This window comes from Polaribacter sp. BAL334 (assembly GCF_015767435.1).
GTDB lineage: Bacteria > Bacteroidota > Bacteroidia > Flavobacteriales > Flavobacteriaceae > Polaribacter.
The window spans coordinates 1-57,671 of record NZ_JADWOV010000283.1 but is presented as its reverse complement, the minus strand read 5'-3'; the positions used below and the strand labels follow the sequence as shown (position 1 = coordinate 57,671).

Sequence of the window (57,671 nt, the reverse complement as noted above, 5' to 3'; positions counted from 1 at the left end):
CAACCAAAAAATGGGAGTTTCATCCCCTTTTTCTTTGATGATTTCTTTGGCAAATCTTGAAATAGGTGCAAAAGGATCGTCATTAATTTCTGAACCTTCAACCACAGGAATATATTCATCTAACAATTCGACCATCAATCTTGCCAAACGCGTTTTTGCTTGACCTCTTAATCCCAATAAATTGATATTGTGCTTGCTTAAAATGGCTCTTTCCAATTCAGGAATTACCGTATTTTCATAACCATGAACACCTTTAAAAACGGTTTCTTTGTTCATGATTTTGCTGATGAGATTTTCTCTCAATTCCTCTTTAATCAATTTTGATTGATATCCAGCCTTTTTTAAATCTCCTAATGTTTTTATGTTTTCTAAATTCATTTTTTTTGTTTTAGAGAAGAGATTTTAGAACAAAGAAATTAGACTTTAACTAATACCTCTATATTCTCTCTTCTTTTTTCTTTTATCTAAATTATCCTCTAATTCTCTTTTTTCTATTGGTTTCATAATCTTCAAAAATCATTTCACCCAAACCTTTCAATCCTGTGTAAAATGCTTTTCCTTGATTTGCCGCTGTAAATTCACTGATAAATTGCATCAAATAAGGATCTTGTGCAATCATAAAAGTGGTAATGGGAATGTGCAATTTTCTGGCTTGTTGCGCCATTGCGTAACATTTATTGACAATATATTTGTCTAAACCATTGCTATTTTTATAATATTGTCCATCAGGCAAACGCAAACAACTAGGTTTTCCATCGGTAATCATAAAAATTTGTTTGTTGGTATTTTTCTTTCTTCTCAATAAATCCATTGCCAATTGCAACCCTGCCACTGTATTTGTGTGATAAGGTCCTACTTGCAAATAAGGCAACTCTTTGATATCAATTGTCCAAGCATCATTTCCAAAAACGATGATATCTAAGGTGTCTTTTGGATAACGAGTGGTGATTAATTCAGCCAAAGCCATTGCCACTTTTTTAGCAGGTGTGATTCTGTCTTCTCCGTATAAAATCATTGAATGACTAATATCAATCATCAAAACAGTACTCATTTGCGATTTGTGCATGGTTTCTTCCACCACCAAATCGTCTTCTGAAAGTGAAAAATCCTGAATTCCATGATTTACTTGCGCATTTTTCAAACTTTCTGTGATAGAAACTTTGTCTAAATTATCTCCAAATTGATAATTCCTGAAATCGCCTGTATGTTCATCTCCTAAACCTGGAGATTTACTTTTATGATTGCCAGAGCCACTTTTTTTGATTTTCCCAAAAATATGCTTCAATGCTTGTTGACGAATGGCGCGTTCTGTTTTTGGCGTAATTTTGGTTCCTCCAAGTCCATTCGCATCAATTTCCTCTTTGATGTAGCCTTTCTTTTTTAAATCTTCTACAAAATCATCAATAGAATAATGTTCATCAGTCAATTTATATTCTTTATCCAAAGAACGAAGCCAGTCAATTGCTTCGTCAAAATCACCTGAAGTGTACGTAATTAACTCTTTGAAAATATCAAAAAGTTTCTCAAAAGGCGATTGATTTTCTGATTGAAAAGGAGTGAAAACAAATCCTTTTTTATTGCTTTTTTTCATCTCTGTAAAATTACGACATTCTAAAATGAATTTCTTTGTCGATTTCAATCGTTTTGGATATTTTAACAAAAATTTTATGGATTTCATTTCTCTTAATTTTATCATAAAATTAACAGTAAAATACAAAGACAAAAACTACTTTAACGGCTTATATCAAAAATTCAAATCATAATGAAAACAATGTATTCAAACAAACACAAGTTTCTTTGGCTTTTTGTTTTGGCACTTACTTTAGTAATTGTTCCAGACATGAGCGCTCAAAGAAAGAAAAAAAAGGATTCAAAGGAAATTGTTGCTCCAAATCCAACTCCTCCTGCTAAAAAGGACAAAACTGTTGCTGAACTTACAAAAGGCAATAAAAAAATGGAAGGTTTATTCACCATTTTTCAAGACACAGTAACAGGTGCTGTGAAACTTTTGGTAAAAAAAGATCAATTAGACAAAGACTTTATTTATTTTTCTCAAATTGCTGACGGAGTTACTGAAGCTGGTCATTTTAGAGGTTCATATCAAGGTTCGTCTGTGTTTTACATCAAACAATATTTTGATAGAATCGATTTTATTGCACCAAACACAGCTTTTTATTTTGACAAAAACAATGCTATTTCGAAATCTGCAGAAGCAAATATTAGTGATGCTGTAATAGCATCAGGAAAAGTATTGGTTGCTGATAAAAAAACTGGAGAATATTTAATTGAAGCTGATGGATTATTCTTATCTGAAACATTTACTACTATTAAAAGACCAAGATTCCCAGGCGCTTCTCCTTTTGCATTTAGCTTAGGTAATTTTGATAAAGGAAAATCAAAAATCGAAGCAATCAAAAATTATCCAGAAAACACAAATATCAAAACAGCTTATGTGTATTACAATCCTTCTGTTATGAATGGTGGTTCTGAAGCAGTTACTGATGGTAGAAGCGTAACTATAAAAGTGTTTCATACCTTTATGAATATGCCTGCAGATGATTATGAGCCAAGAATGGATGATCCTAGAGTTGGGTATTTTTTAAGCCAAACAAATGACATGACTACCACTGAAACTATCAATTACAGAGATATGATTCACAGATGGAAATTGGTTAAAAAAGATCCAAATGCTGCCATTTCAGAACCTGTAACTCCAATTACTTGGTGGATTGAAAATACGACACCTTTAGAATGGAGAGAAACCATCAAAGAAGGAGTGTTAGCGTGGAATGAAGCTTTTGAAAAAGCTGGTTTTAAAAATGCCATGGTTGTAAAAATTCAACCTGATGACGCTGATTGGGATGCTGGAGATGTTCGTTATAATGTATTGCGTTGGACATCTTCTCCAAATCCTCCTTTTGGTGGTTATGGACCAAGTTTTGTAAATCCTAGAACTGGAGAAATTTTAGGTGCTGATATCATGTTAGAATATGTTCATTTTACGAACAGAGTTTTTCAAGATAAATTATTTAATAATGCTGCTGCAAATATGAAATTAGAAACTCCACAAGAATTGGAGATCAAGAAATTTTTAGCAAAAGAAAATTTATTGTTCTGTTCTGCTGGACATATTATGCATGAAAATTTGCAATTAGGAACCACTGTTTTACATGCAATTGGTGCTTCAGATTTAGATATGGAAGCTATCAAAAAAGAAGGGATGAAATCATTGATCATGCACGAAGTTGGGCACACTTTAGGATTGAATCATAATATGAAAGCGAGTCAATTATTTACACCTGCACAATTGGCTGATAAAGATTTTATCAAAGGAAAAGCATTGACAGGATCTGTAATGGATTATGCAGGAATCAACATCACCAATGATAGAACTAAACAAGGGCAATATTTTGATATGAATGTTGGACCTTATGATATTTGGGCTATTCAATTTGGATACATGCCTTTCAAAAATGAAACTGAAAGAATTGCATTGCTAAACAAATCTACCTTACCAGAATTGACTTTTGGAAATGATGCTGATGACATGCGTTCTCCTGGAAAAGCAATTGATCCAAGAGTAATGATTGGAGATTTATCAAATGATGCTATCACCTATTCTATTAACAGAATAGAATTAGTGAACACAATGATGAAGAAAATCAAAACTCAATTTACCAAAAAAGGACAAACTTTTGAAGATTTAAGAAGAGCTTATTACACGCTTCATAGCCAATCTTCTATTTCTGGAGGTGTTATTTCAAGATATATTGGAGGTGTTTATGTTGATAGAGCTACTTTTGGACAAGAAGGAGCTACACAACCTTTTACACCAGTTTCTTTGAAAGATCAAAAAAGAGCCATGAATGCACTGAACAAATATATTTTTGCACCGAATGCATTTGATACTCCAAATGATGTTTACAATTATATCGCAAGACAAAGAAGAGGCTATAATTTTTCTAGCGGAACTGAAGATCCAAAAATTCACGATCAAGTGTTAGGATATCAAACAAGTGTATTAGCGCATATTATGCATCCTAATACATTACAAAGATTATCAGACTCAGAATTGTATGGAAATCAATACAAATTATCAACTTTTATGTCAGATTTAAACGATATGATGTTCAAGCCAGATGTAACAGGATCTATCAATTCTTTCCGTCAAAACTTACAAGCAGTTTATGTAAAAAGATTGATTGCAATGATTACAGGAACTACAAGTAGTCGTTTTTCTGTAGCTTCTCAATCTATGGCGATTCATAATTTGAATAACATCAAAACTTGGGTAAGTAATGGAACTGGTGATTTGGCAACAATCGCTCATAAAAATCATCTTAAAACATTAATTACTAATGCTTTAAAAGAAATAAAATAAATTTATAATTATTTATTATTCAAACCGCAATCATAAAGATTGCGGTTTTTTTATCTTTACAACATGGCAAAAATTTTAATTACTGGAGGTACAGGTTTAGTGGGAACGAAACTCACAAAATTATTGATTGAAAAAAATCATGATGTAGTGATTTTAAGCAGAAATCCATCACAAAAAAATGAGTTCAAATGGGATATTGCAAACAATTTTATTGATGAAAAGGCCTTTGAAAATATTGATTTTATCATTCATTTAGCTGGTGAAGGAATTGCAGATGAACGTTGGTCAAATGAACGAAAAAAAGAATTGATTGATAGTAGAGTGCAATCTGCAAACCTTCTTTTTGAGAATATCAAAAAGCTAAAAATTCCTTTGAAAGGTTTTATCAGTGCCTCAGGTATTGGGTATTATGGCGCTGTTACTTCTGAAAAAATTTTAGACGAAACCTCAAAACCTGGAAATGATTTTTTAGCGGAAATATGTAAAAAGTGGGAAGCTGCAGCGTTGCAATTTGAGAAAGAAAAAATTCCTGTAACTATTTTAAGAACGGGAGTCGTTTTATCCTCAAATGGTGGCGCTTTAGAAAAAATGAAAACGCCTGTAGTTACTCCTTTGGGTTCAGGAAAACAGTATTTACCTTGGATTCATATGGATGATTTATGTGAAATGTATTTGAAAGCAGTTGAAAATAATTTACATGGCATATTCAATGCTGTTGCACCTGAATTTCACTCTAGTTTTTCATTTTCAAAAACATTGGCAAATAGCATTCAAAAACCTTTTGTGGGTATTCCTGTTCCTAGTTTTTTATTGAAAATAATGTTTGGTGAAATGGCTATAATTTTATTGGAAGGAAGTAAAATTTCCGCAAAAAAAATCGAAAAGAATGGATTTTCTTTTCGATTTAAAACGCTTGAAAAAGCACTTGATAGTTTTAAATTTTGAATTTTTAGTTAAAAGTTGAAGTGATGTTTAACGCAACTTCACTCCAAGTTACTGAAACACCATCAGAGCCTTTGTGTAAATCTTCACAAACTTTGTTCAATGAAGCCAAAGCTGCAGAAGCATTCCAATTGTTTACATCAATGGTTGCTTGCATATTGAAGATTTTATCCACAATGGTGTATGTAAAAGGTACATCTTTAGTTTCACCATTCATGGTGATTTTTGCAATTCCATTGCTGTCATCTGAAATTAGTAGTTTTCCTGAAAGCAAATCTGTATTGCTCATAACACCAAAAAAGAATTTTTTAATTTTATAATCTCTACTTGAATCTTTTGTTAAAATACTACTAACAGGAATTGAAAATTCAGTATTATTAATTGCCTCTTGAACACTGTTTCCTGTTCCTCCTGAAACTATTTCAATCTTCGAAAATTGACCTCCAACAGGAATTTTTTCTGATGTTTTGTAAGCTGTAAAATGGATGTCATTTTTGGCATATTTCAGTGCAAATGGCGCTGCAACTTTATCAGCATCTTCTTTTTTTGATTCTGATTTGCAAGATGATAAAGTAATAATTATTGAAATTCCTACAAAAAAAACATATACGATTTTTCTCATTTTACTTTATTTTTGTCTGTTAATATCGTGTTTGCTAATGCAATATATTCTTTTTTTGCATCTTCAGAAGACATTCCTTTCAATTGCATCCAAGCATTAAATTTGAAACCGCTAATCAAATTTGAACCACTGTTGTAAGTGAAATTATTCCCATAATTAGCTTGTTTATAAAATGCATAAAAACGCAACATCACATCAGGTGCAACTCCTTTTTTTAATTTAGATATTTTATCAAAAGCTTCCTGATATAAAGTATCTAAGTCTTTTTCTGTATTATTTTTGGGCAATGACTTGGACACCTCCTTTAACTTTATCTCCTAATTTTACATTTATTTTTGTTCCAATAGGTAAAAATAAATCAACTCTTGAACCAAATTTTATAAATCCAGCATCTGTACCTTGAATTACATTTTCTCCTTCTTGGGCATAATTTACAATTCTCTTTGCTAAAGCTCCTGCAATTTGTCTGTATAAAACCTTTCCAAAGGTCTCATTTTCAATAACGACAGTTGTTCGCTCATTTTCTGTAGAAGCTTTTGGATGCCAAGCAACTAAGTATTTTCCTGGATGGTATTTGCTATACACAATTTTTCCACTCATAGCATATCTTGTCACATGAACATTAATTGGAGACATAAAAATGGAAACTTGAATCCTTTTATCTTTAAAAAATTCAGGCTCTTCAACTTCTTCTATCACCACTACTTTTCCATCTACTGGAGCAATGATATGAGTTTCATTTATGGTTGTTTTTCTATTGGGATTTCTGAAAAATTGTAAAATTAAAACCACAAAACCAAGTGTTAGAACTTGTGTTATTTTAATGGCTAATACTGAGTCAAAAATCTTTTCTGCACCTAAAATAATTGCAATTCCTAAAACAAATGTGATTGAAATTATTTTGTAACCTTCTTTATGAAAACGAATCATGGTTAAATTATAAAATTTATATACAAATATACGAATGGAGAGGCAAACAGCAAACTATCTAATCTGTCTAAAATCCCTCCATGTCCTGGCATTAAATTACCACTATCTTTTAAGTTGGCTTGTCTCTTAAATTTTGAAACAATTAAATCTCCAATAGTGCCAATATTTGAAACAATTAGTGCAATCATCATCCAATGAAACAATGAAAAACGATCATACAATTTACTGATGATAAATGCTGACAATAAAGAAAAAACCATTCCTCCTATGAAACCTTCTATTGTTTTATTGGGAGAAACTGATGGAAATAATTTCTTTTTTCCAAAATTTTTACCCACTAAAAAAGCGAAAGAATCATTAATCCAAATAATTGATAAAATGCTAATCATCAAATAGGGATGAAATAAACCATCTGAAAATGGCAGTAAAACTAGAAAACAAAATGAAAAAATGATGTATCTAATGGTTATCCCTAGTTTGATTCGTTCTGTATGATAATTGATTGGCTTTTTTGTAAAAAGTTGATATGAAAAAAACATTGATGAAGCCAACGTAATAAAAAGTATTCCTGTGATTGCAAAACTTTTTTGTCTTATAAACATTAAAAATAATGTTGCTCCAAAAAAGATATAGGGTGCTATCGATTTAAATTGAATCATTTTTCCAAATTCCCATAAACATAACAACCCAAAAGAGGTAATTAAAAATAGATATGATTCTTGTGAAAACAGAATCGAAAATAGAAATAATAACACGTAAACAATGCCTGAAAAACTCCTTCTAAAAAGGTTACTCATATCACAAATCTTCTAAAAGCAGCAAATATAAGTTTTTTGAATTATTGTTACCGTAGTTTAAAAAATTATCATCAGATTTATTGATGTCATAATTTTTTATTGCAGAAATATTAGTAGGCAAATCAAGTTTATGATTCATTTTTATACCTGTCAAACCTTGTCCTGAATTTTTTACAATTTGACTTGTAGTTGCATAGATGATAAAGTTTTTAGGAAAATCCGAAAGCCTTGTGCTTCCCAATTGATTTGACGAAAATAAGATGTCTCCATTGTCTGCAATCAAATGCTCACAAGTAGAAAAAACGGGAGTTTCATCAGAAAATTTTGTTGTAATTTTTACTACTTCCTGTGTTAAAAAATTTTCTAAATTTTTATTCAACAGAAACAATTCATTCCAATTATTTTCTGATAAAACATTTTTTAGATTTTCTATAACCTCAGTATTTTTAACACAATATAAAAACTTTCCACCTTTTTTTAAAAAATTATGAACAAACAAATCGTCCATAGACAAGTTTACTGGATGTTTTTCAACAACAGGTTCTTCTTGACTTGAAAGGTTAAAAAGTTTCTTTAAAAAATTCATTATAAAAATTATTCTTCCGTGATTTCTTCAACAGCAGGAATCTCTACAATCTTTTTTTCAACAATTGGCTCTTCAAACTCGAAAGGCCTTTCTCCAAAGATTTTTAATAAATCATCCTTAAAAATAACTTCTTTTTCTAATAACAATTCTGCTAAGGTCGTTAATTTTTCTTTATTATCATCTAAAATTTTCAACGCTCTTTGATATTGATTTTCAATCATCTTAGAAATTTCAGAATCAATTTTTCTTCCAGTTTCTTCACTGTAAGGTTTTACAAAAGCATCATTTCCTGAAGAATCATAATAAGTAATATTTCCAATTTCATCATTCAAACCATACACAGTTACCATGGCTCTTGCTTGTTTTGTGACTTTTTCTAAATCACTTAAAGCTCCTGTTGAAATTTTATCAAAAATAATTTTTTCTGCTGCTCTTCCTCCTAATGTAGCACACATTTCGTCCAACATTTGCTCTGTTTGCACAATCATTCTTTCTGCTGGCAAATACCAAGCTGCCCCTAAAGATTGACCTCTTGGAACGATGGTGACTTTTACTAGAGGTGCTGCATGTTCCAACATCCAACTGATAGTTGCATGACCAGCCTCATGAAAAGCAATAACTTTCTTTTCTCTTGGCGTAATCATTTTATTTTTCTTTTCTAAACCACCTACAATTCTGTCAACAGCATCTAAAAAATCTTGCTGATGAATGGCTTTTTTTCCAGTTCTTGCAGCAATTAATGCAGCTTCATTACACATATTTGCAATATCAGCTCCTGAAAAACCTGGAGTTTGTTGCGCTAAAAAATCAATATTTACATCATTCGCTAATTTTAATGGCTTGATGTGCACATTGAAGATTTCATTTCTTTCACGAATGTCTGGTAAATCAACATAAATTTGACGATCAAAACGTCCTGCACGCATCAAAGCTTTGTCTAAAACATCTGCTCTGTTTGTGGCTGCCAAAACGATAACATTGACATCAGTACCAAATCCGTCCATTTCAGTTAACAACTGATTTAAGGTATTTTCACGTTCGTCATTTCCACCAGTCATGCTATTTTTTCCGCGAGCTCTTCCAATGGCATCAATCTCATCAATGAAAATAATGGAAGGAGATTTTTGAGCTGCTTGTTTGAATAAGTCACGCACTCTTGATGCTCCTACTCCAACAAACATTTCCACAAAATCAGAACCTGAAAGTGAGAAAAATGGAACACCTGCTTCACCTGCAACTGCCTTTGCCAATAATGTTTTTCCAGTTCCTGGAGGACCAACAAGTAACGCTCCTTTTGGTATTTTCCCTCCTAAAGAGGTATATTTTTCAGGACTTTTTAAGAAATCAACAATTTCTTGAACTTCTTCTTTTGCGCCTTCTAAACCAGCTACATTTTCGAAAGTAGTTTTAACTTTAGTGTCTTTATCAAATAATTTTGCTTTTGATTTTCCAATGCTAAAAATTTGACCTCCACCTCCTGCACCACCACCAGCTCCAGACATTCTTCTCATAAAAAATAACCAAACAGCAATTAAAATGATGAATGGTAAAAAACCAATAATCATATCTAAAATACTAGTGTTTTCTTTATTTCTGATGTCAACAATCAAACTTTCGTTTTCTTCTTTTGCTTTTGAAATACTGTCTTCGAAATTTTTTAAATCCCCAAAATTATACTCATAAACAGGAGAGCCTGGCCTATAAAATGTAGAGGATGTTGCCTTTTTGTGAACGTCCTTTTTTAATGCTTGTTCTGTTAAATAAATTTGAGCAATATCTTTGTTTACAATGGTAACTTCCTTGATATCATTGTCTTTCAAAAAAACTTCAAATTTATTTTTAGAGATTATGTTTGATGCTAAATCACCACTATTGAAAAATTGAATAGCAATAATTACAATAATTATTGCGCCATATAGCCAATAAGAGCTAAATTTAAATTTTGGCGTATTGTTTTTAGTATCTTTATTTGAATCACTCATCTATTTCAGATCAATTAAATTTAACTGGATTTATTTGGGTAATTTTTGCATCTCCCCACAAACTTTCAATATCATAAAAGTCTCTTACATGCTTTTGAAAAATGTGTACAACCACATTTACATAATCCATTAACACCCATTCAGCGTTTGTTTCGCCTTCAACATGCCAAGGTTTATCTTTAATTTCTTTACTTACAACTTTTTGAACAGAGCCAGAAATTGCATTTACTTGTGTATTGGAGTTTCCAGAACAAATGATAAAATAATCACATACTGTATTTTCAATATCTCTTAAATCTAATAATTGAATATTTTCTCCTTTTACATCATCAATTCCTTTGATAATTACTGCGATTAATTCGTCAGCGCTTACTTGTTTTTTTGTCATTAATTTTTTACTAAAATTTTGCGCAAAGTTATTATTTTTTTGCGACAAATTTGCTTAATATTGAACTACTTTACACTTAATTTAACAGATTGAAATTAATCAAACTTAATGCCATTCACTCTACCAATACTTTTCTGAAAGAATTGTCAAAAAATACACCTCTTGAAGACTTCACAGTAGTGGTTACTGAAAACCAAACAAATGGTAGAGGACAACAAGAAAGCTTATGGTTTTCTGAACCTTCTAAAAACCTTACTTTTAGTGTTTATTTGAATGATTTAAAGCTGAAAATCAGTGATAAAAAGTACTTGAATTATGCTGTTAGCTTGGCAATTTATACGGTTTTAAAAGGTAAAAAAACACCAAATTTGGCTATCAAATGGCCCAATGACATTGTGTCAGTAAATAAAAAGTTATGTGGCATTTTGATTGAAAACTCCATTCAAAAAAATTACATTCAAAATTCCATCATTGGAATTGGGATCAATGTGAATCAGGTTACATTTCCAGAAACGATAAAAAATGTTACTTCTTTAAAAAATCTACTTCACATAGATGTTGACTTGGATATTTTATTACATGAAATCTGCTTGGAATTGAAAAATCAGTTGCAGCTTTTATCGGAAAAAAAATATGAATTGTTAGAGGATAATTATCTAAAAGTATTGTATCAAATTCACAAAGCGATGATGTTTAAAAACACTGATAACCAACTATTTCTTGGAATTATTAGAGGAATTTCTGAGTCAGGAAATATTATGATTGAGCTTGAAAATGAAACTATCAAGGAATTTGGAGTAAAGGAAATTTCTTTCGCTTAAAGTTTCTCCATATTTTCAGTTAATGTTTCAATAAAAGTAGTCAAAGGTTTTTTCACCATCATTGCCATCATCATATTGAATTCTCCATTAAAATCTAGTTGAGCTTCACACGAATTGTCATCAATGGCAGTAATATCAGCAACCAATTGAAAATCTAATTTGCTACTTGCAGCTCCTAATGTGATGTTTGAGAAAGGTGTTTTTTCTTTTAAAACCAATCTGATTTCAGGCATTCCTTTCAATCCGAATAAAAAAGAATCACCCTCAACTTCAAATTTCTGAATAGATTCTGGCATTAATTTTTCGAAATTTTTTAAATCCGATAAAAAATCAAACAACTCTTTTTGAGATTTTTTTACAATTATTTTATTGCCACTAATATTCATAATAATTCCGTTTTTATTGTTTCCACTCACTTGGGTTTGCACTCCATTCTTTCAATGTAACTAACTCATTTTCATTGATATAATTACTATCTAAAGCTTGTTCTAATAAATATTGATAGTTACTCAATGTAACCAAATTGATGTTTTTATCTGTAAAATTTTTAGTAGCCACATCAAATCCATAGGTAAAAATTGCCACCATTCCTTTGATTACTGCTCCTGCGTCTTTCAATGCCTCAACAGCTTGCAAACTACTATTTCCTGTACTAATCAAATCTTCAATAACAACCACATTTTGTCCTTTTTCCAAATGTCCTTCCACTTGGTTTTGTCTTCCATGTTTTTTAGGCTCAGGTCTGACATACACAAATGGAACACCCAATTGTTGTGCAACTAAAACACCCATGGCTATTGCACCAGTAGCAACTCCTGCAATAATATCAGGTTTTCCATACTGTAATTCAACAATTTTCGCGATTTCTTCCTTCAAAAAAACACGAACAGAGGGATAAGAAAGCGTGAGTCTATTATCACAATAAATGGGAGATTTCCAGCCAGAAGCCCATGTAAAAGGTTTGTTTGGATTCAATTTTATTGCTTTAATTTGCAATAAAAGTTCGGCTGTTTTTTTTGCAGTATCTTTGTTCATAATCATGTCACAAATGTATAAAGTTTTTATAAATGATAAACCAATAATTATCACAACTTCTGAAAAAAAAGAACTCAATTACCCTAGTGAATTTTATAATTCTGTTGTTATTGATGAAATCATTCATAAGCTACAAAATGATGTTTTAAACGGTATTAATTTGATTTCAAATAATTTAGAAAAAGATTGGAAATCATTTTTGACAAATTTTGATGTTTTGCAAGCTGCTGGAGGTTTGGTTATCAACCCCCAAAATGAGGTATTATTTATTTATAGAAATGGAAAATGGGACTTGCCAAAAGGGCATGTTGAAAAAAAAGAAAGTATTGAAAATGCGGCAGTTAGAGAAGTTGAAGAAGAATGTGGTATTCAGAAATTATCAATAATTGAAAAATTGACAGTAACATACCATATTTATTTTTTGAATGGCATCAAATTAAAAGAAACTCATTGGTTCTTAATGAATACAAATGATTCAAAAAATCCCAAACCTCAACTAGAAGAGGGAATTACAGATGTAGGTTTCAAAAACAAAAATGAAATCAACGAATTACTGAACAACACGTATTCAAACATAAAAATGGTTTTTGATTGTTATCAAAAAACACTTTAAAAAAATCACCAACTATTTAATAATCCTTTTTTATTCAAAATCAAAACCTTGATCAATTAGAGGAGTTTGCCTAATTCTTTTTCCTGTAGCGTTAAAAATGGCATTGCAAATCGCTGGAGCTATTACTGGAACTCCAGGTTCTCCAACACCTGTTGGAGGTTCGTTCATTGCATCAATAATTTCAACAGTTATTTTGGGAGCATCTTTCATGCGTGTCATTTGATAATCAAAGAAATTATGTTGCTCAACAGCCCCTTCTTTTGTGGTGATTTTTCCAAATAATGCCAATGACATTCCAAAAATTGCAGCTCCTTCTAACTGATTGATAACGTTGTCTTTATTGAGTACCAAGCCACAATCTATGGTTATCCAAATATGTTCCACTTTCACTTTATTGTTGATGACAGAAACCTCAACTGCAGTGGCAACATAACTGTAAAAACTATAATGAATGGCAATTCCAATCCCATGATTTTCAGGAAGTTTTCTGCCCCAATTTGCATTTTTTGCAGTGGCATTCAACACATTTTTCATGCGTTTTGAATCATAAGGGTGATTTGATTTCCCTTCAATAATTCGATCTTCGCCAATCAAATCCAAATGAAATTGAACGGGATCTTTTTTTGCAGCAAAAGCCAATTCATCTACAAAAGAATTATTCGCAAATCCGCTGTGAATGTGCACTACAGATCGCATCCAACCAATTCTCAAATTCGCTTCAGCTTTCGTATTTTCTAATCTGAAATTTTCTATTTTATATGGATTATTTGTAAAACCTTGGCCTAATTCAAATCCAGAAGCATAATCAGACATTGGTTTAAATGATGAAACTATAGAAGGCATTGCAACACGTTGCAACCAACCTGAAACTGAACCATTTTTATCAATACTTCCTTTCAAATATTGCACACTTGTAGCATGATAAAAACTATGTTTTACATCATCTTCCCGCGTCCAAACTACTTGAACAGGCGCATTTATTTTTTTTGACAAAGCAACAGATTCTACCACAAAATCTGATTTTGATTTTCTTCCAAAACCTCCCCCTAAAAAAGTGACATTTACAGTAATATTTTCAATTGGAATTTCAAAAAAATGTGCAATTTCTGCTCTTGCAGTTTGAGGATCTTGCAAAGGTGCCCAAACTTCTACTTTATCTCCTTGAAACCAAGCAGTTGCATTCGGAACTTCCATAGGTGTGTGCACCAAAAAAGGCACATGATACGTAGCTTCAATTACTTTAGTAGCGTCATCAAAAGCTTTCGCTACATTTCCTATACTTCCCGGAACTAATTTTCCTTTTTCATGAACTCTTTTCGTTAAGACATCTTTGAATTTCTCGGTATCAAAATTCTGATTTTCTCCATAATTCCATTCAATATTCAAACTTAATTTTCCTTGAAAAGCTGACCAAGTATTGTTTGCGATGACTGCAACACCTCCTAAAGCTCCAAAAAATTGTCCAACTGGAGGCACAATTCTATCCAATTGAATCACTTTTTCAACTCCCGAAATTTTTTCAGCATCTGAACTTTCAACACTTTTTACAGTTCCAAAAGTCACAGGACATCTTGCAATTGCTGCAAATTTCATATTCGGAATTCGAATATCCATTCCGTATTTGGCAGTTCCATGTGTAAAGTCTTTTAAATCAACACTTTTTAATGTTTTTCCAATGTATTTAAAATCGGCAACTTTTTTCAGTTTGATAGTTTCATCTGCAGGAATTTCAACTTTTGAAGCCAACTCAACCAAATCTCCATAAAATATCTTTTCATTGGTTTTGGTATTGATAATATGATGATTTTCGGCTTTGCAATCACTTTCAGAAACATTCCATTTTTTTGCAGCTGCAGCAATCAACATCATTTTTGCAGCTGCACCCATTTTTCTCATTGGCTCCAAAATTGTTCTTACACTTCTTGAACCATCAGTGTTTTGATTGCCATATTTTTCGTGACCAATTGCTTGTTTTACAGAAATATAACTCCAATCTGCTTCCAATTCATCTGCAATTGCGGAAGTTAACGAAGTTTTGATTCCTTGACCCATTTCTGAACGAGATGAAATCAACGTAATTTTTCCATCTTTATGAATTTCAATAAATAAATTGGGTGAAAAAGTATTTCCATCAGTAATTGGAATAACGTTTTTATTGTCAGATGAAATGTTACAACCCAGAATAATTCCTGTGGAAGTCAATCCAAAAATCTTGACAAAATCTCTGCGGCTAATTTTTTGAATAGTACTCATCTTAATTATTTTTTAGGGCAACAGCTTCGTGAATTGCTTTTTTAATTCGGACATAAGTTCCACATCTACAGATATTTGAACTCATTGCATCCTCAATATCTTGGTCAGTTGGATTGCTAATTTGGTCTAGTAATGCAGTTGCTGCCATCAATTGTCCAGATTGACAGTACCCACATTGAGGTACATTTCCTTCGTTCCAAGCTTTCCGTAAAAATTCTAAATTTTCTGAAGTTCCTTCAATGGTGAAGATTTCTTTCCCAAATCCAAAAGAGATTGGCATGCTACATGATTTTACTAGCATTCCATCAACCAAAATTGAACAAGCTCCACATTGTGCAACACCACATCCAAATTTAGTGCCTGTCAAACCAACAATATCTCTAATTGCCCATAAAAGTGGTATTTCTTCTGGAGCATCAATAGAATACTCATTTCCGTTTATTGATAAATTTGCTTTCATTTTTGAATTTTTAAATCAATGATTGACTGTTGAATTTTGAACTTGAAATTATGGAATCTAAAATAAAATACATACTGGATTTGGTGCGGAAATTTCACTTACAAATGTTAATTTCCCTGTTTTTACATCTCGTTTAAAACTCACAATATTGTTTGAATCTTGATTCGCAACCACTAAAAACTTATTATCTGGTGTTAGGCTAAAATTTCTTGGGTTTTGACCTTTAACCGATTCAAAACCAATCAATTCTAAATTTCCTTGAAAATAATCCACTTTAAAAATAGCAATTGAATTGTGACCACGATTGGAGGCATACAAAAATTCTCCATCATCAGAAATATGGATATCTGCGGCTTTTGTATAATTTTTATAATCTTCAGGAATCATAGAAACTGTTGCTAAAATTTTATAAGGATCGCGCATTTTTTGAACCAAAGAAATGGTATTATTCAATTCATTTAAGACGTATATCCATTTTTTATTCGGATGAAAAGCCAAATGTCTTGGACCTGCAGCTTCAGCCATATCTAAGTTTTTTTGATTGGTAAAAACCAGTTCTTTTTTTTGAGTATCAATTTTTGAAAACCACAATTGATTGGTTCCTAAATCCACTGAAATTACTTCATTCGTTTTTGGATGAAACCAAGCAGAATGCGCATGAGGTGATTCTTGTCTAGAAGTAGTTCCTTTGCCAAAATGCTGTTGCACAAATAATAAATCCGATAATTTCCCATCAGCATTTAGTTCTAAAAATCCTACATTTCCTCCAGAATAATTCGAAACCAACACTTGGTTTTCAGCATTGATTGCTACAAAACAAGGATGATTTCCTCCGCTTTTTGATTGACTTTTAAAAATCAAAGAATCGTTTTCGATAGCAAAAGAAGTGACAAAACCAGTATCATTTTGAGCAACTTCATTGACTGAAACTACAAATTTTCCATCTTTTGATTTTGCCAAAAATGATGGATTTTCTACAACCGCCTTTAAACCGTTGTTTTTTAAAAATCCATTTTCATCGATTTCATATTGATAAATTCCTTTGCTTTCGCCATTTGTATACGTTCCTACAAAAAAAGGAGTGTTTTTTGCTATTTTCATTTTAGTTGTGTTTGCGCTAAAAACAAGGATCAGCAATGCAAATAATAATACTTTTTTCATAATTAGTTGACTTTAAAAATAGGCAATCGCAAATGCGCTTTTTCATAATGAGGAGAGTTTTTGAAAACAAAATCCAATTGCGCTCTCGGATTTTTTGCAAAATCTGCATCCGTTTTTAGTTTCTCTTCAAAACTTGTTTTTATTTCAGGATTTTCTGATAAAATTTTGGCTGCAATATCTTCAAAAACATAGGCAGAATATCCTTCTTTTTGTTGCAAAATGGTATCAAAAAAGTTCCAATTGAAAAAGGAATCTGTAGCTTCTGCTTCCAACGTTTCTAACAAATATCGAATACCTTGCTGGTTTGTTGGAATAAAAAAGTCTCCCTTTTTGAAATTAAAATTTTCTGTTTTTTTAGAAACGGTTGTGTTGTAATGCAAATAATGACCTTCATAAGGCGAATTTTGAGTTTTAAAATCTGCAATATGTTGTACCTCAACCAAAATAGTAGTGTCTTTTTCAAAACGAGTAAATTCAATGTGATTATTATTCAATCGTTCTAATACGTCATGCCAACCTTGTTGCAAAATATACGCTTTCGGAATTTGGATTTCTTTGGTGGTTTTAAACGAATCAAAATACTTGATTTCCTTTACAAATGGTTTGTTACGATCATAAAATAAACGCTTTCCTGTAGTGACTTTACTATCTATCATTTCTCCTTCAAATCCTTTGAAATTCAAAATCCTAAAACGCTCATTATCAACTTTAAATTGAATGGGATACATTTTTTTTGCGATGATTTCTTCTGCGGCTTTTGAACGCAATTCTTTGATTTTTTGAGAATTATTTTCCGTAAAATCAAGCGCAGAAAAAAGCAATTCATAGGTTTGTTCTACTCGAATTTTATAAGGTTTTAACATGTGCGTTTCCACCATCAAACCCAAGGTATGAAAAAGCGTTGTGTAACCTGTAGAATATCTTGGCGAATCAAAAAACTGCGAAAATCCAGCTTCAGGAGTGGTTCCCCAAACGTTTACATAAGGCGTAATGTCAATGCCTTTTTTCAGCAATGAATTTTCGATTTCTGGTCGCATTTTCTCTTCCAAAAAAGTTCCTAAACTGCCTCCTAATTTATTGTGTTGCGTAAATAAATGTGTGATTGCATATTGATAATCAGCACCATTACTCACATGATTATCAATAAAAACGTCTGGATTTACAGCATGAAAAATTTCCGCAAAAGCAGCTGCATTTTTGGTGTCTTGTTTGACAAAATCCCGATTCAAATCATAATTTCTGGCATTGCCTCTAAAACCATACTCAATTGGTCCATTTTGATTGGTTCTTGAATACGAATTTCTGTTCAAAGCACCTCCAATATTATACACTGGAATAATACAAATAATAGAGTTTTGATATTTTTTCCTCATAGAATCATTTTGAACCAAATCTCTCAACAATAGCATAGAAGCATCAATTCCATCAGATTCTCCTGGATGAATTCCATTGTTAATCAGAATTTTATTTTTTGAGGATTTTTTAATTTCATCAATATTTTTAATTCCTTGTTGATTGTACACCACCAAATGCAAAGGTTCTCCTGAATCTGTTTGTCCAAAAGTAAACATGGAAATTTCATCAAAAGTTGCTGAAAGCTGTTGATAATATGCAATAACTTCTTTGTATTCAGGTGTTTCTTTTCCTTTTGATTTTTCAAAAAGTGTGGTAAAATTTGGTCTCGTATTTTTATTTCCAGCACAAGAAACAATGAAAATCAATATCAAAAAATAAAAAAGGGTTCTTAGTTGTATCATTATTTGTGAGTTACAATTACCGATTTTGGAACTAATTTGGTATAATCTCCATTATTTCGAATGACATCTCTCACAATAGAAGATGAAATATAAGACGTTCTTGCAGCTGTTAATAAAAAGACAGTTTCTATGGAAGAAAGATGTCTGTTTGTATGAGCAATGGCTTTTTCAAACTCAAAATCCGCTGGATTTCGCAAACCTCTCAAAATATAATTTACCTTGTTTTCTTTGCAAAAATCGATTGTCAAACCTGAATAAGTAACTACTTTAATTTTTGGATTGTCTTGAAAACATTCCTCGATAAATTGTTGACGAATGTCTAATGGAAACATGTATTTTTTTTCTGCATTGATACCAATGGCAATGATGATTTCGTCAAAAAGTTTGGCTCCTCTTTCTATAATATCAAAATGTCCTAGTGTAATTGGATCAAATGACCCAGGAAAAACGGCTCTTTTCATGTTGTTTTATTTAAAGCCATTTGAATGGCGTTATCACATAATTCTTTCAACGAAATTCCTGCTGCAGCAGCTTGTTGAGGCAAAATACTTTCTTCGGTCATTCCTGGAACTGTATTCATTTCTAGGAAAAAAGGTTCGTCATTCACCAAAATATATTCTGATCTTGAAAAACCACTCATATTCAACACAGAATACACTTTTTTAGCCACTTCTTCTACTCTTTTTTGAACTTCTGATGAAATTCTTGCAGGAGTAATTTCTTGTGATTTTCCTAAATATTTAGCTTCATAATCGAAAAAATCATTTTCGGAAACAATTTCGGTAATTGGCAATACTTTCAATTCATTTTGATACTGAATTACGCCCACAGAAACCTCTGTTCCATCTAAAAATGATTCAATCAAAATCTCACTATCTTCATGATACGCTTTTTCTAATGCAGGTAAAATAGCTTCTTTTTCATACACTTTTGAAATTCCATAACTTGAACCTGCATTGTTGGGTTTTACAAAACAAGGCAATCCCACTTTTTCAATGATTTCATCCAAATTAACAACATCTCCTTTGTTTAAAAATACTGATTTTGCTGTTTTTATACCATATTGTTTCAAAACACTCAAGGTATCTCTTTTGTTGAAAGTCAACGCCATTTGATAAAAAGGTGCAGACGTATATTTCATTCCAATCAAATCAAAATAGCCTAATAAAACGCCATTTTCTCCAGGATTTCCATGAATGACATTGAAAACAGCATCAAATTTTATCAAATTTCCATGCATTAAAAACGAAAAATCATTTTTATCAATAGGATATTCATTGTTATCATCATCCAAAGCAACCCATTTTTCTTTTAAAATATGGACTCTAAAAGCTTCATATTTTTGTGTATCTAAATGCTTATAAACTACATTTCCACTTATCAGAGAAATAGCAACTTCGGATGAAAATCCACCCATTACAATGGCAATCGTTTTTTTCATTGAATTCAAATTATTTGTAACAAATTTATCAAAATATAAATAGATTTCACGACGTTTAGTTTTTATATATTTGTAAACATATCAAAAAACCGATTTATGAGTATCATTCAGTTCGTTAAGAGTAAGCTTTTTTTAAAACAAATCCTCATCGCATTTGTTGGATTGATTGTATTTGTTTTTGTGATTAAAATTGTATTGAGATTTTCAACAAATCACAATCAAAAAATTGAAGTACCTAATTTGAGTAAACTTTCAATCGAAGAAGCAGCTATGAAATTGAGTGAATTGGACTTAGATTATATTGTGATTGATAGTGCAAGCTACAATCCAGAGTATCCAAAATTTTCGGTGATTGAACAAAATCCAGAAGCAGGAGATTTTGTAAAAGAAAAACGTAAAATTTACCTCACGTTAAATCCGTCAAGATACAGAGATGTGATGATTCCCAATTTAAACGGACGAACAAAAAGACAAGCCATTTCTGAGTTGCGCGCGATTGGATTTATCGTTAGCTCCGAATTTATATATGTAAATGACATTGGAAAAGATGTGGTTAGAGGAATGCGTTACAAAGGAAAAATCTTAAATCCAAACGATAAATTACAAAAAAACTCTGAAATAACCTTGGTTTTAGGCGATGGTGGAATGGGACAAGATGCTGTTGAAAAAGATAGTATCAATGACGATGTTGAGTTTTAAATAATCCTTGAGTAGCAAACATATTTTGATAGAAAACGAGAATTTAGAGATTGAAAATGATGATTTATACGAACATCATAGATTTGTAGCGAGTTCAGGACAAGTACCTTTGCGAGTGGATAAATTCTTGATGAATTTTGTCGAAAATGCTACTAGAAATAAAGTACAACAAGCTGCAAAAGCTGGAAATATTTTGGTGAATGATGTCGTTGTTAAACAAAACTACAAAGTAAAACCCAATGATGTTGTTCGTGTCGTTTTGAGTCATCCTCCTCATGAGCATTTGTTGGTTGCAGAAGATATTCCATTAGCTATTGTTTATGAAGATGAAACTGTGATTGTAGTCAACAAACCTGCAGGAATGGTGGTGCATCCTGGGCATGGAAATTACTCAGGAACCTTGGTAAATGCATTGATTCATCATATTGAAAATTTACCTACAAATTCTAATGAAAGACCAGGATTGGTGCATAGAATTGACAAAGATACTAGTGGTTTATTAGTGATTGCAAAAACCGAATTTGCGATGGCAAACTTATCCAAACAATTTTTTGACAGAACTACTGAGCGTTTATATTACGCATTAGTTTGGGGAAATATTGATGAAGATGAAGGAACAATTGAGGGAAATATTGGCAGAAGTTTTAAAAACAGATTGCAAATGGATGTTTTTCCTGAAGGCGATTTTGGAAAACCAGCCATTACTCATTATAAAGTTTTAGAACGTTTAACCTATGTAACTTTGGTTCAATGCAAATTGGAAACTGGAAGAACGCACCAAATTAGAGCGCATTTCAAACATATTGGTCATACGCTTTTCAATGATGAACGTTATGGAGGCAATGAAATTTTAAAAGGAACTACATTTACCAAATACAAACAATTTGTAAACAATTGTTTCAATATATTGCCAAGACAAGCTTTGCATGCAAAAACGCTGGGTTTTACACATCCTATTTCAGGAAAATTTTTACAATTTGATTCTGAAATTCCTGAAGATATGACTGCTTGTATAGAGAAATGGCGTTCATATGCTGAGCATTCTAAACTCGAGGAATAATTTTTATATTATTTTTTTGAAGAAAAATCAAACAAATATCCCACAGAAAATCCTATGAAACTGGTGTTGCTCAAATTGGTTTCATCAGCAACAGCATTTGGAAGATTCAAATAATACCCTAGTTCAACATCCCAAGATTTTTTTGAAAAAGAAATGGGAAAACCTATTTGTGTATTTAATAAATCAAAAACTTCTGTGCTAGAATACACAAGAACTCTCCTACCATTGATAATCCGTAAGGTATATTTTCCAAACGTTTGATTGGCAACCACAAAACTGATAGTAGGTCTAAATCTCAGTGCAAAATTTGCAGTTCTGTGCAAATTGAAACTTACAAAACTATTGGAAACTAATTGATAAGAATTATCTGTCCCAAAAATATAAGAACCTGCTAATGTGGTTCCTAATGTTCTTTTTTTGTTTCTAATTCCCAAACTAACATCTATGGAATTTGTAAAATCATCAAAATCATCTGAGTAAAAATATTTGGTATATCCTAGGTTAAACATCCAATTTTTTGAGGCTCCAAATGGTTTAAAATATCCTAAAGAAACACTTGTAAAATCCCAACTTGGCGCAAAATTTTGATAATAAATTCCGGAAATACTGGCATTAAAGCCTGAAGAATGATAGTAAGAAATTTGTGGAATCACATTGAATTGGTCCGTTCCTGAATCTCGTCCTGAAAAAAAAGTATTGCTATTGTAGGATACTGAAGTGTATAAAAAATTGTAAGAAAAATTCGTTTCTAAGATTTCATCTACAAATTGTTGATCGTTAAAAAATAATTCATCAATCAGAGCATCAATATTATCTTCATTTTTTTCTTGACCATAGGAACAAAAAGAGGTTGCTATTGATACCAATAGCAACCCTAAAAATCTCATTTTCTTAATCATTATGTGAAGAGAAATCATCATACGTGAAAGCTAATTTCGGCCATTTCGAACATTTCTGCCATCAGAATTTTGGTTTCTAGGACCATCTTTTAACTCTCCTCTATCTCTTGTATTTCTGATTTTATCTATGCGCTCTTTGAGCATTTTTCGTTGTTCGCCTGTCAATGATTTTCGAAATGTTTCTCTGGTCATTCTCAATCTCATTTGCTGACTTTGAACCATATTTTTCTGCTCTTTTGAAAACGTTGCCATCAATCGATTTTTGATATCTTCTTTGGATAAATTTTTATCTTCCAAAATCAATAATTGTTCTTTGGTCAAAGAAGCTTTAAAGGCTTCACGATTTGCTTTCAGAATTTCTTGCTCTTTTTCTAACAATTCTTTTTGCTCTTTGGTGAGTTCTTTTTTGATGAGCTCATAATTAGATTCTTGAGAAAAAACACTGATATTCAGAAACATAATCAAAAATAATAGGGTTTTAAAAAGGATGTTTTTTGAATTCATTGTGATTGTTTTACTCATTGAATTTGATGGACTAATGTACAAATTAATTTCTACAAGCAACTTTGGCGGCAATTAAAGCTGCTTCATCTGCAATTGTTGCTGTAGTACTGTCTTTATAAATGATGGTGATTGGAAAATTCAAACTTGCTTTTTCTGCAATGGTTGGATTTGCAATATGCCATTGTCTTATCAATCGAAAATCTTCTCTTGCATTGACAACAATTTCAGTAGCATCTGGCATTGTGAAGGTTACAGGCAATTGGAAAACGAAACATTTTCTTTTGTCTTTGTTCTTTTTACAAGCATCTTTTACAGCCATCAATTCTGTTCTATCTAATAAAGTTTGAATGGTTCCATCTTCTAGTTGAACATCTACTGGAAATACCAATTCAGGACGCACTTTTACTCCAGGATTTGCTTGATACCATTCTCTTATCAAAACCCAATCTTCTTTAGTTTCCAGGGTGATTGAACTATCATCTGGCATGATAAAATCTACTGGAAATACAAATTCAAAACATTTATTTCTTCTGAATCTTCTTTGCTCATTGGTGTCATTCAATTGTTTTCCTGCCATTGAAAAGAATACAATACTTGTGGCTTCCAATCTTGATTCGTTATCAGTAAATACGGAAACTTTATACCCTAACCCTTTTGCAAATTCAACTTTCTCAACAGAACTGTCTGCCAATTCATCATCAAAAGTTGCTTTGGTTGCAGTTGGTAAAGCTGAAGCATTAACAGTTGTTTTTGAAGCTACTTCAATTTTTTCTATTAAAGCGCTGTCATCAATAGCTAGTTCTTCAATGGTTGCTTGTTCAGAACAAGCAGTAAATGCAACAACGGCTATTAAAATTGTTGCGAAAGATTGGATACGTCTCGTAAAAAATCTTTTTGTTGGGATGATTGTTTTCATGATTAAAATTGTTTTTATATTGTTTCTGAATTCTTAGAACTGTGTTTTTGAAAATAGTTTGAAATTAAATTCACTTATTTTTATAAAATAATAGATTCTACAAATTTCTTACCTGTATAATCATCTATCAGTGAGTCTTCTACAAACAAAGAATTTAAAAATAAATCGTCCATTTTTTGTTCAGAAAGTTCTGCTTTTATCACAATTTCATTCATTAAAGTGATGTTTGTATAAGAATCAAATTGTGCCTCATCTACCAAAATTGAATTCAATAAAACGTCATCAGAAAAAGATAGCAACTCAAAATCTGTGGTAAATTGCTCTTCGGTTTTATTGAGATGTTGCAACCAAATTGTCATGCCAACTAAGAAAACTAAGGAAGCTGCAACAGCATATTTGAAACTCGGTTTCAACCAAAAAACGACTTGCTTTTTAGGATTTTCGGTAATTTCTTCATTTTTGATACGTTCTAAAATAGCCAATTTTGAAGTTGTAAAATACCCTTCAGGAATTTCGGTTCCTAAATTATTTGAATGACGCTCAGCTATATCTTTAGAATACTGTTGTTCTAAAAATGTTTTTTCCTTGTTATTTTTATCAAATTTCTTCATGATATTTCTTTGACCCTAGTTTTTTAAAATAGTTTGTTTTATTCAAATATTTTTTCTTCAATAATTTTTACAGCGGTGTAATAAGCTGATTTCAAAGTGTTTTCTGATACTTTTAAAAGTTCGGAAATTTCTTTAAAACTCAATTCATCAAAATATTTCATCTGAAAAACTCGTTTTTGTTTTTCGGTAAATCCTTCTATAATTTTGTGTAATTTCAGTTGAATTTCATCTCCATTGAAATAGGTATCTTCAGACAAAATTTTTACTTTTTCTTCAACAAATTCCTCAGAAATTTCATACCCTTTCTTATTATTTTTTTCTAGATAACGAATAGATTCATTGTATGCAATGCGAAACATCCACGTGTGTAAACTGCTTTTTTCTTGAAAATTTTGAATGTTTTTATACACTCTAATAAACGTATTTTGCAGCACATCATCTGCATTTTCATGCGTAATCACCATTTTTCTGATATGCCAATACAATCGCTCTTGATACGTGTCAAGCAATTCATTAAAAGCACTGTCTTTCAATGCAGGATTTTGAAGTTTTGCTAGTAGCTGCTCTTCTTTACTCAAAGAAAAAATAGATTAGTTTGTTCTTTTGACCCTAAAAAACTAAAATAGTTTGAAGTCATCAATAAATATAATCAAAAAGGTGTTTATCTATCAATTTTACAAATACAAATATCAAAGATACTTTTCGGAATCATTTTACTTTTTAGAGTTTCGTTCGTACTTTTACATTCAGATTTAAATTATAAACGCTTTTTATGAAAATCATTATATCTCCAGCAAAGTCATTGGATTTTGAAAGTAAGGTTCCCACAAGTTTGCACACACAACCTCGTTTTTTAGAGCAATCAACCAAATTGAATCAAAAATTAAAAACACTTTCAAAAAATAAATTAGCGGATTTAATGTCAATTTCTGATGATTTGGCAGCGTTAAATTATGAAAGAAACCAAACTTGGCAACCTCCATTTTCTCCAGAAAATGCCAAACAAGCCATTTATGCCTTTACTGGAGAAGTTTTTAGAGGCATAGACATCAATACGTTAGCTGTTGAAAAGTTGCCTTTACTACAAGAAAACTTGCGGATTTTATCTGGTTTGTATGGCATCTTAAAACCATTGGATTTGATGCAACCTTATCGTTTGGAAATGGGCACAAAACTGAAAGTTGGTACCAAAGAAAACTTGTATAAATTTTGGGGAGATTCTATTGCAAATGCTTTGAACGAAGAACTTTTGGATGATGAATTGCTCATCAATTTAGCTAGCTCTGAATATTTTAAAGTGATCAATCAAAAAGTATTAAAAGTGCCAATGATAACGCCTGTTTTTAAGGATTTTAAAAACGGTCAATACAAAACCATCATGACTTTTGCTAAAAAAGCGCGTGGTTTAATGGTGCGTTTTATAATTGAAAATAATATAAAAACCATTGATGGATTGAAACATTTTAATGTAGAAAACTATCATTTTGACGAGAATATGTCCTCAAAAAATGAACTGGTTTTTACGCGTTAATTTTTCATGCGATACATCACCCAAATATGAGGTGCCGTAATTGAGAGTAAAATCACAAAAATAACTGTCGAAAATAAATTGATTTGAGGAATAAACAAATACAGAATCAATAAACCAACCACACTTAACAACCAATAAAACAGTGCTTTTTTCACATAATAAAGCACTGTTTTTTTTGTAATATCTCCAGAAATAAAAAAAATTTGATGAATGATAGATGGTATAGAATGCCAAAAAATAAAATAGATGGCAAAACTCAAAATGAGTGAAGATGTTTTAAAAACCAAAGACAATAATCCTAAAAAAAATAGCTCCTTTAAAAACTCGGGAAGCAATATCTTCTTTTTCCAAAGTAAAAATAAATTCATCGCTAAAAAAAATACCAAAGAAAAGATAAGTGAATACTTAATTTGAAGGTATGAAAATTCAACAGTTGAAAGTTCTTGCATGATTTGATTTACTTCTGGTAATGCTGCATAAAATAGCATCGAAAAAATCAACATTCCGTACACAATAAAATAAATGGTATCAAAAATTGGGTTCAAAGAAACTTTATCACTCAAATGCTCTTCTCCAAAGTGGTAACAACTGATGAAAATAAACAACAAAATAGATAAAAAGGGTTGTAAAAAAAATAAAATGACACACGACAAAACAATACTTATATAAATTATTAAATTTTTTTTTGAACTTTTTTTGTTTATTTTCTTTAAAGAAAGTATTAACATGTCATTTGCGCCATGCATAATTCCAATAGATATGACAAGGATAAACGCAATTGAGTCTTCAATAGGTTTTCCAAACTGAATACTGAACCAAAATAGGAAAACTGTAAAATAAATCTTAAAATTTTGATAATTTTTTATAACACTTAAATCCATGATGCAAATTTATAAAAAATAATACATACATTTGTTTATGTATTATAATAATACGTTAAACAATTTTTTACTAACTTAATTTTTAATAACAATGTTTTTATTTACAAACTTTTTATCCGTTGCTAAATTAGCAAATAACGATTATGTAGGTTTTACATTTTTTGTAGGATCTATGGCAATGATGGCTGCAGCAGCCTTTTTCTTTTTATCAATGAATAGTTTTGATAAGAAATGGAGAACATCAATCTTAGTTTCTGGGTTGATTACTTTTATTGCAGCTGTGCATTATTGGTACATGAGAGAATATTGGTCAGCTAATGCTGAGTCTCCAACTTTCTTTCGTTATGTAGATTGGGTATTAACAGTGCCTTTGATGTGTGTTGAATTTTTCTTAATCTTAAAAGTTGCAGGCGCAAAAAAATCATTAATGTGGCGTTTGATTTTCTTATCAGTAGTAATGTTGGTAACAGGTTATTTTGGAGAAGCTGTAGATAGAGACAATGCCTCAATTTGGGGATTAGCCTCTGGTATTGCTTACTTTGTAATCGTGTATGACATTTGGTTAGGAAAAGCGAAAAAATTAGCTGAAGCTGCAGGTGGCTCTGTATTAGCTGCACACAAAACATTATGTTGGTTCGTTTTAGTTGGTTGGGCAATCTATCCTTTAGGATATATGGCTGGAACTCCAGGATGGTATGATGGATTGAATGGTATGTTCAATATGGATATCATTTACAATATAGGTGATGCTGTAAACAAAATTGGTTTTGGTTTAGTTGTTTATAACTTAGCTGTTCAAAGCTCAGAAAAATAATCAACTTTTAAACTTTAAATTAAAAATCTCAAGGTTTTGTAACCTTGAGATTTTTTTTTTAACAATCTGCCAAACGAACGGTTACAGCCAAACCACCTTCGGAGGTCTCTTTGTAATTTTTATTCATGTCTTTGGCTGTTTCCCACATGGTATCAATTACCTTGTCCAAATGCACTAAAGATTCTTTGGGATTTGTTTCCAAAGCGATTTCCGCTGCATGAATTGCTTTGATAGCTCCCATCGAATTTCGCTCAATGCAAGGCACTTGAACCAAACCCCCAATTGGATCGCAAGTCATCCCCAAATGATGTTCCATCGCAATTTCTGCAGCTGATAAACATTGCGCCACTGTACCTCCCATCAACTCTGTCAAAGCTGCAGCAGCCATAGCTGATGAAACTCCAATTTCAGCCTGACAACCACCCATTGCTGCAGAGATTGTGGCATTTTTCTTAAAAATACTGCCAATTTCACCAGCAGTTAGTAAAAATCTTTTTACATGACTAAAATCTGCTTGATGATTTTCAATTACCATATAATACATCAATACTGCAGGAATAACGCCTGCACTCCCATTTGTTGGCGCAGTTACAATACGACCTAAAGCGGCATTTACTTCATTTACTGAAAGCGCCAAACAACTCACCCATTTTAAAATTTCTCTGAATTTTACCTCTGTACTTCTGATGGCAGTCATCCATTCTGTTGGATTGGAATAAGCTGCATCTTTTATCAACTTTTGATGAGTTTCAAATGCGCGTCTTTTCACTTTCAATCCTCCTGGTAATGTCCCTGAAGTATGACAACCTAAATACATACATTCTAGCATGGTATCCCAAATTCGATGTAATTCAAAGTCAATTTCTGCTGATGACCTCAGTACTAATTCATTTTTAAAAACAATATCAGAAATCAACAAATTTTCTTTTTCACAATATTCTTCCAATTGCAGTGCTCTGTTGATTGGATAAGGAAAATTCTTTTTATTGATTTCGATTTCCTCTTCTAAAGAATCATTTTCTTGAACGATAAAACCTCCTCCAATAGAAAAATAGGTTTCTGTAGAGATTTCATTTTCCTCACAATACGCTCTAAATGTCATTCCGTTTGCATGAAATGGCAAAAACTCTCTGTTGAATTTAATAGCACTTTTTGGAAATGGAATGGTTTTTCCGCCTTTAAAAATAATTTCTTCTTGCGTGTTAATTCTTTCTACAATGATAAAAATATCTTCAATCGGAATGTATTCTGGATCTGCTTCACTCAACCCTAATAAAATCGCCAAATCTGTAGCATGTCCTTTTCCTGTCAAGGATAAAGAACCATACAAATCCACTTGAACTTGGTCTATTTTATCGAAAAATTTTTGTTGTTTCAATTTCTGAATCCATTGTTGAGCAGCTCTCCAAGGACCCAATGTATGAGAACTTGAAGGACCAACTCCTATTTTGAGCATATCAAAAACACTAATAAATTGTGACATTCGTAAAAATTGCATTATAAAATGCTGTAAATGTAAAAAATCCAACTGAATGAGTTGGATTTTTAAGATAATTAAAATATAAAATAAATTTACATTCCGTAAACAGACTCTTTGTCAAATTTTTTCACCAACATATAATAGACTACAGCTCTGTATTTTTTTCGTTCAGAAGTTCCAATTCTTTCCATCACTTCAGTAATCTTTTCATCCAACTCTGATGAATCTGGCAAACCTAATTTTTTTATTAAAAAATTATTTTTAATAGTTTCTAACTCCTTTGGATCAGAACCAGCTACAGTTTCTGAATCTGCATTGTAAATAGTAAGGTCCCAAACCTTTAGTTACTGCCGCTAATAATTCTGTGTTTGAACGGATATCTCTATCGTCCATAAACTTTTTGTACAAAGCTACTTTTTCGTCTAATTTACTCATGATTAAATAGTTTTAGTTATTATTTTTTCAAATATGATAAATTTTTCAAACATATAAAAATGATTAAAAACAAATAATCATTAATTTTTGATTAGATTTTTATGAAATGTTGTGTCAATCTGTCATATTTTGAATCAAAAAAAAGTAAAAATATGTCATTTTTAGGCTAAAAATTGGTTGGCATACAGTTTGTCTAGTTGTTCAACGTAAAATTGAATTAAAAATTAAATATCAATAAAGTTATGAGTAAAATAATTGGAATCGATTTAGGAACAACAAACTCGTGTGTTTCTGTAATGGAAGGAAATGAGCCCGTTGTCATCCCAAATGCAGAAGGAAAAAGAACAACACCATCAATTGTAGCATTCGTTGAAGGTGGAGAACGCAAAATTGGAGATCCAGCAAAAAGACAAGCTGTTACCAATCCAACTAAAACTGTTTATTCTATCAAACGTTTTATGGGAAATAAATTTTCTGAATCAAAACAAGAAACAGAAAGAGTTCCTTATAAAGTAGTAAAAGGAGATAATGACACCCCAAGAGTTGAAATTGATGGTCGTTTATATACACCTCAAGAGATTTCTGCAATGGTGTTGCAGAAAATGAAAAAAACAGCTGAAGATTATTTAGGTCAAGAGGTTACAGAAGCTGTAATCACTGTTCCTGCTTATTTTAATGATGCGCAAAGACAAGCTACTAAAGAAGCTGGAGAAATTGCTGGTTTAAAAGTTCGTAGAATTATCAACGAACCAACTGCAGCTGCATTGGCTTATGGCTTAGACAAATCAAATGACGATAAAAAAATTGTAGTTTTCGACTTTGGTGGTGGAACTCATGACGTTTCCATCTTAGAATTAGGAGATGGTGTTTTCGAAGTTTTAGCAACTGATGGAGACACACATTTAGGTGGAGATGACGTAGATCAAAAAATCATTGATTGGTTATCAGCTGAATTCAAATCAGAAGAAGGAATGGATTTAACGAAAGATCCAATGGCTTTACAACGTTTGAAAGAAGCTGCTGAAAAAGCAAAAATCGAGTTATCAAGTTCATCATCTACTGAAATCAATTTACCATATATCACTGCAACTGCAAGTGGTCCAAAACACTTGGTAAGAACATTATCAAGATCTAAATTTGAGCAATTGATTGATGATTTGGTAAAAAGAACAATTCAACCTTGTGAAACTGCGTTGAAAAATGCAGGTTTATCAAAATCAGATATTGACGAAATTGTATTGGTTGGTGGTTCTACAAGAATTCCTGCTGTGCAAGAAGCTGTAGAAAAATTCTTTGGAAAAGCGCCAAGCAAAGGTGTAAATCCTGATGAAGTTGTGGCTTTAGGTGCTGCTATTCAAGGTGGAGTTTTATCTGGTGATGTAAAAGATGTATTGTTATTAGACGTTACGCCTTTATCATTAGGAATTGAAACTATGGGGAATGTGTTTACCAAATTAATTGAGGCAAACACGACTATTCCAACAAAAAAATCACAAGTATTTTCAACAGCTGTTGACAATCAACCTTCTGTAGAAATTCATGTTTTACAAGGAGAAAGAGCGATGGCTGCTGACAACAAAACGATTGGACGTTTCCATTTAGATGGCATTCCACCAGCTGGAAGAGGCGTTCCCCAAATTGAAGTTACTTTTGATATTGATGCAAATGGAATTATCAAAGTTTCTGCAACTGATAAAGCTTCTAACAAAACTCAAGACATTCGTATTGAAGCTTCTTCAGGATTGAGTCAAGAAGAAATTGAAAAAATGAGAAGAGAAGCTGAGGCAAATGCAGATTCTGATAAAAAAGCTAGAGAAACTGCTGAAAAAATCAACGGAGCTGATTCTATGATTTTCCAAACTGAAAAACAATTGAAAGAATTTGGCGACAAATTATCTGCTGATAAAAAAGCTCCAATTGAAACAGCTTTGGAAGATTTGAAAAAAGCCTATGAATCAAAAGATTTGGCTCAAATTGATGCTGCAATGGACAAAATCAATGAAGCATGGAAAGTGGCTTCTGAAGAAATGTACGCTGCTCAGCAACCTAATGCAGGAGGTGCAAATCCAAATGCAAATCAAGGTTCTTCAAACGCAAATCAAGGTGATAGCGTAGAAGATGTTGATTTTGAAGAAGTGAAATAAGTAGAGAACAAATTTTGTTTTACAAAATTTTGTGAATCGCTTATGCTGAATTTATTTCAGCATCCCTTAAAAAAAATTAAGGGTTTTATAAAATAATAAAACGCAATCAGTAACTTGGTTGCGTTTTTTATTTTAAATCGATTATAAATTGAAAACCTACAATCACACCAACTTTTTCAAACATACCTATTGTGAATTTCAATGGGTAGAAAATTTTGAATTTCCAGAAAATGCTCATTTTAAAAGCAATTCAAACAGCACCTATTATTATACCGAAAAAGGTGTTTTTAGGAAATCAAATCATTGGGGAAGAGTAGCCAATTGTCATTGGAAAATCATCGGAAATAACATAAAAAATCAACAAACCATCATTGGTTTTGCTGCTTGGGATGCTTTTTTTCCGACAAATTCTTCAGAAAAGAATTTTATGATTTCTGTAGATTTTGAGCAAAATAACTCCATCATTCAATCAGTAAAAGACAAGACCTCAACACCTCTTTTTTCATTTTTAGAAGCACAGCAAAAGCTAAAAAGAATTCGTGAATTGTTACAAAATGATTCTTGGACGCACTATTTTACTCAAGATCCAAAAGAAATAAAACAGCAGATCATATATACATTTTTGAATTCTTCCAAAAGCTTGCAACAAATCAAACAAGAATTTAAAAATTAATTTCTCTTAATTTTAACAAATCTAAATACCAAAAAACAAGATTCATCAACCAAAGTTTGTGTCATTTATCCGTAAATTTGCATCACTAAAAATTTACCTCATCAGGATGAAAAAATTACTGGATTTCCTATACTCAACTCGTTTAATGGCTGTTTTGTTCGTTCTTTTTGCAGCTGCCATGGGTGTTGCAACTTTTATAGAAAATGATTACGGAACACAAACCTCAAAAGCTTTGGTATATAATAGTTGGTGGTTTGAAGCCATTATGGTGTTTTTTGTGATTAACTTTTTTGGAAATATTTTCAGATATCAATTGTACAAAAAAGAAAAATGGCCAGTTTTAATGTTTCATGGTGCCTTTATTTTTATTTTAATTGGTGCAGGAATCACCAGATATATTGGTTACGAAGGAATTATGTTGATTAATGAAGGCGAAACTACCAATCGCTATTTATCAGAAACTACGTATGTAAATTATGTGGTTGATGATAGCGAAGTTCAAAAAGAAGAAATAAATAAACCTATTTTATTGTCTGCTTGGGGAAAAAACAATTGGTCTTTTGAAGATAATTTTAAAGGAAAAGAATTCAATATTGAATTGGTTGATTACATTCCTTGGGCTGAAAAAAAATTAGTTGCTGATGAAAATGGAGAAGAGCACATCCTTTTTGTAGAATCTTCTAGTGGTTCAAGACACGAACATTATATCAAATCAGGAACGATTCAAAATATTCACAATATTTTAGTTGGATTCAACACCACTAGTAATGAGGCCAATATCAATATTTTCAAGCGAAATGATTCCTTAAAAATCATGTCAAAAGAAGCAGGTGTGTATCAAGTAATGGCCACACAACAATCAGGAAATCTAACAAAAGATAGCATTCAAGATTTTAAATTACGTGCTTTATACAATGTTGCTGGATTGCCATTTGTAGTACCTCAATATCCTGAAAAAGGCACTATGAAAACTATTCGCGGACCAAAAGATGATAAAAAATTGGATGTTATTGTGTTGGATGTTACTACAGATGAAGCTACGCAAAGAGTTGAATTGACAGGTGGAAAATTCAATAGTGATAATTTGCAACAGTTTTCTGTTGGGAATTTAAACTTCAGAATGTGGTATGGCGCAAAAACACTGGAAACTCCTTTTAGTGTGAAGTTGAATGATTTTCAATTGGAAAAATATCCAGGTTCCGAAAGTGCAGCTTCTTATGCCAGTGAAGTGACTGTCATTTCCAAAGACGAAACGTTTGATTACCGGATTTTTATGAATCATATTTTGGATTATAAAGGCTATAAATTTTTTCAATCAAGTTATGATTTATCTGGCGAATTTGAACAAACTCATTTGTCTGTAAATCATGATTTTTGGGGAACTTTCATCACCTATTTAGGATATTCATTATTGTACACAGGAATGATTTGCATCTTTTTCGCAAAATACACGCGTTTTGATAGTTTGAAAAAATCATTACAAAACATTCGTAAAAAGAAATCTTTAGCCACTTTTATTGGGTTTTTATTTGTAACATCAATGAGTTTTGGTCAACAAGAAGCGAATTCATTTCGCATTACAGACCAACAAATTGATTCCATACTTCAAGCTAATTTGGTTTCATTAGAACATGCTGAAAGTTTCAATAAATTAGTGATTCAGGATGCTGGAGGTCGTATGAAACCTGCACATACATTTGCTTCTGAATTGGTCAGAAAAGTAAGCCAAACTGAGGAATTACGTGGCATGAAACCAAGTCAAGTTTTGCTTTCAATCATTGAAAATCCTAGACTTTGGTATGAAGTTCCAGCCATTTATTTAGAAAAACAAAACCTCGAAATCAGAAAACAATTGGGCATTCCAAGTACTGAAAAATACGCAAGATTGTCAGATTTTTTCACAGACAGAGGAGATTATAAAATTCGGGAACAAGTTGCAGAAGCTCAAAAAAAGAAAGTTCAAAATAAATTTGAGCAAGATCTAATCAAAATTGACAGACGTGTAGGCTTATTATACAGTGCTATTGGAGGTGGAATTTTAAAAATTTATCCCATTCCAAATGATGAAAACAACAAGTGGGTATCACAACCAGAAACTTTTGCAGAAAAAGGATTCAAAGCTTCTGATTCTGTTTTTGTCAGAAAATCATTGCCTTTGTATGTGCAATTATTGCAATCTGCCAAAAAAACAAATGATTATACAAAAGCCAATCAAATTTTAGACGGAATTAAAAAATACCAACAACAATTTGGGGCTGAAATTTATCCATCAGACAACAAAATTGAATTGGAAATTGCTTATAATAAATATAGTATTTTCAAAAAACTGGTTCGCTATTATGGATTGGCGAGTTTGTTTTTGATTGTCTTTGTCATCATCCAAATTTTCAATGCCAAAAAATGGGTTGCTATTGGGGTAAAATTCTTTATTGGAGTGGTAATTTCACTATTTATTTTGCATACTCTAGGATTGCTCAGCAGATGGTATATCAGCGGAAACGCTCCTTGGAGTAATGCCTATGAATCCATTATTTATGTAGGTTGGGCTACTATGGCTTTTGGGTTATTCTTAGGAAGAAAATCATCCTTAACAATTGCTGCAACAACCTTTGTAACTTCCATTATTTTATTTACAGCGAGCTTGAATTGGTTGGATCCTGAAATTGCTAATTTACAACCCGTATTGAATTCTTGGTGGTTGATGGTACATGTTTCTATTATTGTAGCAAGTTATGGACCTTTAACTTTAGGGATGATTTTAGGAGTATTCGCGCTCTTTTTAATGGTATTTACCAGAGAAAAAAACAAGAAAAAAATGGATGTTCATATCAAAGAAATCACCATCATTAACGAAATGGCAATTACTGTGGGTGTTGTGATGCTAACCATTGGAAACTTTTTAGGAGGCATGTGGGCAAACGAAAGTTGGGGACGTTACTGGGGTTGGGATCCAAAAGAAACGTGGGCTTTGATTTCAATTATGATGTATGCATTTGTGTTGCACATGCGTTTGATTCCAGGTTTGCGAGGCAGATATACGTTTAATTTATGGTCAATCATTGCCTATGCATCCATCATGATGACCTATTTTGGAGTGAATTTTTACTTATCAGGATTGCACTCGTATGCAAGTGGTGATAAGGTAATCACGCCAAGTGCTGTGTATTATTCTATTGGATTTGTTACAATTTTAGGGTTTATTTCTTGGTTTCAATATCGAAAATATTATCAGAAGTAACAACTACTTATATGATAAAAATGTATTTTTGCACCTTTAAAATCAAATCATAAACAACAATGTTTCATAAAAATATAAAAGTAGCTTTAGCAGTTTTAATCACAATTTGGGCAGTGTATGAATTCAGTCAAGTTCATATCATGAATGGAATTTCTATTCTATTGTTGGCTGGTATTTTTGTGTTATTCTACTTCAAAAACGAATTCATCCTGTTGGCTTTTTTACAATTGAGAAAACAAAACTTTCCTGGAGCCCAAAAATGGTTGGCGTATATCAAAAATCCTGAAGGGGCTTTGACTCAAAAACAACAAGGGTATTACAACTTTTTACAAGGTTTGATGGTCAGTCAAACCAACATTTCTCAGGCTGAAAAATACTTTAAAACAGCTATCAAATTAGGCTTGTCTATGAATCATGATTTGGCATTGGCAAAAATGCAATTGGCAGGAATTGCAATGACCAAAAGACGTAAAAGAGAAGCTACTTTGTTATTAGCAGAGGCAAAAAAATTGGACAAACAAGGCATGTTCAAAGAGCAAATGAATCAGTTGAAACAACAAATGAAAAAAATATAATTGACTTATCTGTATTAAAATAAATCAATTACATCTTCATTATTTCAATCTACTGATTGTCAAATCTCTATTTATTTGTAGAATAAAAACACCTTCATTTTCAAATGTTTCATTGTTTTTATAATCAAATTTTGTATCTATTCTTATGGTTGCTCCTTCCTTAAAAGTGGCTTGCAGTCTTTTGCCTGAAGTCAATCTCACCAAAATATCATACGTAATATCAAATCCTTTGGTGGCATAAAAAGAAGGCAATGTGTTATTTTTTTCTTGATATAGTTTGGTAAAACTTCTGGAAGTTTCTGAGGTTTCATCCACAAACTCTTCACTCACATAAGTCAACCCAATTTTGCCCAATTTCAAATTGTCTATTTTATCATACACGCTTCCTTTGTCAAATGTAAAAACAGTTACTTTGGTTTCGCTTGGCAAACTAATCAAACTATTGACAACGTCAGAAACAATCACTTCATTGTTAGACGCAATAATAATCCAATTTTTAGTATTGGGTCTTAAAATCTCTAAGAACCTTCCTTTTTGAATCATTCCATTTTGTGGAGTTAAAATTCGGATGGTTCCATTACTGAATTTCAACTCATTTTTGATGCTATTTGCAGCAGTTTGATCGCCTACAATAATCAAATTTCCTTGATCAAATACATCATTGATATATCGAATCAAGGTGTTTTTAAATATTTTTTTATCAGGAGCTGCTTTGATAATATTTGAATTTTTAAACTCAGATTGATTCGCAGAATACATTGGAAAAACTACAGGAATATTGACAGCTGACGCCACCATTTGCGCTTCTTCAGAGTAAAAAGGACCAATAATTACATCATTCGCATTCAAATTTTGATTGGAAATAATACTCGAAATTCGGTTACTTTTTCGAGCACCAGTATCAAATACATTCAATTCAATATCAACACCACTTTTGCGCAAAGAATCAACCGCAATTTCTGCACCTAAATAAAAATCGGTTGCAATGTTTACCAAACTTCCATTTTTTAAAAATATTTCTCTTGGCGAAATAGAGTCGTAACCAAATGAATCACTTCTTAAGGGCAATAGCAAAGCTACTTTTACGGCTGAATTGGAACGAATTTCATCTCTAAAAGTCGTTTTTTTAATCGCAGATTCTTCTATAATCTCTTTGATTTTTAAAATACTGTTTTCTTTTAAACCTTCTTTCAATGCTGGATTTAAAAGCAACAATTCTCCTCTCGTTACATTGAATTTTTTTTCCAAACTGTAAAAAGTATCCCCTTTTTTCAATTCATAAATCACAAACTTTTCTTTCAAACTTGCTATCAATTTTTCTCTTTCCGATGAAGGGTTATTGATGGTATTTTTATCAACCTCTTCTATAACCACGCCATTTTTTATTTGTTGATTTTGAAAAAATTCGTATTTATTTTCAGGAACTATAATGAACGAATTGGGTTTAGGGGTTTCTGTAAAGTCAGGATTTAATCGCAATAAATCTTGAGTCTTCATATTCAATTTTTCGGCAATCGTACTCATGGTCTCACCAGCTTTCACTTTGTATTGGATATACCTATTTTGTTGACCACAAGAAACTGTGAAAGTCAAGGTTGTAATGATTAACCAAATTTTCAAATATTTCATATCTGTTATTCCCATTCTATAGTAGCAGGTGGTTTTGAGCTGATATCATAAACAACTCTATTCACGCCTTTCACTTGATTTATAATATTATTTGATGTTTTTTGCAAAAATTTATACGGCAAATCTACCCAATCTGCAGTCATTCCATCTGTACTTTCTACAGCTCTTAAAGCGACTACTTTTTCATACGTTCGTTCATCACCCATCACTCCTACTGAATTGACTGGCAATAAAATAGCGCCAGCTTGCCACACTTTGTCATACAATCCATCTGCTTTCAAACCATTGATAAAAATAGCATCTACTTCTTGTAAAATTCGAACTTTTTCAGCGGTAATATCTCCCAAAATTCGGATGGCTAAACCTGGTCCAGGAAATGGATGACGTCCTAACAATTCTGGATCAATCCCCAAAGTTGCTCCTACTCTTCTCACCTCATCTTTAAAAATCATTCGCAAAGGCTCCACAATTTTCAACTTCATAAAATCTGGCAAACCACCTACGTTATGATGACTTTTGATGGTTGCTGAAGGTCCTCCATTTACTGAAACGGATTCAATCACATCTGGATAAATAGTGCCTTGTGCCAACCATTTCACATCCGTAATTTGATGTGCTTCATCATCAAAAACATCGATAAACGTATTTCCAATGGCTTTTCTTTTGGCTTCAGGATCTGAAAGTCCTGCTAATTTATCTAAAAATCGTTGAGAAGCATCTACTCCTTTCACGTTTAACCCCATTCCTTCGTATTGAGCCAACACACTTTCAAACTCGTTTTTGCGCAACAATCCGTTGTTTACAAAGATGCAATACAAATTTTTTCCAATAGCTTTGTGCAATAAAACTGCGGCAACTGTTGAATCAACACCACCTGAAAGTCCTAAAACCACTTTGTCATTTCCTACTTTTTCTTGCAATGCTGCAACTGTACTTTCCACAAAAGAATCTGGTGTCCACGTTTGTGCAACTCCTGCAATGTTTACCAAAAAGTTTGCCAACAATTGTTTCCCATCTGTAGAATGATATACTTCTGGATGAAATTGAATCGCGAATGTTTGTTCGCCTTCAATTCTGTAAGCCGCATTTTCCACGTCTTTGGTACTTGCTAATAAAACAGCGTTGGTAGGCAATTCTTTGATAGTGTCAGAATGACTCATCCAAACCTGACTTCCTTCATGTATATTTTGGAAGAAATCTTCTCCCTTTTTGATGAAAGACAAATTCGCTCTTCCATATTCTCTTGTATTGGAAGGTGCTACTTTTCCTCCAGAAAAATGCGCCAAATATTGTGCTCCATAACAAACAGCTAATACAGGCTTTTTCCCTCTAATTGCTGATAAATCAGGATGTAACACAGTGGTGCCTCTCACAGAATTTGGACTTCCTGAAAGGATAACTGCTTTAAAATCTTCCACATTATTGGGCAAATGATTGTAAGGATGAATTTCACAATAAATATTTAATTCCCTTACTCTTCTCGCGATTAACTGAGTGTATTGCGAGCCAAAATCTAAAATAAGTACGTTGTCTTGTTGCATGTGCAAAAATACTATTTCAGATGAAATTTCACCATGGTTTTTGATTTTTTTAGACCATAATTTGAAGAATTGTTATGAATTTTTAAAAATAAATTTTCATATCAAAAAATATCGCTGACCTAAAACCTTTGTAAAACTCTGCTATTAGTATTATAAACGCGACGCTCTTAAATATTTTTCACAAAAATTGCAGTATATTTTAAAACTCTCAGATTTACATTTTAATCTGAGAGTTTTATCATTATGGAACTTAAACTTACTATTTTAAGTTGTAATTATTTCTGTAGCCACTCTTATCTAAAAACCAATCAGATTTAGTTGTGCCGCCAGAAGTAGCCCAAGTAGCAAAGTAGTTATAAGCATCTGTAATAAGTACTTTTTCTTTTGGAGCCTTAAAAGCACCTGATATATTTATTGCCCAAGGCAATCCTGATGGCGTTTTAAAATTACCATCACTATCTTTCACTGTTGGTCCTGTTGCAATTGTAGTAGTTTTTGGGTAATTCGTTGTTGGTTTTAGCGGTAAATGAATTTCTACCTGTCTGTTTTTATTTACAATTAAAAACGGATTAAAAGGAGCAGTACCCAAAGAAGCAGTTGCAATAGGTGTTTTAAATACAATTGATATTGTTTTACTTAAACCAACATTTATATGTGCGTTGTCAAAGAATATAATTACTGCATTTGATTGTGATTTTTCAGTTCCGTTAGCATTGTTTTGGATAAATCCTTCTGTTAAATTTTGCCCTGTTACACTTTCAATTGCAGAAGGTAAGACACCTTCTAGTTCTAATCCAAATCCGTTTGTATAACTTGCACCTATGGATTCAAGTGTATAATTATAGTCTAATTGAGTTACTTTATTTTCTGCATTTAAAATGGTTTTTATGTTATAGCTAATCACTAAATCATTAAAATCATAATCACCAGTATAAGGCCATAAATCTTCAAAAGCTAATGTTGCATTTGTTAATTCTGTTGGATAATACATTTTATTTTGAACACTTGTACAATCACCTGGAACAATTTCTTTAATTTCAATGTTGTCAATAAAATTTCCAAGACTTCCTCCATCTAAAGATTCAAAAATAAAGTATGTATCTTGTTGATTAGCAGGTACCGTATAAGTACCTGAATATTGTACCCAAGCAGTATTTCCTGTTTTCATGGTAGCTTCAACAGTTGCAGTAGTAAGATTTTCTCCAATTCTTACTACAGCATTATCTACTCCAGCTCTTCCACGATGCCAAACAGACCAGCTAATTTTTGCACCTGGGCTTGTGCAAATACGTTGATACAATGCAGAACTTTGGTTTGCGTTTAATTCTGCAAAGTAAGTACCGTTTTGAGCAGGAACTCCTTTAAATCCAGATTTCCATAACTCAATCTGATTATCTGTTGCAGTTGTAGACCAACCTTCAACATTCGTTTCATCTGTTATTATAAAATCTATTGGAAGTGTTAAACCATTTTCAAAATCACTATTTAAAAAGAAGTTATCTTTACATATCGAGCAAGAATCACTGCTATTTTTAGAAGCATACGTAGTTTTGCTTGATGTTTTATTTGCAGATTTAAAATTAATTTGATTGTTGATAATCGGTAAAATTTCTGATGTATATTCAAGCCCATCTTTTCTTAATACATATACTTTTTCATAAATGCTAGATAAACTAAATGATTGATGAAGCTGACCATCATAAGGCTTGCCTGTATATAATAAGTTGTTAAGTGCTTCTGTAATATTTTCTGCTTCTGTGCTATTGTTTTCTGCGTAAGCAAAAATTTGATATTTCACAAAAGGTGTAGCGTCTGTAATAGTTAAAGTAACTGCTCTTTCTGTTTCAAAGTTAAAGCTATCTGGAATTGATAAGTTTTCTAAAAAAGCTATTGGAGATTCTGAGTTGTTTTCTTCTGAATTTTGAATATCATCTGCATCTGGCACGCAAGAGCTAAAAATTATTAAGAAAGATAACAGCAAATAAAGATTAAATGTTTTCATTTTATAGGGTGGATTTAATATTCTAATAATCGAGTGTCAAAGATATAAATATCATAGACACTCTTTTTTGAGATAAAGATTAAAAGAGCATTTGTTGCCTTAAATTGCAAATAAGTATAGTTAAACGGTATTTTCTAATTTAACCTACACCAATACCAAAATCAATAAGAAACAAAAAAAAGACTGCATATTAAAGCAGTCTTTTTAAGTGAATTAAAATTATATATGGATTTTATAACTTAAATGCCTTTTTTACAATATCTACATAATCCAATTTTTCCCAAGTAAATGTTTCTACTTCTTTGGAAACAGTCTCTCCCATTGGATTTTTGAAAGTTACAATTTTCTTTTCAGGAGTTCTTCCCATATGACCATACGCTGCCGTTTCTGAATAAATAGGAGCTCTTAGTTTCAAACGTTTTTCAATAAAATAGGGACGCATATCAAAAATGGCTTCAATCTTTTGACTGATTTCTCCATCAGTCATTCCCACTTTTGCTGTTCCATACGTATTTACATTGATGCTTGTAGGTTCTGCAACACCAATGGCATAGGAAACTTGAACCAATACTTCTTTGCACAAACCTGCAGCCACCAAATTTTTGGCGATATGTCTGGTTGCATACGCTCCTGAACGATCTACTTTGCTTGGGTCTTTTCCTGAAAAAGCTCCTCCTCCATGAGCGCCTTTTCCCCCATACGTATCTACAATGATTTTACGTCCTGTCAAACCAGTATCTCCATGTGGCCCACCTATCACAAAAACACCTGTAGGATTGATATGATATTTGATGTTATCATTGAACAATTGTTGAATATGAGCAGGCAATTTGGCGATCACTCTCGGAATTAAAATACCCACAATATCCTTTTTGATTTTTGCCAACATCACGTTTTCGTCTTTGTCAAAATCATCATGTTGCGTAGAAATCACAATAGTATCAATTCTTTGTGGCACATTGTCGTCAGAATATTCAATGGTAACCTGACTTTTTGCATCAGGTCTTAAATAAGTGATTTCACTTTTCTCTCTTCGGATTTCAGCCAATTCTTTCAATAATCTGTGAGATAATTCCAATGCCAAAGGCATATAATTTTCGGTTTCGTCAGTAGCATACCCAAACATCATTCCTTGGTCCCCTGCACCTTGATCTTCAGGATTGGCTCTTTCTACTCCTTGATTGATGTCTGGAGATTGCTCATGAATTGCAGATAAAACCCCACAAGAATTGCCATCAAACATGTATTCACTTTTGTTATACCCAATTTTATTGATAACATCTCTAGCAATTTGCTGCACATCCAAATACGTGTCCGACTTCACTTCTCCAGCTAAAATAACCTGCCCTGTGGTAACTAAAGTTTCACAAGCAACTTTGCTATTTTTATCAAAAGCCAAGAAATTATCAATTAAAGCATCACTGATTTGATCTGCAACTTTATCTGGATGTCCTTCAGAAACACTTTCTGAGGTAAATAAATATGACATAAAACGATTGTTTTAAAGTTTTGTAGAAAAATAAAATTTGATTGCTTGGTAGCTAAAAGTAGTAGAAACTTACTGCTTTAGCATTTTTGTTTAAACTGAATTCATTTCAGCTTAAGAGGTTGCAATCAGTTCAAATTTTTCCTCTTTGTTTCGATGGCAAATTTAAGGTTTAATTCTAAATTGAAAACCTTTTTATGAAAAAATTATCAATTCAAGAAAAATGTTCAGCCTTTTAGTGTTCATAAATGCTTTTCGTAAATAACTAAAAAATAATTTGGATATTCCATTTTTCTGTTGCAATATTTGTACTCACAAAGTTCAATAACTTATTGAAATGTTATCAAGAAAGGTGGAGGGACTAGACCCTTTGAAGCCTTAGCAACCTCCCGTTTTTCGGAAAAGGTGCTAAATTCTACCCAACTAAAAAATGGATAGATAACAACAAAGAAATTTCTTAGTCTAAGGGATTTCTACAATTCTTAATAACATTTTTCTAGTAAGTACATCAAATGAATTTTTGGTGAATTTGATTTTTGTTTTAATTTTTAAATTTTAATCGTTGAAAAACAAATTGCCTTTTAGCACGATTCCTAGTTTCAAAACAGAAAGTGGTGCACAATTTCAAAATATTCAATTGAGCTATCAACTATTTGGTCAGCCTTTGGGAAATGCTCCTGTGGTTTTGGTCAATCATGCATTGACAGGAAATAGCAATGTTGCAGGTGAAAATGGTTGGTGGTCTGAAATTATTGGCGATGAAAAAACCATTGACACCCAAAAATATACAGTCTTGGCTTTCAACATTCCTGGCAATGGTTTTGACGGATTTGTGATTGACGATTATAAAAGTTTTATTGCGAGAGACATTGCACGAATTTTTTTAATCGGCTTGAAAGAACTAAAAATCAAACAGCTTTTTGCATTGATTGGAGGTTCTTTGGGTGGAGGAATTGCTTGGGAAATGATGGTTTTGAATCCTCAATTAACGCAACATTTTATTCCTGTTGCCACTGACTGGAAATCAACAGATTGGTTGATTGCCAATTGTCAAATTCAAGAGCAGTTTTTGGTCAATTCTAACAATCCTGTGCACGATGCAAGAATGCATGCCATGCTTTGTTACAGAACTCCTGAATCTTTTAAAAAACGATTTCAGCGTTCCAAAAATGAGGAATTGTCAATTTTCAATGTTGAAAGTTGGTTGTTGCATCATGGCAAAAAATTGCAAGAACGTTATCAATTGTCTTCGTATAAATTGATGAATCAGTTGTTAAAATCAATTGACGTGACCAATAATGGAAAAATTCCAATTGAATTTTTAGACAAAATCGAAGCGAATATTCACATTATTGGAGTGGATTCTGATTTGTTTTTTACGGCAGATGAAAACAGAGAAACGCAAAGAAAATTGGCATTGACCAAAGAAAACGTGACCTATAATGAAATTCATTCTGTGCATGGTCATGATGCTTTTTTGATGGAATATGACCAATTGCAACAGATTATTGAACCTATTTTTAATACAAATTACAGGGCTAAAAAAATGAAAGTTGTAAAATTTGGAGGAAAATCGTTGGCAAACGGAACTGGATTGCAACATGCCATGGATATCATTCTTGACAAAGTAAAAAATCAAGAAAAATGTACGATAGTGGTTTCTGCAAGAGGAAATACCACCAATGAATTGGAAGAAATTTTAGAGAAAGCTGCCTCAAAAAAAGAGTACTTGTCTGATTTTGAAAAGTTGAAAAACTATCAATTGGAACCAAATACACATGTTGATTTTTCAGCAGAGTTTAGCAAACTCAAAACTATTTTTGAAGGTGTTTCTTTATTGGGCGATTTCAGTGAAAAAATCAAAGATGAAGTCTTAGCGCAAGGCGAATTATTATCCGTAAAATTAGTAGCAAGTTTGCTTGAAAATGAGGGAATTCCAGTAAAAATTGCAGATGCAAGAAACCTAATTATTACCGATGAAAACTTTGGAAATGCGCAACCTATCAAAACAATTTCCAAAGAAAATACAGTGCAATTTTATAAAGAAAATAGCAAAACACTCAATTTGGTTACTGGTTTTATTGCCAGCAATCAAAAAAATGAAACGACTACTTTAGGCAGAAATGGCAGCAATTATACAGCAGCATTGTTGGCAAATTTTTTAGATGCTGACGAGTTGCAAAACTACACGCATGTGAATGGAATTTTCACAGCAAATCCTGAATTGGTGGTAGATGCAAAGAAAATTGAGCAGCTCTCTTTTTCAGAAGCGAATGAATTGGCAAATTTTGGTGCAACCATTTTACACGCAAAAACCATCATTCCGTTATTAGAAAAAAACATCAATCTTCGGATTTTGAATACGTTTAACAAAGAGGATAAAGGCACTTTAATCACGTCTGAAACTTCTTCAAAAGGCATCAAATCCATTTCAACCATTAGCAATGTTTGTTTGCTAAATTTTGAAGGACGAGGTTTGTTGGGAAAAGTGGGCGTTGATGCACGTATTTTTAAAACATTGAGTGCAAAAAACATCAGTGTGAGCATCATTTCTCAAGGTTCATCAGAAAGAGGAATTGGTTTTGTGATTGAAGAAAACAAAGCTGAAGAAGCCGTAAAAGCCTTGGAAAATGAGTTTGAAAGTGATTTATATTCGCAAGATGTCAATCAAATTTCTGTCATCAAAAATGTGGCAGTCATTTCAATTATTGGTCAAGATTTGAGCGAATTTCACCATCCTTACAATGCTTTGATCAAAAACCAAATCATTCCTTTGCTATTCAATAATTCGATTACTGGAAAAAATGTGAATATTATTGTGAAAAAAGAACAGTTGCACAAAGCTGTCAATGTGATTCACGGTCAAGTATTTGGAGTTTCTAAAAAAGTAAATATTGCCATTTTCGGAAAAGGTTTGGTTGGTGCTACATTAATCAATCAAATATTAGAAAATATTCCACAAATTTTAGAAAGAAGAAAAATTCAGTTGAATGTTTTTGCAGTCGCAAACTCCAAAAAAGTATTGCTACACAAAAACGGCGTTGACCAAAATTGGGAACCTGAATTATTGCAAAATGGCGCCGAAAATTTGACAGTTGAGCACATAATTTCTTTTGCAAAAACGCATCATTTAGAGAATTTAATTGCGATTGATAATACTGCAAGTGTTGATTTCGTAAATCAATATATTCCTTTGATTGAAGAAGGTTTTGACTTGGTTTCTTGTAATAAAATTGCGAATACCTTGTCTTTTGATTTTTACAAAAAACTGCGTTCAAAATTAAAAGAATACAAGAAACAATATTTATACGAAACCAATGTGGGTGCAGGGTTGCCATTGATTGATACGATTCGTTTGTTGCACGAATCAGGAGAAAATATCACTAGAATTCGAGGTGTTTTTTCAGGAACTTTGAGTTATTTGTTCAACACATTTTCGGCGGAAAAAATTCCGTTTTCAACTGTTTTGCAAGACGCCATTTCCAAAGGTTTTACAGAGCCAGATCCAAGAGATGATTTGGGTGGTGTTGATGTTGCCAGAAAATTATTAATTTTAGCGAGAGAATTGGATTTAGAAAATGAATTGCATGAAGTGAATGTTCAAAACCTGATTCCAGAAAATGTAAGAGGGAATGATGTAAACTATTTTCTAAAAAATATGAATTTATTGAATGAAGAATATCAAACGTTGAAAAATGCACAAAAACCCAATCATGTGTTGCGTTATATTGGCGAATTGAGTGGAGATTTGTCTCAAGAAAAAGGAATTTTGGAAGTGAAATTGGTTTCTGTTTTACAAAATTCCCCTTTAGGTTCGTTAAAAGGTTCTGATGCAATTTTTGAAATTTATACAGAATCTTATGGTGCACAACCCATTGTCATTCAAGGTGCTGGAGCAGGTGCAAAAGTAACTGCAAGAGGTGTTTTTGGCGATATTTTACGGATTGCAATGAGTTAATGAATTAATGAAACAATGAGTTAATGTAACAATAGAAACCACAGAAACAATAGAAACAAAAAGAACATTACCCAAAAATATGAGCGAACATTTCGAAACCAATGCCATCAGAAATCAGAATGAAAGAAGTCAGTTTTCAGAGCATTCAACTCCATTATATCTTACTTCTAGTTTCGTTTTTGACGATGCTGAAGACATGCGTGCCTCTTTTGCAGAAGAAAAAGAGCGCAATTTATACAGCCGATTTACAAATCCAAACACCACTGAATTTGTCAATAAAATTGTTGAAATGGAAGGTGCAGAAGCTGGTTATGCTTTTGCCACTGGAATGGCTGCGATTTTTACGTCGTTTGCAGCATTACTAAAAGCAGGTGATCACATTGTTTCTTGCAGTTCCGTTTTTGGTTCTACACACGCTATGTTTACAAAATTTCTCCCAAAATGGAATATTGAAACCACTTATTTTAAGGTTGATGAAGTAGATTTGGTAGAAAGTTTGATTCAAGAAAATACGAAAATTTTATACATTGAAACGCCTACAAATCCAGCAGTAGATATTTTGGATTTGGAATTGTTAGGAAAAATCGCCAAAAAACATCACCTGATTTATATTGTAGATAATTGTTTTGCAACACCTTATGTACAACAACCTATCAAATTTGGCGCAGATTTAGTGATTCATTCCGCAACAAAATTGATAGATGGTCAAGGAAGAGTTTTGGGTGGAATTACAGTTGGAAACAAAGAATTGATGCACGAAATTTATTTGTTTGCCAGAAATACAGGACCTGCAATGTCGCCTTTCAATGCGTGGATTTTATCAAAAAGTTTGGAAACTTTGGCAATCAGAGTTGAAAAACATGCCGAAAATGCGCAAAAAGTTGCCGAGTTTTTAGAGCAACATTCATCAGTAAAAATGGTGAAATATCCCTTTCTAAAATCACATCCTCAGTATGAAATTGCCAAAAAACAAATGAAATTAGGAGGGAATATTGTCGCATTTGAAATCAAAGGTGGTATTGATGCAGGAAGAACGTTTTTGAACAACATCAAAATGTGTTCATTGTCAGCAAATTTGGGCGATACAAGAACCATTGTGACACATCCATCTTCCACTACGCACAGCAAATTATCAGAAAAAGACCGATTAGAAGTTGGAATTACAGATGGTTTAGTGCGTGTTTCTGTTGGTTTGGAAAATGTGGCTGATATTATTGCAGATATTGAACAAGCATTGGCTTTTAATGCTTAGTTATTAGCATTTTAAACACAGTTCAAAGTTCAAAGTTCAATATTCAAACCAAAAACTAACAACTAAAAGCTAAAAACTAATATCTTTGTTTCATGCTTTCTAAAAAAACAAAATACGGAATCAAAGCGATGACTTATTTGGCGAAACAACATGACAAAAGTCCTGTTCAAATCGCCACAATTTCAAAGTGCGAAAATATTTCGTTAAAGTTTTTAGAAAGTATTTTGTTAACTCTCAGAAAAACAGGTTTTTTAGGATCAAAAAAAGGAAAAGGTGGAGGTTATTATTTGCTAAAACATCCATCAGAAATCTTAATGACTGATGTAATGCGTGTTTTGGAAGGTCCCATTGCAATGGTGCCTTGCGTAAGTTTGAATTTTTATGAAAAGTGTGATGATTGTCCAGATGAAAATGCTTGTGCAGTCCACAATTTAATGATTCAAGTGAGAGATAGCACTTTAGAGATTTTCAAAAATACTTCCTTAGAAAAATTGACGAAGAATGAGTTTTGATTCAACGAAAAGAAAGATACTCATTTTAATTTGTTGCTTTTTTTTAGGCAACAGTTTTTCTCAAACTGAAAATGCTGACAAAACCAAATTCACCAATTTTTTATCAAAATCCTATTATAGCATCAATTTAGGCGGAATTTTTTATCCTTTTTCAAACGAAAATTTGATTGATGGATATGCCACAAATACCTTCAGTCGAAATTGGTTTTCTGGCAGATTGTTATTAGGCCACAAAATTACGGATGATTTTTCGGTGCAATTTGGAACCATGAGACCTGCAGCGTGGTTTAAATATGACAACGTGAATAACATTGGTTATGACAGAAGTGTTTGGATCAATGCTTGGTCTTTGTCACTTAAAAAAGATTTTCAATTGTCAGAAAAAACGTCACTTTATGTAGAATCAGGAATTGCAAATGTGACCAGATTTGGATTTTCTATTGATGACAAAGTGATTTATGAAGACGCGCATTTTGCCAGTTTATTATACGGATTTGGCATACAGCATTGGTTATCAGATAAATGGAGATTATCTTTAAATGGTACTTTCTTACCAAAATCAACCAAAAACAATCAACCTTCCATTTCGCAAGCAAGTGTGGGATTTGAATATCATTTGCAACAAGTAGACGACAAAATTGCGGATGAATATGCTAATAACGGCTACTTTTTTCCAAAGAATATTTTTCAAATCAGCTATGGAACTAGTGCTTTAGGTTTTGGTGTCAATCGTTTTTTCGGAATGAGTTTAAAAGTTGGCAATTTTGAAAGTTTTGGAATTCCTATTTTTTGGGTTGGTGAAGTCAAAGCAAATCACGCTTTTTCATTGACTTATCAGAGACTTATTTACAGATCAGAAAGAATTTTTTCATTAGATTGGGGAGCAAGTGTTACCTATTTTCAGTCACCAATAAATAATGAAAATGTGTTCGCAATTTCAATTTTTCCAGTTTTGCGATTCTATTTGTTACGGAGAGAAGGCTTTGATTTTTATACAAATTATTCAATAATTGGACCTACTTTTATTACGAAAAGTGATATTGATAATACAAAAACAGGTCCCAAAATCACCTATCAAGACACCATGGGTTTTGGTGTTTTTTTTGGAAAAGACCGAAAATTCAATGCTGAACTTCGAATCATGCATTATTCAAATGGAAATATTTTCACCAGAAATGATGGAGTTGCCATTCCTATTCAGTTTACTTTGGGAAAAACATTCTAATTTTTACTTTAATTCAATTTAAAACCTCAATTATTCAAGCTATTTCCTGATAATTTGATAAAAAATCAAACTATTTTTTTATAATCTACTAAAACTATAGGATTTGTGTAAATTTTAATAAATTTATAAGACAAATTCTATATAAATACAGTAAGTTTGCATACCCTACTAAATAGATAGGATTAATTAACTATACTAATTGAAACCCAAATGATATTCAATAAATCCGAAAATAAAGGAAGTTTTGAAGAAGATAAAAAATCTGAAAGACCTATAAGAAGTGTTGTGAAAGCCATTAGTTGGAGACTTGTTGGAACGCTTGACACTCTTGTTATTTCTTATTTTATCACTCAAAAAATATCGTTGGCAGCATCAATAGCATCTCTTGAAGTAATGACAAAAATGATACTATATTTTTTTCATGAAAGAGTTTGGAATACCATAAAATGGGGAAAATAATGAACTTAGATTTAGAAAAAACCAACAAAGAATTGCAAGATAAAAGTCCAGAAGAAATTATCAAATGGGCAATAGAGATTGCAAAAAATCCAATAATCACCACAAATTTCAGACCTTATGAAGTGGCGATTTTACATGCTGTTACAGCTGTTAAAAGCGATATCAAAGTAATTTGGTGCGATACAGGTTATAACACTGTTCAAACCTATAAACACGCAGAATTGTTGATAGGAAAATTGAATTTAAACATTCATTTATTCACTCCAAAACAAACAGTTGCGCATAGAAATGTGGTTTTGGGTGTGCCTAGTATTGACGATCCAAAACATCAATTGTTTACAGAGCAAGTAAAATTAGAACCTTTTTCAAGAGCCATGAAAGAGCATCAGCCAGATGTGTGGTTTACGAATTTAAGAAAAGGTCAAACTTCGTTCAGAGATAGTATTGACATTGTTTCAAAAAGCAAAGATGGCATGCTAAAAGTGAGTCCATTTTATCATTGGTTAGACAGTGATTTAGATACATATTTGTCTGAAAGACAATTGCCTAACGAGTTTGTGTATTTTGATCCAACAAAAGTTGAAAGTAATAGAGAATGTGGATTGCATTCTTAAAAAATAATAAAAATGAGTAAAAAAATCTTGGAAGTAAATGCTTTAGAAAGCGAAGCTATTTATATTTTTAGAGAGGTTGTTGCCCAATTTGAACGTCCTGTGTTGCTTTTTTCTGGCGGAAAAGATAGCATTACATTGGTGCGTTTGGCGCAAAAAGCGTTTTATCCTGCAAAAATTCCTTTTCCATTATTGCACATAGATACAGGTCATAATTTTCCTGAAACGATTGCATTTAGAGACAAATTGGTTCAAGAATTAGGTTTGGAATTAATCATTAGAAATGTGCAAGACAACATTGATAATGGCAAAGTAAAAGAGGAAAAAGGAAGGTATGCAAGTAGAAATATTTTGCAAACAGAAACCTTGTTAGATGCCATTGAAGAGTTTGATTTTGATGCGTGTATTGGAGGCGCAAGAAGAGATGAAGAAAAAGCAAGAGCCAAAGAACATATTTTTTCTGTGAGAGATGATTTTGGACAATGGGATGAAAAAAACCAACGTCCAGAATTGTTTGATATGCTCAATGGACGCATTGAATTGGGTCAAAATGTGCGTGTTTTTCCTATTTCAAATTGGACAGAATTAGACGTTTGGTCTTACATTGAAAAAGAGCAAATCGAAATTCCGTCTATTTATTTCGCGCACAAAAGAAAAACATTTATTCGTGATGGATTCATTTGGTCTGCCAATGACGATGTGGTTTATAGAGATGAATATGAGGAAGTTATAGAAAGAACTGTGCGTTTTAGAACTGTGGGTGATATGAGTTGTACAGCAGCTGTGATTTCTGATGCAGCAACAATTGATAAAGTTGTGGAAGAAATTAGAGACGCTTCTATTTCAGAAAGAGGCGCCAGAATTGACGATTCACGTTCAGAAGCAGCCATGGAAAAACGCAAACAACAGGGATATTTTTAAAGAGCCTCCTTTCCCACAAAGGGGAGAAAATTGAAATATAAATCCAAGAAAATAAGTATTGAAATTTTCAGAACTAAAATAAATAAAAATAATACTCAACATGAGTTCCTTCTTTTTTGGAGGTTTTGAATTGACTTATGAGTTACGCAAAAACAAAAACGAATTCAACTCCTTTCCCTTTGGGGAAGGTTGGGATGGGGCACCTAAAAATAGCAACAGCAGGAAGTGTAGATGATGGAAAAAGCACTTTAATTGGTCGACTTTTATACGATACAAAGTCGTTAACAACGGATAAATTAAAAGCCATTGAAGAAAAAAGCAAACAACGAGGTTTTGATTATTTGGATTTTTCACTAGCAACTGATGGTTTAATTGCAGAACGTGAACAAGGAATTACCATTGATGTAGCGCATATTTATTTTTCTACACCTGCCAAAAGTTTTATCATTGCTGATTCTCCTGGTCATGTGGAATACACTCGAAATATGGTTACTGGCGCTTCAAATGCACAAGCTTCTATCATTTTGGTGGATGCTAGAAATGGTGTTGTTGAACAAACGTATCGTCATTTTTTTATCAATAATTTATTGCGAATTAAAGAAGTAATTGTTGCTGTGAATAAAATGGATTTGGTGAATTTTTCGGAAGAAAAGTTTCAAACCATCAAAAATGAAATTAACTATTTAGCAACCAAAAGTGATTTTGAAACCCAAAAAATTACATTCATTCCAATTTCTGCGTTGAATGGTGATAATGTAGTTGAAAAATCAACAAAAATGTCATGGTATCAAGGTGAAACGTTATTGCATTATTTAGAAAATATCGATACAACTCAAATCAATGAAAACACAAAAGCTCGATTTCCTGTACAAACTGTAATCAGACCAAAAACAGCTGAATATCATGATTTTAGAGCTTATGCTGGGAAAATTTATGGTGGTGATTTTTCTGTTGGAGACCCAATTTTGGTGTTGCCTTCTTTGACAAAATCGACCATCAAAAATATCAATTTTTTTGATCAAGAGTTTGACACAGCGCTTTCAGGAAGTTCGGTTTCCATCACTTTAACAGATGATGTAAATGTGAGTAGAGGTGATATGATTGTGAAGATTGATGAAATTCCGACGATTTCAAAAGACTTGGAAGCAACTATTTGTTGGATGGATAAAGAGCCGCTTCAAAACTCTCAAAAATATTATTTGAAACATGGTGTCAACGATGTACAAGCAAAAATTACCCAAATATCAACTATTTTAAAAACCGATTTTTCTGGAGTTGAAGAAAATCCAACAGCTTTGACTTTAAATCAAATTGGTGATATTCAAATCAAAGTTAGCAAACCGCTTTTTTTTGATACGTATAAAAAACATAAATACAATGGCGCTTTTATCTTAATCAATCCAAAAACCAATAATACTGTAGGTGTTGGATTCATAAAATAAACTGAAAAAATGAAAAGTTTTAGAACAGAAATAGAAAATCCAGTTGTTGAAAAAGACATCATTGAATTGGCTGATAAAATAGCACAATACAACAATTTACAAATTGATGAAGAGAAATTCAGAAGTTTGCGATTGGCAAGAGGCGTCTATGGTCAGCGTCAACAAGGCGTTCAAATGATTCGTATAAAACTGCCTTATGGTAAAGTAAAAAGCAATCAATTGCATAGAATTGCGAACGTTTCTGATGAATATTCAACAGGAAAATTACACATTACAACGCGTCAAGATATCCAAATTCATTATGTTGATTTGAACAGAACACCTGAATTGTGGGCTGAATTAGAAAAAGACGATGTTACGTTGCGTGAAGCTTGTGGAAATACGGTTAGAAATGTGACTGCCTCAGAAACTGCAGGCATAGATATTGACGAACCTTTTGATGTTTCGCCTTATGCGGATGCCGTTTTTAAATTCTTTTTAAGAAATCCTTTTTGTCAAGAAATGGGACGAAAATTCAAAGTTTCGTTTTCTGCTTCTGATGCTGATTCAGGGCTTTCGTATATGCATGATTTGGGTTTTATTGCCAAAATTGAAAATGAAATTCGTGGATTTAAAGTGCTGATTGCTGGAGGTTTGGGTTCGCAACCACGTCATGCAGATGTGCTGTACGAATTTTTACCTTCGGATAAAATAATTCCAACAATGGAAGGAATTTTACGTGTTTTTGATAGATATGGAGAACGAAAAAGCAGGGGAAAAGCTCGTTTGAAATTCTTAATCAATGATATTGGATTGGAAGATTTTAAAGATTTAGTGGCTGCTGAACAAAATGCCATTGAATTCAAATCCGTTGAAATTGATGTTGAAAATTATGAAACAACAAAACCAGCACAAATTTCACAAATTCCTGAAGTGACAATTTCTGATAAAAAACAATTTGAAATTTGGAAATCAACCAACGTAATTCCTCAGAAGCAAAAAGGATATGTTGCTATTGGAGTGAAAGTTTTATTGGGTAATTTTTACACAGATACTGCCAGAAAATTGGCTGATTTAGTATCAAAATATGCAGCTTCTGAAATCCGTTTTACGTTGCGTCAAAATTTAATTATTCCTTTTGTAAAAGAAGAATTGTTAGAGTTTTTCTATTCAGAATTGACAAAATTAAACTTTGCAGAACCAGGCTACAACAAGGCTGTTGACATCACAGCTTGCCCAGGAACAGATACTTGTAATTTGGGAATTGCAAGCAGTACAGGAATTGCTGAAAAGTTGGAAGATGTTATCAAAACAGAATATCCACAACTTTTAGCAAATGAAGATTTGGTCATCAAAATCAGTGGTTGTATGAATGCTTGTGGGCAACACAATATGGCGCATATTGGTTTTCAAGGAATGTCTGTAAGAACTCCTGAAAAATTGGTTGCTCCTGCCCTACAAGTTTTGTTGGGTGGTGGAAATTTAGGAAATGGGAAAGGTATTTTTGCAGATAAAATCGTGAAAATTCCAAGTAAAAGAGGTCCTGAAGCATTGCGTAGAATTCTAAATGATTTTGAAAAAAATGCCCATGGAAGCAATTTTACTGAGTATTATGCAGCAAAAGGGAAAAAATATTTTTATGATTTTTTGAGTGATTTACAAGATGCTACAAATCTTACTCAAGACGATTTTATTGATTGGGGAAACAGCGAAACCTATGTTCAAGAAATTGGCATTGGAGAATGTGCAGGAGTAGTGATTGATTTGATTGCAACCTTATTTTTAGAAAGTGAGGAAAAAATCGAAAAAGCAAAAGAATCACATCAAAATAGGGTGTATTCGAATGCTATTTATCATGCTTACAGTTCTTTAGTGAATTCTGCAAAAGCGATGTTATTGTCAGAAGATATCAGTACAAATTCTCATGCAAACATCATTCAACAGTTTGATGAGGTTTTTATTTCTTCAGATAAGATTGGTTTAGAGACCACTTTTTCGAAGTTGATTTATCAAATTCAAGAACAAAAACCAACAGCCGTTTTTTCAGAAAAATACATTGAAGATGCCAGTTACTTTTTACAAAAAGTAAGGGAATATAGAAAATTAGAAACTTCCTTTTTAAAAGAAAATCAATAAGTATTTTATTTTTTTAAGGTAAAATGACATGAAAAAAATGAATACTATTCACAATTATAAAGAAATTACTTTTCCCCCTTTGGGGGTTAGGGGGCTTTTAACGGTGGTTGGAGCTGGTCCTGGAGATGTAGATTTGATTACTGTAAAAGCAATGAAAGTTTTAAAAACGGCTGATGTGGTTTTGTATGATGCTTTGGTAAATGAAGAAATTTTAAACTACGTAAATCCAAAAGCAGAACTCATATTTGTTGGAAAAAGAAAAGGATGTTATGCGTATCAGCAAGAACAAATTAACGAATTGATTGTGGCGCGTGCTAACAAATTCGGACATGTAGTTCGCCTAAAAGGAGGAGATCCTTTTATTTTTGGAAGAGGTGCAGAAGAGATTGAATATGCAGCAAAATTTGGTTTAGAAACAGCCTTTGTTCCTGGGATTTCCTCAGCATTAGCTGTGCCTGGAAGTCAAAACATTCCATTGACAAAACGTGGATATTCAGAAAGTTTTTGGGTGATTACAGGTACTACAAAAACGCATGAATTGTCTTCAGACATTCAATTGGCAGCAAAATCTAATGCCACTGTAGTGGTTTTGATGGGCATGAGTAAATTACCTCAAATTGTGCAATTATTTCAACAACAAGGTAAAAATAAGTTGCCTGTGGCCATCATTCAAAATGGCACAACTTCAGATGAAAAAATAGGCATTGGAATTGTGGATACCATTGAGCAAGTTGTTGAAAATGAACAATTAAGTAATCCAGCAATCATCATTTTTGGCGAAGTTGTCAAACATCGTGAAACGATGATAAACATCCAACATCAGTATCAATTTCAACTCAATTCAGCTGTTTATGGAACGTAATAATTTATATCCCATTTTTTTAAAAACGCATCAATTACAGATTTTAATTGTGGGTGGAGGATATGTGGCACTCGAAAAAATGTCTTTTTTATTGAAGTCAAGTCCAGATGCCAATGTGACTTTAGTGGCGCCTTTTTTTCGTGAGGAAACCAAAGAGTTTGCAGCAAAGTTTCAAATCCAATTGATTGATGATACTTACAAAAAATCGTATTTGAAAAACAAACAAATTGTGATTGCAACCACTGATAATTTGGATGTAAATATTCAAGTTTATAAGGATTGTAAAGCAAAAAATATCTTGGTTAATGTGGCAGATAATCCACCTTTTTGTGATTTTTACATGGGCGGAATTGTCACCAAAGGAAATGTAAAAATTGCCATTTCAACCAATGGAAAATCACCAACAACAGCCAAAAGATTGCGTCAATTTTTTGAAGATATTATTCCTGATGATATTGATGATTTGGTGAAAAATTTGAATGAATATAGAAAAACCATCAAAGGAAATTTTGAAGAAAAAGTCGAAAAATTAAACGAGTTTACAAAGAGCTTAGTTGAAAAATAAAAAAGACTAAGAGCAAATAGCAAAAAGCAAATTTTATAAAATGATTACAACAGATATATTGATTATTGGAGCTGGTCCCACAGGGTTATTCACAGTTTTTGAGGCAGGATTGTTAAAATTACGTTGTCATTTGATTGATGCTTTGCCTCAACCTGGAGGACAATGTTCGGAGATTTATCCTAAAAAACCGATTTATGATATCCCTGCATATCCTGAAATTTTAGCAGGTGATTTGACGGATAAATTGCTAGAGCAAATCAAACAATTTGAGCCAGGATTTACGCTTGGTGAACGAGCAGAAACCATTGAAAAACAAGCAACCGAAACTTTTATAGTAACGACCAATAAAGGCACCAAACACCATGCAAAAATTGTGGCAATTGCTGGTGGATTAGGAAGTTTTGAACCCAGAAAACCATTGATTGACAACATTGCTGATTTTGAGGATAAAGGCGTTGAATA

At 32.4% G+C, this 57,671-nt stretch carries 54 protein-coding genes and 1 riboswitch (1 of these 55 running past the window's edge); of the genes, 24 read left to right on the top strand and 30 right to left on the bottom strand.

The features are described from left to right. Together IU405_RS08105 and IU405_RS08100 are read right to left on the bottom strand one after the other, a co-directional pair. On the bottom strand, nt 1-378 hold the 5' end (the start) of the coding sequence (locus IU405_RS08105) for a magnesium chelatase (RefSeq protein ID WP_197438104.1). Its footprint begins 1,089 nt before the window's first position; the window shows 378 of its 1,467 coding nt (coding positions 1-378); the start codon lies at nt 376-378; its stop codon lies off the left edge, out of view. Between the two features lie 91 nt (nt 379-469). Continuing rightward, entirely contained in the window at nt 470-1,591 is a 1,122-nt protein-coding gene (locus IU405_RS08100; RefSeq protein WP_197438124.1) for a vWA domain-containing protein, read from the bottom strand. 180 nt (nt 1,592-1,771) lie between these two features. Here IU405_RS08100 and IU405_RS08095 point away from each other — a divergent pair, with 180 nt between their 5' ends. Both IU405_RS08095 and IU405_RS08090 read left to right on the top strand, forming a co-directional pair. Continuing rightward, the gene (locus IU405_RS08095) at nt 1,772-4,381 is read left to right on the top strand and encodes a zinc-dependent metalloprotease (protein WP_231749622.1); all 2,610 of its coding nucleotides are present in this window, start codon (nt 1,772-1,774) and stop codon (nt 4,379-4,381) included. 63 nt (nt 4,382-4,444) lie between these two features. Next, the gene (locus IU405_RS08090) at nt 4,445-5,326 is read left to right on the top strand and encodes a TIGR01777 family oxidoreductase (protein ID WP_197438102.1); all 882 of its coding nucleotides are present in this window, start codon (nt 4,445-4,447) and stop codon (nt 5,324-5,326) included. Between the two features lie 4 nt (nt 5,327-5,330). Here the strand turns inward: IU405_RS08090 and IU405_RS08085 are convergent, their stop codons facing one another. Genes IU405_RS08085 through rsfS form a run of 7 tightly spaced genes read right to left on the bottom strand, consistent with a single transcriptional unit; the run spans nt 5,331 to nt 10,628 of the window. After that, entirely contained in the window at nt 5,331-5,945 is a 615-nt protein-coding gene (locus IU405_RS08085) for a YceI family protein (RefSeq protein WP_197438101.1), read from the bottom strand. Then, nucleotides 5,942-6,232, bottom strand: coding sequence for an acyl-CoA-binding protein (locus tag IU405_RS08080; protein WP_197438100.1), 291 nt, complete (start codon nt 6,230-6,232; stop codon nt 5,942-5,944). The genes IU405_RS08085 and IU405_RS08080 overlap by 4 nt, the downstream gene beginning before the upstream one ends. Beyond that, nucleotides 6,219-6,875, bottom strand: a complete 657-nt coding sequence (locus IU405_RS08075; RefSeq protein ID WP_197438099.1) for a phosphatidylserine decarboxylase family protein — start codon at nt 6,873-6,875, stop codon at nt 6,219-6,221. Before IU405_RS08075 ends, IU405_RS08080 begins: the two co-directional genes overlap by 14 nt. Nucleotides 6,876-6,877: 2 nt before the next feature. Beyond that, entirely contained in the window at nt 6,878-7,672 is a 795-nt protein-coding gene (locus tag IU405_RS08070) for a phosphatidate cytidylyltransferase (RefSeq protein ID WP_197438098.1), read from the bottom strand. Nucleotide 7,673: 1 nt separating this feature from the next. Further along, nucleotides 7,674-8,258: a hypothetical protein gene (locus IU405_RS08065; RefSeq protein ID WP_197438097.1), complete on the bottom strand. Its 585-nt coding sequence runs from the start codon at nt 8,256-8,258 to the stop codon at nt 7,674-7,676. A gap of 8 nt (nt 8,259-8,266) precedes the next feature. Continuing rightward, the gene (gene ftsH, locus IU405_RS08060; RefSeq protein ID WP_197438096.1) at nt 8,267-10,240 is read right to left on the bottom strand and encodes an ATP-dependent zinc metalloprotease FtsH; all 1,974 of its coding nucleotides are present in this window, start codon (nt 10,238-10,240) and stop codon (nt 8,267-8,269) included. 10 nt (nt 10,241-10,250) lie between these two features. Further along, nucleotides 10,251-10,628 (bottom strand): ribosome silencing factor, encoded by a 378-nt coding sequence (gene rsfS / locus IU405_RS08055; protein WP_197438095.1) that lies wholly within the window; start codon nt 10,626-10,628, stop codon nt 10,251-10,253. Nucleotides 10,629-10,717: 89 nt separating this feature from the next. On the opposite strand from rsfS, the gene IU405_RS08050 reads away from it, so the two are divergent. After that, nucleotides 10,718-11,449, top strand: coding sequence for a biotin--[acetyl-CoA-carboxylase] ligase (locus IU405_RS08050; protein WP_197438094.1), 732 nt, complete (start codon nt 10,718-10,720; stop codon nt 11,447-11,449). On the opposite strand, the gene IU405_RS08045 is transcribed toward IU405_RS08050, so the two are convergent. Together IU405_RS08045 and pyrE are read right to left on the bottom strand one after the other, a co-directional pair. Then, the gene (locus IU405_RS08045; RefSeq protein WP_197438123.1) at nt 11,446-11,835 is read right to left on the bottom strand and encodes an SRPBCC family protein; all 390 of its coding nucleotides are present in this window, start codon (nt 11,833-11,835) and stop codon (nt 11,446-11,448) included. The two genes, IU405_RS08050 and IU405_RS08045, sit on opposite strands and share 4 nt — an antisense overlap. 13 nt (nt 11,836-11,848) lie before the next feature. Beyond that, nucleotides 11,849-12,490, bottom strand: coding sequence for an orotate phosphoribosyltransferase (pyrE, locus tag IU405_RS08040; protein ID WP_197438093.1), 642 nt, complete (start codon nt 12,488-12,490; stop codon nt 11,849-11,851). Nucleotides 12,491-12,497: 7 nt separating this feature from the next. On the opposite strand from pyrE, the gene IU405_RS08035 reads away from it, so the two are divergent. Next, nucleotides 12,498-13,097, top strand: coding sequence for an NUDIX hydrolase (locus IU405_RS08035; RefSeq protein WP_231749620.1), 600 nt, complete (start codon nt 12,498-12,500; stop codon nt 13,095-13,097). 30 nt (nt 13,098-13,127) lie between these two features. On the opposite strand, the gene IU405_RS08030 is transcribed toward IU405_RS08035, so the two are convergent. From IU405_RS08030 to IU405_RS08005, 6 genes are all read right to left on the bottom strand, one after another. Further along, nucleotides 13,128-15,350: a xanthine dehydrogenase family protein molybdopterin-binding subunit gene (locus tag IU405_RS08030; protein WP_197438091.1), complete on the bottom strand. Its 2,223-nt coding sequence runs from the start codon at nt 15,348-15,350 to the stop codon at nt 13,128-13,130. A gap of 1 nt (nt 15,351) precedes the next feature. Continuing rightward, nucleotides 15,352-15,810 carry a (2Fe-2S)-binding protein gene (locus IU405_RS08025; RefSeq protein ID WP_197438090.1) on the bottom strand — a complete coding sequence of 153 codons (459 nt, stop codon included), beginning with the start codon at nt 15,808-15,810 and terminating at the stop codon, nt 15,352-15,354. A 57-nt stretch (nt 15,811-15,867) separates the two neighbouring features. Beyond that, nucleotides 15,868-16,911 carry a lactonase family protein gene (locus tag IU405_RS08020; protein ID WP_231749618.1) on the bottom strand — a complete coding sequence of 348 codons (1,044 nt, stop codon included), beginning with the start codon at nt 16,909-16,911 and terminating at the stop codon, nt 15,868-15,870. Between the two features lie 62 nt (nt 16,912-16,973). Next, on the bottom strand, nt 16,974-18,728 hold the full coding sequence (locus tag IU405_RS08015; protein ID WP_197438088.1) for a M14 family metallopeptidase: 1,755 nt from the start codon (nt 18,726-18,728) through the stop codon (nt 16,974-16,976). After that, a complete protein-coding gene (coaD, locus tag IU405_RS08010) occupies nt 18,728-19,189 on the bottom strand; it encodes a pantetheine-phosphate adenylyltransferase (protein WP_197438087.1) in 462 nt (153 codons plus the stop codon). Before coaD ends, IU405_RS08015 begins: the two co-directional genes overlap by 1 nt. Beyond that, entirely contained in the window at nt 19,186-20,169 is a 984-nt protein-coding gene (locus IU405_RS08005; protein ID WP_197438086.1) for a D-alanine--D-alanine ligase, read from the bottom strand. The genes coaD and IU405_RS08005 overlap by 4 nt, the downstream gene beginning before the upstream one ends. 96 nt (nt 20,170-20,265) lie before the next feature. Here IU405_RS08005 and IU405_RS08000 point away from each other — a divergent pair, with 96 nt between their 5' ends. Then, nucleotides 20,266-20,868 (top strand): PASTA domain-containing protein, encoded by a 603-nt coding sequence (locus IU405_RS08000; RefSeq protein WP_197438085.1) that lies wholly within the window; start codon nt 20,266-20,268, stop codon nt 20,866-20,868. 7 nt (nt 20,869-20,875) lie between these two features. Further along, nucleotides 20,876-21,928: an RluA family pseudouridine synthase gene (locus tag IU405_RS07995; RefSeq protein ID WP_410896745.1), complete on the top strand. Its 1,053-nt coding sequence runs from the start codon at nt 20,876-20,878 to the stop codon at nt 21,926-21,928. An 8-nt stretch (nt 21,929-21,936) separates the two neighbouring features. Here the strand turns inward: IU405_RS07995 and IU405_RS15700 are convergent, their stop codons facing one another. From IU405_RS15700 to IU405_RS07970, 5 genes are all read right to left on the bottom strand, one after another. Then, entirely contained in the window at nt 21,937-22,827 is an 891-nt protein-coding gene (locus tag IU405_RS15700) for a hypothetical protein (RefSeq protein ID WP_231749616.1), read from the bottom strand. A gap of 30 nt (nt 22,828-22,857) precedes the next feature. After that, entirely contained in the window at nt 22,858-23,349 is a 492-nt protein-coding gene (locus IU405_RS07985; protein WP_197438084.1) for a hypothetical protein, read from the bottom strand. A gap of 25 nt (nt 23,350-23,374) precedes the next feature. Next, nucleotides 23,375-24,247, bottom strand: a complete 873-nt coding sequence (locus IU405_RS07980) for a hypothetical protein (RefSeq protein ID WP_197438083.1) — start codon at nt 24,245-24,247, stop codon at nt 23,375-23,377. An 80-nt stretch (nt 24,248-24,327) separates the two neighbouring features. Then, complete coding sequence (locus IU405_RS07975; protein WP_197438082.1) at nt 24,328-24,858, bottom strand: hypothetical protein; 531 nt, start codon at nt 24,856-24,858, stop codon at nt 24,328-24,330. Nucleotides 24,859-24,896: 38 nt separating this feature from the next. Next, nucleotides 24,897-25,436 (bottom strand): RNA polymerase sigma factor, encoded by a 540-nt coding sequence (locus tag IU405_RS07970; RefSeq protein WP_197438081.1) that lies wholly within the window; start codon nt 25,434-25,436, stop codon nt 24,897-24,899. A gap of 194 nt (nt 25,437-25,630) precedes the next feature. Between IU405_RS07970 and yaaA the strand changes: the two genes are divergently transcribed. After that, nucleotides 25,631-26,389, top strand: a complete 759-nt coding sequence (gene yaaA / locus IU405_RS07965) for a peroxide stress protein YaaA (RefSeq protein ID WP_197438080.1) — start codon at nt 25,631-25,633, stop codon at nt 26,387-26,389. On the opposite strand, the gene IU405_RS07960 is transcribed toward yaaA, so the two are convergent. Further along, on the bottom strand, nt 26,386-27,270 hold the full coding sequence (locus IU405_RS07960) for a Brp/Blh family beta-carotene 15,15'-dioxygenase (protein WP_197438079.1): 885 nt from the start codon (nt 27,268-27,270) through the stop codon (nt 26,386-26,388). The genes yaaA and IU405_RS07960 overlap by 4 nt on opposite strands. Before the next feature lie 91 nt (nt 27,271-27,361). Here IU405_RS07960 and IU405_RS07955 point away from each other — a divergent pair, with 91 nt between their 5' ends. After that, nucleotides 27,362-28,084: a bacteriorhodopsin-like gene (locus IU405_RS07955; RefSeq protein ID WP_197438078.1), complete on the top strand. Its 723-nt coding sequence runs from the start codon at nt 27,362-27,364 to the stop codon at nt 28,082-28,084. A 58-nt stretch (nt 28,085-28,142) separates the two neighbouring features. On the opposite strand, the gene IU405_RS07950 is transcribed toward IU405_RS07955, so the two are convergent. From IU405_RS07950 to IU405_RS15815, 3 genes are all read right to left on the bottom strand, one after another. Continuing rightward, on the bottom strand, nt 28,143-29,567 hold the full coding sequence (locus IU405_RS07950) for an L-serine ammonia-lyase (RefSeq protein WP_197438077.1): 1,425 nt from the start codon (nt 29,565-29,567) through the stop codon (nt 28,143-28,145). An 89-nt stretch (nt 29,568-29,656) separates the two neighbouring features. Continuing rightward, nucleotides 29,657-29,887, bottom strand: a complete 231-nt coding sequence (locus IU405_RS07945) for a DUF2853 family protein (protein ID WP_317193361.1) — start codon at nt 29,885-29,887, stop codon at nt 29,657-29,659. Beyond that, nucleotides 29,850-29,999, bottom strand: coding sequence for a hypothetical protein (locus IU405_RS15815; RefSeq protein ID WP_317193360.1), 150 nt, complete (start codon nt 29,997-29,999; stop codon nt 29,850-29,852). The genes IU405_RS07945 and IU405_RS15815 overlap by 38 nt, the downstream gene beginning before the upstream one ends. A 242-nt stretch (nt 30,000-30,241) precedes the next feature. Here IU405_RS15815 and dnaK point away from each other — a divergent pair, with 242 nt between their 5' ends. The 4 genes from dnaK to IU405_RS07925 all read left to right on the top strand — a co-directional run bounded on the left by dnaK (nt 30,242) and on the right by IU405_RS07925 (nt 36,629). After that, a complete protein-coding gene (dnaK, locus tag IU405_RS07940; RefSeq protein ID WP_197438076.1) occupies nt 30,242-32,143 on the top strand; it encodes a molecular chaperone DnaK in 1,902 nt (633 codons plus the stop codon). 148 nt (nt 32,144-32,291) lie between these two features. After that, nucleotides 32,292-32,816: a hypothetical protein gene (locus IU405_RS07935; RefSeq protein WP_197438075.1), complete on the top strand. Its 525-nt coding sequence runs from the start codon at nt 32,292-32,294 to the stop codon at nt 32,814-32,816. Nucleotides 32,817-32,922: 106 nt separating this feature from the next. Further along, entirely contained in the window at nt 32,923-36,054 is a 3,132-nt protein-coding gene (ccsA, locus tag IU405_RS07930; RefSeq protein WP_197438074.1) for a cytochrome c biogenesis protein CcsA, read from the top strand. Between the two features lie 59 nt (nt 36,055-36,113). Next, entirely contained in the window at nt 36,114-36,629 is a 516-nt protein-coding gene (locus IU405_RS07925; protein WP_197438073.1) for a DUF2892 domain-containing protein, read from the top strand. 39 nt (nt 36,630-36,668) lie between these two features. Here IU405_RS07925 and IU405_RS07920 read toward each other — a convergent pair whose 3' ends face one another. The 4 genes from IU405_RS07920 to metK form a co-directional block, all read right to left on the bottom strand. Then, nucleotides 36,669-38,258, bottom strand: a complete 1,590-nt coding sequence (locus tag IU405_RS07920; RefSeq protein ID WP_231749613.1) for a LysM peptidoglycan-binding domain-containing protein — start codon at nt 38,256-38,258, stop codon at nt 36,669-36,671. A gap of 5 nt (nt 38,259-38,263) precedes the next feature. Beyond that, the gene (gene guaA, locus IU405_RS07915; protein WP_197438071.1) at nt 38,264-39,799 is read right to left on the bottom strand and encodes a glutamine-hydrolyzing GMP synthase; all 1,536 of its coding nucleotides are present in this window, start codon (nt 39,797-39,799) and stop codon (nt 38,264-38,266) included. Between the two features lie 259 nt (nt 39,800-40,058). Beyond that, entirely contained in the window at nt 40,059-41,801 is a 1,743-nt protein-coding gene (locus tag IU405_RS07910; protein ID WP_197438070.1) for an LruC domain-containing protein, read from the bottom strand. Between the two features lie 232 nt (nt 41,802-42,033). Next, nucleotides 42,034-43,290: a methionine adenosyltransferase gene (metK, locus tag IU405_RS07905; RefSeq protein WP_197438069.1), complete on the bottom strand. Its 1,257-nt coding sequence runs from the start codon at nt 43,288-43,290 to the stop codon at nt 42,034-42,036. A gap of 334 nt (nt 43,291-43,624) precedes the next feature. Beyond that, a riboswitch (SAM riboswitch) is annotated at nt 43,625-43,732 on the top strand. Between the two features lie 117 nt (nt 43,733-43,849). Between metK and thrA the strand changes: the two genes are divergently transcribed. The 12 genes from thrA to IU405_RS07840 all read left to right on the top strand — a co-directional run. Then, on the top strand, nt 43,850-47,245 hold the full coding sequence (gene thrA, locus IU405_RS07900) for a bifunctional aspartate kinase/homoserine dehydrogenase I (RefSeq protein ID WP_197438068.1): 3,396 nt from the start codon (nt 43,850-43,852) through the stop codon (nt 47,243-47,245). A 79-nt stretch (nt 47,246-47,324) separates the two neighbouring features. Next, on the top strand, nt 47,325-48,497 hold the full coding sequence (locus tag IU405_RS07895) for a trans-sulfuration enzyme family protein (protein WP_197438067.1): 1,173 nt from the start codon (nt 47,325-47,327) through the stop codon (nt 48,495-48,497). A gap of 92 nt (nt 48,498-48,589) precedes the next feature. Beyond that, the gene (locus IU405_RS07890; protein ID WP_197438066.1) at nt 48,590-49,009 is read left to right on the top strand and encodes an RrF2 family transcriptional regulator; all 420 of its coding nucleotides are present in this window, start codon (nt 48,590-48,592) and stop codon (nt 49,007-49,009) included. Next, complete coding sequence (locus IU405_RS15695; RefSeq protein ID WP_231749611.1) at nt 48,999-50,234, top strand: acyloxyacyl hydrolase; 1,236 nt, start codon at nt 48,999-49,001, stop codon at nt 50,232-50,234. The genes IU405_RS07890 and IU405_RS15695 overlap by 11 nt, the downstream gene beginning before the upstream one ends. 210 nt (nt 50,235-50,444) lie before the next feature. Then, nucleotides 50,445-50,693, top strand: a complete 249-nt coding sequence (locus IU405_RS07875; RefSeq protein ID WP_197438065.1) for a DUF2061 domain-containing protein — start codon at nt 50,445-50,447, stop codon at nt 50,691-50,693. Beyond that, on the top strand, nt 50,693-51,307 hold the full coding sequence (locus IU405_RS07870; RefSeq protein ID WP_197438064.1) for a phosphoadenosine phosphosulfate reductase family protein: 615 nt from the start codon (nt 50,693-50,695) through the stop codon (nt 51,305-51,307). Before IU405_RS07875 ends, IU405_RS07870 begins: the two co-directional genes overlap by 1 nt. A gap of 12 nt (nt 51,308-51,319) precedes the next feature. Next, a complete protein-coding gene (cysD, locus tag IU405_RS07865; RefSeq protein WP_197438063.1) occupies nt 51,320-52,225 on the top strand; it encodes a sulfate adenylyltransferase subunit CysD in 906 nt (301 codons plus the stop codon). Nucleotides 52,226-52,419: 194 nt separating this feature from the next. Continuing rightward, nucleotides 52,420-53,667, top strand: coding sequence for a sulfate adenylyltransferase subunit 1 (locus IU405_RS07860; RefSeq protein WP_197438120.1), 1,248 nt, complete (start codon nt 52,420-52,422; stop codon nt 53,665-53,667). A gap of 9 nt (nt 53,668-53,676) precedes the next feature. Next, a complete protein-coding gene (locus IU405_RS07855) occupies nt 53,677-55,782 on the top strand; it encodes a HEPN domain-containing protein (RefSeq protein WP_197438062.1) in 2,106 nt (701 codons plus the stop codon). A gap of 37 nt (nt 55,783-55,819) precedes the next feature. After that, complete coding sequence (cobA, locus tag IU405_RS07850; RefSeq protein WP_197438061.1) at nt 55,820-56,644, top strand: uroporphyrinogen-III C-methyltransferase; 825 nt, start codon at nt 55,820-55,822, stop codon at nt 56,642-56,644. Continuing rightward, a complete protein-coding gene (locus IU405_RS07845) occupies nt 56,634-57,209 on the top strand; it encodes a bifunctional precorrin-2 dehydrogenase/sirohydrochlorin ferrochelatase (RefSeq protein ID WP_197438060.1) in 576 nt (191 codons plus the stop codon). Before cobA ends, IU405_RS07845 begins: the two co-directional genes overlap by 11 nt. Before the next feature lie 40 nt (nt 57,210-57,249). After that, on the top strand, nt 57,250-57,671 hold a 422-nt coding region (locus IU405_RS07840), incomplete at its 3' end, for an NAD(P)/FAD-dependent oxidoreductase (protein ID WP_197438059.1).

Bases quoted from the DNA above. Each gene is read 5' to 3' on its own strand.
- IU405_RS07960 (WP_197438079.1), bottom strand. From the start codon at position 27,270: ATGGATTTAAGTGTTATAAAAAATTATCAAAATTTTAAGATTTATTTT.
- IU405_RS08070 (WP_197438098.1), bottom strand. From the start codon at position 7,672: ATGAGTAACCTTTTTAGAAGGAGTTTTTCAGGCATTGTTTACGTGTTA.
- IU405_RS07845 (WP_197438060.1), top strand. From the start codon at position 56,634: ATGGAACGTAATAATTTATATCCCATTTTTTTAAAAACGCATCAATTA.
- IU405_RS08085 (WP_197438101.1), bottom strand. From the start codon at position 5,945: ATGAGAAAAATCGTATATGTTTTTTTTGTAGGAATTTCAATAATTATT.
- IU405_RS07955 (WP_197438078.1), top strand. From the start codon at position 27,362: ATGTTTTTATTTACAAACTTTTTATCCGTTGCTAAATTAGCAAATAAC.
- IU405_RS07870 (WP_197438064.1), top strand. From the start codon at position 50,693: ATGAACTTAGATTTAGAAAAAACCAACAAAGAATTGCAAGATAAAAGT.
- IU405_RS08100 (WP_197438124.1), bottom strand. From the start codon at position 1,591: ATGAAAAAAAGCAATAAAAAAGGATTTGTTTTCACTCCTTTTCAATCA.
- IU405_RS08090 (WP_197438102.1), top strand. From the start codon at position 4,445: ATGGCAAAAATTTTAATTACTGGAGGTACAGGTTTAGTGGGAACGAAA.
- IU405_RS08030 (WP_197438091.1), bottom strand. From the start codon at position 15,350: ATGAGTACTATTCAAAAAATTAGCCGCAGAGATTTTGTCAAGATTTTT.
- IU405_RS08065 (WP_197438097.1), bottom strand. From the start codon at position 8,258: ATGAATTTTTTAAAGAAACTTTTTAACCTTTCAAGTCAAGAAGAACCT.
- IU405_RS07925 (WP_197438073.1), top strand. From the start codon at position 36,114: ATGTTTCATAAAAATATAAAAGTAGCTTTAGCAGTTTTAATCACAATT.
- IU405_RS08095 (WP_231749622.1), top strand. From the start codon at position 1,772: ATGTATTCAAACAAACACAAGTTTCTTTGGCTTTTTGTTTTGGCACTT.
- IU405_RS08075 (WP_197438099.1), bottom strand. From the start codon at position 6,875: ATGATTCGTTTTCATAAAGAAGGTTACAAAATAATTTCAATCACATTT.
- metK (WP_197438069.1), bottom strand. From the start codon at position 43,290: ATGTCATATTTATTTACCTCAGAAAGTGTTTCTGAAGGACATCCAGAT.
- IU405_RS08020 (WP_231749618.1), bottom strand. From the start codon at position 16,911: ATGAAAATAGCAAAAAACACTCCTTTTTTTGTAGGAACGTATACAAAT.
- yaaA (WP_197438080.1), top strand. From the start codon at position 25,631: ATGAAAATCATTATATCTCCAGCAAAGTCATTGGATTTTGAAAGTAAG.
- ftsH (WP_197438096.1), bottom strand. From the start codon at position 10,240: ATGAGTGATTCAAATAAAGATACTAAAAACAATACGCCAAAATTTAAA.
- IU405_RS07910 (WP_197438070.1), bottom strand. From the start codon at position 41,801: ATGAAAACATTTAATCTTTATTTGCTGTTATCTTTCTTAATAATTTTT.
- IU405_RS07985 (WP_197438084.1), bottom strand. From the start codon at position 23,349: ATGAGTAAAACAATCACAATGAATTCAAAAAACATCCTTTTTAAAACC.
- IU405_RS07950 (WP_197438077.1), bottom strand. From the start codon at position 29,567: ATGTCACAATTTATTAGTGTTTTTGATATGCTCAAAATAGGAGTTGGT.
- guaA (WP_197438071.1), bottom strand. From the start codon at position 39,799: ATGCAACAAGACAACGTACTTATTTTAGATTTTGGCTCGCAATACACT.
- ccsA (WP_197438074.1), top strand. From the start codon at position 32,923: ATGAAAAAATTACTGGATTTCCTATACTCAACTCGTTTAATGGCTGTT.
- IU405_RS07895 (WP_197438067.1), top strand. From the start codon at position 47,325: ATGAGCGAACATTTCGAAACCAATGCCATCAGAAATCAGAATGAAAGA.
- IU405_RS08000 (WP_197438085.1), top strand. From the start codon at position 20,266: ATGAGTATCATTCAGTTCGTTAAGAGTAAGCTTTTTTTAAAACAAATC.
- dnaK (WP_197438076.1), top strand. From the start codon at position 30,242: ATGAGTAAAATAATTGGAATCGATTTAGGAACAACAAACTCGTGTGTT.
- IU405_RS08015 (WP_197438088.1), bottom strand. From the start codon at position 18,728: ATGATACAACTAAGAACCCTTTTTTATTTTTTGATATTGATTTTCATT.
- IU405_RS07975 (WP_197438082.1), bottom strand. From the start codon at position 24,858: ATGAAGAAATTTGATAAAAATAACAAGGAAAAAACATTTTTAGAACAA.
- IU405_RS08025 (WP_197438090.1), bottom strand. From the start codon at position 15,810: ATGAAAGCAAATTTATCAATAAACGGAAATGAGTATTCTATTGATGCT.
- IU405_RS08005 (WP_197438086.1), bottom strand. From the start codon at position 20,169: ATGAAAAAAACGATTGCCATTGTAATGGGTGGATTTTCATCCGAAGTT.
- IU405_RS07980 (WP_197438083.1), bottom strand. From the start codon at position 24,247: ATGAAAACAATCATCCCAACAAAAAGATTTTTTACGAGACGTATCCAA.
- IU405_RS15700 (WP_231749616.1), bottom strand. From the start codon at position 22,827: ATGATTAAGAAAATGAGATTTTTAGGGTTGCTATTGGTATCAATAGCA.
- IU405_RS08035 (WP_231749620.1), top strand. From the start codon at position 12,498: ATGTATAAAGTTTTTATAAATGATAAACCAATAATTATCACAACTTCT.
- coaD (WP_197438087.1), bottom strand. From the start codon at position 19,189: ATGAAAAGAGCCGTTTTTCCTGGGTCATTTGATCCAATTACACTAGGA.
- pyrE (WP_197438093.1), bottom strand. From the start codon at position 12,490: ATGATTATGAACAAAGATACTGCAAAAAAAACAGCCGAACTTTTATTG.
- IU405_RS07855 (WP_197438062.1), top strand. From the start codon at position 53,677: ATGAAAAGTTTTAGAACAGAAATAGAAAATCCAGTTGTTGAAAAAGAC.
- IU405_RS15695 (WP_231749611.1), top strand. From the start codon at position 48,999: ATGAGTTTTGATTCAACGAAAAGAAAGATACTCATTTTAATTTGTTGC.
- cysD (WP_197438063.1), top strand. From the start codon at position 51,320: ATGAGTAAAAAAATCTTGGAAGTAAATGCTTTAGAAAGCGAAGCTATT.
- IU405_RS08045 (WP_197438123.1), bottom strand. From the start codon at position 11,835: ATGAATATTAGTGGCAATAAAATAATTGTAAAAAAATCTCAAAAAGAG.
- cobA (WP_197438061.1), top strand. From the start codon at position 55,820: ATGAATACTATTCACAATTATAAAGAAATTACTTTTCCCCCTTTGGGG.
- rsfS (WP_197438095.1), bottom strand. From the start codon at position 10,628: ATGACAAAAAAACAAGTAAGCGCTGACGAATTAATCGCAGTAATTATC.
- IU405_RS07875 (WP_197438065.1), top strand. From the start codon at position 50,445: ATGATATTCAATAAATCCGAAAATAAAGGAAGTTTTGAAGAAGATAAA.
- IU405_RS15815 (WP_317193360.1), bottom strand. From the start codon at position 29,999: ATGAGTAAATTAGACGAAAAAGTAGCTTTGTACAAAAAGTTTATGGAC.
- IU405_RS07890 (WP_197438066.1), top strand. From the start codon at position 48,590: ATGCTTTCTAAAAAAACAAAATACGGAATCAAAGCGATGACTTATTTG.
- IU405_RS07860 (WP_197438120.1), top strand. From the start codon at position 52,420: ATGGGGCACCTAAAAATAGCAACAGCAGGAAGTGTAGATGATGGAAAA.
- IU405_RS07920 (WP_231749613.1), bottom strand. From the start codon at position 38,258: ATGAAATATTTGAAAATTTGGTTAATCATTACAACCTTGACTTTCACA.